The organism is Microvirga aerophila (genome assembly GCF_003332305.1).
Classification (GTDB): Bacteria; Pseudomonadota; Alphaproteobacteria; order Rhizobiales; family Beijerinckiaceae; genus Microvirga; species Microvirga aerophila.
In genome coordinates this window covers 1-43,147 of sequence record NZ_QOIO01000049.1, presented here as the reverse complement: position 1 = coordinate 43,147, position 43,147 = coordinate 1, and the positions used below count along the sequence as shown (strand labels likewise).

Sequence of the window (43,147 nt, the reverse complement as noted above, 5' to 3'; positions counted from 1 at the left end):
GCATCTGAAGCGATGGATGAACGGATAGCAGGCAAGGCTTGGGTCGCAAGCCTCGTTGCCAGGCGCGCTCGTCGGCGCTGGTGGCACGATACTTCCTTCTGCCCCCGTTCCGACTGACTTCCCGGCTGATGGTCGAAGGAGATCGACCGAGTTGAGCCGCAATCTGATGACATGACCACCCGGCCATGAGGCCGCGCGAGATCTCCTCCCGCTCCTCTGGCCGCAAAGACAGCCTTGACCGCTTCCTCAGGGGCGGCGCGATGCCTCCCTTAGCCAGTATGATGCCGAAGACCGATCCGGCATGTTTGCCGAGCGCGCGGCCGATATCACTGAGCGACCAACCCTCCTTCCATCGGGTCCAGAGTTCCCGCTTCTGCTCTGCCGATAAACCTGGACGACCCATAAGCGCCATGGATAGTTCTCCCGAAGCACAACGAAATCAATCATGATGCGCTGACCGGTTGAACCCACCACTTTTTTCTTCAAACTGCCGGCCGTCGAGCGGCCAACGACATCTGTTTGTGAAGCAATCCAGTTCCGCCCACGACGTAGGCTTAACGCCATCGCGCCGGAATCGACCCGCGGCTCCCGGGGCCGCCGCTGGAGATGGACCGTCTGATCGACACGATGCTCCGAGGGACGCTACCCTTGGAGCCATTCTTGGGCCGAGAGCCTTATCGTTTGGACCAGACCTTCCAGATGATCACGGGCACGGCCAAGGGCCACCCAAAGGCTGCGATGAACACGACCCGCAGGCCAAGCCTGTCCTCAAGAGGAATCCTGGTCGAAAGCACCAGAAGGGTGATCACCACCCCGATATAAAGGGCGAGAACCAGCCGCCAGTCGCTACCGATGAGCAGGCCGTGAAACCCGCCCGCCTTCAGAAGCACCTGCGCGTCGCTCTGCACCAATTCCCAGCCCAGCATCTCGCCCCACCGATCAGAAGCACCATGTTCAGGGCACTGACCTCGCATAGGGACGAGCTTTCCTCCATGTGGCTGGCGGACGCGCGGCAGATTTGTCCACAGGAGGCAGGGCTCGGGACGGGAGATCGATCTGCTCTCGTCCCGCTGCGCATTGGGGAAAGTGTGCCTAATGGGCGGCGCTTACCCGGGTGGCCCTCTCGGCCTCCATTAGAACTTCGAGCGCCCTCCACGGCTTCTGCATGAAGCGCACGTCGCGCAGGACGTCGTTGGAGCCGTCATCGAGCGGCGTACCGGATGTCAGCACCGTTCTGATCCAAGGCCATTTGAACCTCACTGTGCGGGCCAGGTCGACGCCACTCATGAGGCATGGAAGGCGGACATCCGCGAACAGGAAGGCGACCTCCTCCCCATGTGCGCGAAGATAGTCCAGCGCCTCCTCGGCGCTGGCGGCTTCGACCACCTGGAGATCAGTCTCCTCCAGGAGGGCCGCGGCGAGTTCCCGGAGTTCGGGCTCGTCTTCGACAATCAACGCAACACGTGAAGGTTCAATCCTCTGTCCCATCCGGCAAGTCTCCTCTGGTGAGTTGGGGATCATCGGTGTCGTCGAAACTACGGAGAAGCGACAACAACCGTTCTGGAAGGGGCTCGGTGAGAAGTCCGTCATACATTGCACGAAGCTGCTCACCGACGACACCTGCAAGGGGTGGGTTCGGAACAGTGATCGACATGAGGCGTTCGTTATCCGGCTTAAAGCCGCCATGGCTTTCGAAGGTCATGACGAAGTCCCTCTGCGTGAGACCCCGACTGGCCCCGAACGTTTGACTGTATTCATCACAGAACGGTGATCGGAGTGGGAGGTTTCAGCTTGGCCGCAGAAAAATTCCCGCCGCAACCCCTGTTGGTCGCAGGACCTTTGAGGTAAGCTCAGCCTTGATGTTGGCCTTAAATTTCATGGGTTTTCTACGGTGATCAAGGAGCGGCAACTTCGTGAGGAGCTTCTCGGACTGGAGCAACGGATGCACCTCCTGGACCGACAACTGGCCGATGCCATCCATCGCATTCACCACAGCCCAACGCCCGATCTCGTCGAGAAGGCGGCACAGGATGAGAGAGCTTATCTAAGCCAGCTCGACAAGCTCATGACCAGGATCCGCGCCGTCGAGGGCCAACTGCTTCAGATCGACAGGCACGCCACCCGGCACTGACCATCTCGCTCCACCGACCACGCCTTTTAAGGCTGGTCCGGGAACCCAGGATCGATTCCATCACAAGCCCGGTCGTCTCTGACGATCATGTCGCCGAAGGCGTTCATCTCCCGCCGGACCGAGCCCCAGCAGACCTCGCTCCCCAATCCTTGCTCCGTATCGCCATAGACGCGACTTTCATACACCCGCTCAGCGCCATAGCCGGGACCGAACTGATACTCGCTATAGGACAGATCGGCCGTTGCGGCGCAGCCTGCGGGGACGCCGGCGAGAAGCGCGACGACCAACGGCATGACGCGAGATTGCACGGTGAACATGTGGGCTCCTGTGGCTCGGGCTCAGCCGAGCAGCTGCGCCGCAAGAGTCGGCCTGCTCGATTGAACCCCTCATGAATGGTCGTCTGATGCTTGTCATCCCGCCATGGAGCAGCTGCCGGGTGCGGTATCGCACCTCGTCGAGGGCGTCACAGGCCCATTCTCCACCCTCGATTGGATGGTCCTCGAAGGGGGAAGCAGCCATGAGTTCTGTTAAGACCGGCCCGAAGAACTGTCCGTTGAAATCAGGCAACGAGACACACCCCGAGCAGCGCTCCTTTCCTGTGGTGCCCACGCTGATCGGGGTGGTTGTGGCCATGAACGTGGCGTCCGTGATCCTGACTCTCATCGAATAGTTCAGGGGCCGAGGCGCACGTCCAAGACGGAAAGTTTTCCGTCGCGCAGACGCGCGGTTCTGGAACCTTCGCCGTGCTGCCGACGTTCGACGTCCAGAACTCAAATTATGGAGCTTTCGCCATGAAGAAGCTGGTATTCGTTCTCGCGGCCGCGGCTTTCAGCACCGCAGCCATTGCCCAGGACACGACCACGACCATCAAGAAGGAAGAGGGTGTTCTCGGCAGCACGACGACGATCGAGAACAAGTCCGAGCCGAGCGTTTCGAGCTCGACTTCGGTGACGACCACGGGATCGGTCGGTTGCAGCACCGAGACCAAGACGAAGACCGACGAGTTCGGCGATACCAAGACGAAGAAAACCACCGAGTGCTGAGGCACGTCCCCTAGCCTCACGCAAAGAGCCCGGCATCATGGCCGGGCTCTTTTTATTTTAGGCCCGTGGCCGGGCGAGGCCGAACTTTCCACCGCTTGTTTGCCCTGCCCTGCAGGCACCTGCTTTTCCGTTCGCCCGGGTGGCGTGGCGTAGAACCGCTGAGGCCCAAGCCGGATCCTGCAACCCCCAAGCCCGTGAAAAACAAGAAACCCCGGTGTTTCCACCGGGGCTTCTCGAGCTGATCGGAGTAATCCGATTAGAAGTCGCGCTGAATGCGCAAACGACCTTCCCAGCCGCTGTCCGAAACGCCCGGGCCAGCCGGAAGGACCAGATTGCTGCGGGGGTCGAGGGTAGCGTAGATGACTTCCGCGCCGATATCGAGGCCGTTGACCGGCGACCAGATCAGGTTGGTGCCGAGGCGCCACTCGTTGAAGTCGAAGAGGCCGACATTCGCGCCGACCGCGGAGAAGTCGAAGCGGGCATACGAACCGAACACGTTCTGACGGAGCGTCGGGGTCCAATAGTGGCGCAGGCCACCGGCGATGGACCAGGCGCGGGTCGTCCCCAGGTCACCCGTGATCGGGTTGACCACGGCGTCGGCCAGGAATAGCTCGGACGTACCCGTAGCGAGCGAGTCGCTCGAACCACCCGTGATGTACGCGATAGCGCCGTCCGTGTAGGTGGCAGCCACCCAAGCAGCGTCACCCTCGCCGAGCATCGGCAGGTTCACGCCGACCTGGGCCGAGATGGCGAAGCCATACTCGGTCTCCGGGTAGTCGGCGACAGTGCCGCCAAACGGCGTGACGAGGTTGAGGCTGCGGATCTGGTGAACCGCGCCGGAGAGCTGAGCCGTGCCCCAGGTGCCGTCGTACTTGATGTTGCCGACCACGTCCGGAACGCGCTGGCCGGCATAAGCGAGGGCGAACGGGCTTTCGATCCCGAAGCCGCTGGAGCGGCGATCGAGGCCGTCTTCCAGGGCGAGCGTAGCCGAGAAGCCGTTGCCGAACGAGAAGGTGTAGGCAAGCAGGTTCACGTCCGGAGCGTCGTCGAAGCGCAGGGTGCCCATGTGATCGGTGGGCAGGTCACCGTTCGAGAAGAACGAGGTGACGCGACCAGCGGTGAGGCCGCCGAACTGAACGAACGCCTGGGCGATGTCGGGAGAGGTGCCGACCGTGCCGGCGCCGCCGTTGAACGGCGTGCCGGACGAGCGGGTGATCTCGTAGCGGATGTAGGCGCGCAGCAGGCCGTAAGCCGTTGCCGTGCGGGTGTCGATGTTCAGACGGCCACGGGCGCGGAAGCCGATGGCATCCTGAGCGCGGTCAATCGGCTCGCCGTACAGATAGTCGGCGCGAACACGGCCGCCGACGCGGAGGCAGGTTTCGGTGCCGGGAATGTAGAAGAAGCCCGAACCGTAGGTGGAGCAGACGCGAACGTACTCAACGGGAGCAGCCTTCGCGACGGGAAGATCGGCGGCTTGAGCGCCCGCAACGGCGGCGAGACCCGCGACCGATCCGAGCAGAAGGCTCTTAACGAGCTTCATGGTTGACCTCTATGATTCGTTGACTTGGGCCTGTGCCCTTGTGCAAGCGCAACAATACCCGGCAGAGATGCGGGCGCAATCGCGGCGTCGCCCAACTTTGGCGCAAGAAGCCTGTTTTTGCCTAAAAACTGGTCATTTCGGCCGTAGTGGACGAATTTCTTCAACTCAGTGTGTCTGAAACTCAACACTAAAACGGGCCGCCAGCCTGGGGAAAAGTCTGGAAATCCCCTCAATCGCTGAAAGTATTGTAGCGACCAGTGCGGCATCGGTAGCCGACCGGGCATTGCGGTGTATCCAGACTCGGCACCCAGACTGGCTCGATGGACTCGTTGATCTCGCAGAAACTGCGATCCCGCACATACCGGTCGTAGGTGAATTGCCCGGTGCTGATCACCGCGGCGCCGTTGGCCGCAACGATCTGCTGCACCTGACGGCACGGCAGGCCCGGGTAGAAGGGGCGCTGCTGCGCTCGAACCTCGGACACCGATGCAATTAAAGCTAAGGCAAGGACGAGTTTCTTCATGGGGCCGTTCCATGGACAGGACAGGCACTGAAGCCGGGCGGGCAGCCATGAAGACAATGCCCCTAAGGCTGCTTTGTTACGGAGATCTTTCCGCTCAGAGCATCGGCTGAAGCCGGCGCGCCATCTCCACGGCGCCCGCATAATCGGTCTTTCCCGAGCCCAACACCGGCACGGCAGCGATTAGGATCGCTTTCGGCACCCAGAGTTCCGGGAATCCCTGTTGTCTCGCATGAGCCAGGAGAGCGTCCCGGTCCGCATCGGACTTTTCGGTGATCAGAACGATCTGTTCACCTTTGCGGGGGTCAGGAAGAGCCACCACAACATGGCCATGATCCGGCCAGAGGCTTTGGGTCATGGCCTCGATCGCCGCAAGGGATATCATCTCGCCGCCGACCTTCGCGAACCGCTTCGCCCGGCCACGGATGCTCACAAGCCCGTCATCGACGGTGACGATGTCCCCAGTGTCGTGCCAGCCCTCGACCGGCGGGTCGATTTCTCCAGGTCTGTCTGGATCGAGATATCCTTTCATGACATTCGGGCCGCGCACATAGAGGCGGCCGCCCTCGTGAATGCCCTCCACGGGCTCGAGACGCCATTCGATTCCAGGCAGGAACGGCCCCACGGAGCCTGGCCGGTTGCGGTCGGGCAGGCTGACGGCAATCACCGGCGAGCATTCGGTGGCGCCGTAGCCTTCCAGGATGATCGTGCCGTGCTTGCTCCAGAGCTTGCGCGTCTCGTCCTTTACGCGCTCCGCCCCGGCGATGACGTAGCGCACGCTCGCCAGATCGTTCTCGCCAGCCGCGCGGGCGTAGCCCTGGAGAAAGGTGTCGGTCGCTAGCATGATCGTGGCGCGGGTGCCCGCCACGAGTTTCGGGATCTGCCGATAGTGGAGCGGGCTCGGATACAGCACGGACTTCATGCCGTTGAGCACGGCCGTCAGGAGACCGGCCGTCAGCCCGAAAGAATGGAAGATCGGCAGCGGATTGAAGAACACGTCGTCGCTCGTGAGCACGTCCCCCGCCAGGGCTTTGACCTGATAGGCGTTGGCCACCAGGTTGGCGTTCGCGAGCACGACGCCCTTGGGCCTGCCCTCCGATCCCGACGTAAACAGGATGACGCCAGCGTCATCAGGCGCGACGCCTGCTCCCGCGTGGACTCTTCGGGCAAACCAAGACTCGACGAGGCCGCGGAGCTTGTCAAAGCTCGTGATCGTGGCCCGCACATCCTCCAACCAGACGATCCGCCGTCCGTCGCCTAAGCTCGACACGATGTCGTCTAGCTTTCCCTGTTCGACGAAGCGGCGCGACGTCACGATGGTGTCGATCCCGGCGATCTCGCAGGCGGCCTTCAGGTTCTTGATGCCGGCCGTGAAGTTGAGGAAAGCCGGAACGCGCCCGAAGGCGTTCAGCCCGAACAAAGTGACCGCAATGCCCTGCACGTTAGGCAGGAGCACCGCCACATGCTCGCGCTCCCGCGTCAGCCCCGCCAGCTTCCGGCCCAGCACGAGAGCCCCGAGCACCAGACGTCCGAAGGTAACCGGCTGCCGCTCAAGGTCCTCGAGGGCGACCTTGTTGCGCCCGAACCGGTCACGAGCATCGAGCAGAGCCCCAAAAAGGGTCTTGCGCGTCTGCGCGATGTCGAAATCAGCCATGGCGCTTGCTCCCGAGGGCTGTCAGCCCGCCGAACCTTCGCGGATCGGCGCCTGATAGGCCAGTCCCATATCCCAGGGGAAGTAAATCCAGGTGTCCTGGCTCACCTCGGTCACGAAGGTGTCGATCAGGGGGCGTCCCGCCGGCTTGGCGTAGACGGCGGCGAAATGGGCGTTGGGTAGCATGTCGCGCACGATCCTGGCGGTCTTGCCCGTGTCGGTCAGGTCGTCGACCACAAGGACGCCTTTGCCCGAGCCTTCACCGAAGGCCTTGATGGAGGGGGCAATGTCCTTGAGAACCTGCAGCTCGCCCTGGTTCTTGTAATCGTGATAGCTCGCGATGCAGACGCTTTCGATCAGACGCACGTCGAGCTCCCGGGCCACGATGGCGGCCGGAACCAAGCCGCCGCGCGTAATGCACACGATGGCCTCAAAGGGACCCGCGGAGGCAAGTCGCCAGGCCAGGGCGCGGCAGTCGCGGTGAAACTGGTCCCAGGAAACGGGGAAGGCTTTGGGAGAGGTCGGGGACATCGGCTTACTCTTCTAAGGCTTGGGGAGAGGGAACGATCAAAGCGGAGCCAGGTCGGCCTTGAGGCGAAGGAGCATGGCGCGGACGGCTTGAGCGGCATTGGCGACCGCCTCCGGGTCCTTGCCCCGCACGACGATCTGGTTGCGAAACCCGTTCGTGGAAAACGACGGATAGGACCCGATCGACACGCCGTCATGCGACGAGGCGATCTGGCTGAGGCCTTCGGCATAGATGCCTTCGGCCAGTCCTTCCGCCTCGATGGTCTCGATGATCATGCGCGCGCCGGTCTCGAGAGTTGGCGCGATATTGTCGAGCATGGCCTGCATGATCGACGGCACTCCCGCCATGACGAACACGTTGCCGAGCCTGAAGCCCGGAGCCTTCGAGATTGGGTTGTCGACGAGATCCGCCCCATGGGGAATTCTGGCCATGCGAAGCCGGGCCTCGTTGAGTTCACCCGGCTGATAGCGCTCCTGCAGCATCGCGACGGCGCGCGGATCGTGGTCGATCCCCACGCCGAAGGCCTTTGCGATGCAGTCGGCCGTGATGTCGTCGTGGGTCGGTCCGATGCCGCCGGTGGTGAAGAGATAGGTGTAGCGCTGCCGCAGGGCGTTGACCGCCGCAACGATCTCCTCCTCCACGTCCGGCACCACGCGGACCTCGCGCAGGTCGATGCCGATCCCCGTGAGATACTCGGCGATGTAGCCGATATTCTTGTCCTTCGTGCGCCCGGTGAGGATTTCATCCCCGATGACGAGCAGAGCGGCGGTAACGGAAACAGCCATGAGCAAGGATCCTTTTGACGGCCTTTAGCGCTCGGGACGGTTTTTCTCAAGCAAGCCTTCGGTTGAACGCGCGGCTTCTCCCCTGCTACGGAACGCCTTTGCCGTTCAACGATGGACCCCAATGCGTTTTCAGGAACCCTTGCTCGAAGGTCGTCTAGTCGAGCGTTACAAGCGCTTTCTCGCCGATGTCGTGCTTGCCGACGGCGAACAGGTCACGGCCCATTGCGCCAATCCAGGCGCTATGATGGGGCTGAAGGAGCCGGGCAGCCGGGTGTTCCTGTCCCGCGCCAGCAATCCCAACCGGAAGCTCAAGTACAACTGGGAGCTCGTGGAGGTCCCGGCCGGAGGAGGCCCGCATCAACTCGTCGGGATCAACACCTCCCGCCCCAACCTCCTTGTGGCGGAAGCGCTCCGGGAGGGGCGGCTTGCTCCCTTTGTGGGCTATGATCGCGTCCGCCCCGAGGTGAAGTACGGCCGGAACAGCCGGGTCGATTTCCTGCTCGAGAAGGACGGGGAGCCCCCGTGCTATCTCGAGGTGAAGAACTGCCATCTGATGCGGGAGGCGGGGTTTGCAGAGTTTCCCGACTGCGTCGCCGCCCGCAGCGCCAAGCACCTCTACGAGCTTTCCGACATGGCGGCGGCCGGCGCGAGGGCAGCCCTCGTGTATGTGATCCAGATGGATGCGGAGCGGTTCGACGTGGCCCGGGACATCGACCCCGCCTACGACAAGGCCTTCCGCCATGGCCTAGCGGCTGGCGTGGAATCCTACGCCTATATCTGTCGCATGAGCCTGGACGAGGTGACGGTCGACCGACCCGTCGAGATCGTGACGCCGCGCTAAATCCGCTCGTAGACCAGGTTCAGCCGCGTCTGGAGAATGAGCCGGTAGCCGTGCCCCTCTAGAAGCTTAGGCAGGTCGATCTGCCACTGGTCGCGGCCGTCCTCGATGATGAGCAGGGACGGGTGAAGCGCCGCCGGAGCGTCCCGGAAGAACGGATCGAGGATCAGGTCCTCGGCGCCTTCCACGTCGAGCTTGACCGCGTCAACCTGGGTGAAGTTCTCGCGCCGGAGCAGATCGAGAAGGGTCACTGCAGGCACCCGTAGGGTGTCGGACTGGCTCGATCCCACGATCTTGACGCTCGACTCGCCCCGGTTCTTCGGGTCGAGGAACAGCGTCAGTTCGCCGGTCTTGTCCGCGACCGCGCAGGCAATGGCCTTAATGGTGCCGAAGGGATTCTGGCGGATGTTGTAGGTGAGCCGGTCGAAAATGTCCGGCTGCGGCTCCAGGGCGAGAATGCGCGAAGCCGGTCCCGCCTGGGAGGCGACGAAGAGGGAATACCAGCCCACATTCGCGCCGATGTCCACGAACGTGAACCGGTCCGAGATGCGCTCCGCCAGAAGCTTGAGCTCCTGCGGATCGAAATATTGCGGCGTGAAGAGAATGCGCTTCTCGCAGATGTTGTTGTAGGGATAGAGGCGCATCTGGATGCCGAAGGTCTCCTGGTCGACGGGTGCCTTTTTCATGACCTGCAGCGCCACATGTCGCAGCATCATGGCGATGCGGCGGGTCGCCCACCCCTGGGGCATGGCGCGCGTCCGCTCGATCGCCCAGCGGGCGAAGCCTGTGGGCGCAAGGGAGCCGAAGGAACGAAGTTCATTCATAGGCAGACAAATCCAGAGACGACGAGCCGGATACGGTCGCCGAGGAGGTCATGACACCCTCGGGGCCCAACCGCAAGAGTCTGACGTCTTTGCTTGCGTCGCGCGCAGCAATCCCTACATTCGGGCCTAAGAGCAAGGGTGTGGAATGACCGAAACCAACGTGATGGAGCGCAAGCGGGCCAATGAGATCCCGCTGCATGGTCCGGAAGCCTTCGAGGCCATGCGCCGCGTGGGACGGCTGACGGCCGAGTGCCTCGATCTCCTCGTGGACAAGGTCCAGCCCGGGGTATCGACGGACGCCATCGACAAGCTCGCCTTCGAGTTCATCCGCGACCACGGCGCCTACCCGGCCTGCCTGCATTACCGCGGCTACACCAAGACCACCTGCACGTCGATCAACCACGTGGTCTGTCATGGCATTCCCAACGAAAAGCCCCTGCGCGACGGAGACATCGTCAATATCGACGTGACCCTCATCCTCGACGGGTGGCACGGCGATTCAAGCCGCATGTACTATGTGGGCGAGGTTGCGCGACGGGCCCAGCGGCTCTGCGAGATCACCTACGAGTGCCTCTTGCGCGGCATCGCGGCGGTTCGTCCCGGCGCGACCACCAACGATATTGGCGCAGCCATCCAAACCTATGCCGAGGCTGAGCGCTGCTCAGTCGTGCGGGATTTCTGCGGCCATGGCCTGGGCCGGGTCTTCCACGACTCGCCGACGATCCTCCACTACGTGGAGCCCGCCTACAATGTGGAGCTGAGGCCCGGCATGCTGTTCACCATCGAGCCGATGATCAACCTGGGCCGCCCGCAGGTGAAGGTGCTGTCGGATGGCTGGACGGCCGTGACCCGGGACCGTTCCCTCTCGGCCCAGTTCGAACATACGGTCGGCGTTACCGAGACGGGCGTCGAGATTTTCACCCTGTCGCCTAAGGGCTACGACAAGCCGCCTTTCAACCTGGGCTGATCACCTGCAGGTCATGACGCCAAGGTGCATGGCCCGATTACGGGCCCTCGCCTACCGGAAGTGCCGCACGAGAATCCGGTAGGAATGGCAGAACGTCCAGACGAAGCTCACTGCTGCGGCGACGACCATCACGGCGAGCCCGAGCGCCAGCGAGTCGAAGCCGTAGAAGAACGCGCCGGCGATCAGCATCGCGGGCACCGACGCTCCGAATCCCAGGATGCTGCCGGCGGCAGCTCCGGCCAAGCCGCCAAACGTGGCCAGAAGCCAGACACCCACGACCTTGACACAATAGTCCGTTTTCACCGGATCGTTCCCGCGCCGGCTTGACACCGGCTTCCCGCACCACTTCAACCATACAATATAACATTGTATGTCTCAACGGCAGATTCGGCTGTTCGGCGAAACGGCAGCCTATCGCAAGAGCCGAGGCACGGTGGGCCCTCGCGTGGTCAGAGTGGAGTGACAGGCAGCATGAGCGATGGCGGTTCCCCTCATTATCACGGCCATCGCGACCGTCTCCGGGCCCGGTTCTCGGAGGTGGGCGGCGATGCGATACCGGATTACGAGCTGCTGGAGCTGGTGCTATTCCGGTCGATCCCGCGCCGGGACGTGAAGCCCATCGCCAAGGAACTGCTCATGCGCTTCGGAACCTTCGCGGAGGTCCTGGCCGCCCCCCCTGCCCGGCTGGCGGAGGTCGATGGAATCGGCGAGAGCGTGGTGGTCGACCTCAAGATCGTGGAAGCCTCCGCCCGCCGCCTAGCCAAGGGCGAGATCGTCAAGCGGCCAGTCCTGTCCTCATGGAGCGCGGTGATCGACTACTGCCGAACCGCCATGGCGTTCATGGACAAGGAGCAGTTCCGGCTTCTCTTCCTCGACAAACGCAACGACCTAATCGCCGACGAGGTTCAGCAATCGGGCACGGTCGACCATACCCCGGTCTACCCGCGCGAGGTGGTGAAGCGCGCCCTCGAACTCTCCGCCTCGGCCCTGATCCTGGTCCACAACCATCCGTCCGGCGACCCGACGCCGTCATCCGCGGATATCAAGATGACCCGCGAGATCATCGAGGTTGCAAAGCCCCTGGGTATCACCGTGCACGACCACATCATCGTCGGGCGCGAGGGCCATGCGAGCCTGAAGGGGCTGAAGCTAATCTAGGCACGCCCCGTCAGCGCAACGCCGCAACCTGCCCTCAGCACCAATTCTTGTCGGAGGTCATCTGCATGCGCTCGGCAGCGGCCTTGATGTCGTCAAGGTCGACGGGATCGCTAAAAGGGTCCTCGTCCAGTTCCGTCACCCGGTTCAGGCGTTTCTGCCAGCGCCGCAATTCGTCGATATAGGGTTGGAACGGAACCCTCGTCAGAGACCCGTTCTCCTCCACTAGGTCGCACAGGCCGTTGTGGAGCCATTCGCCAGTGTGCCAGTCCGGCATGTCCACCGCGGGGAAGAGGCACACCCCATGAAGGTCGATGCCCTTCAGCACGGCGGCAAGCGATTCTTCGACGATGTCGCACAACCAGTCCGGCCGCCCTTCCCTGAGGCCGCTGGTCTCGCCAACGATCATCGGGCGGCGATAGCGCTCCCAGGCATAAGTGAGGAGGTCGCCGAGGGGCCGGATCCGCTCGTCATTGGGCTCCAGGGAGGCGTGCGGGCCATTCTCCCGGTATTCCATCTGACCGAACGAGTAGCAATTGACCCCGACGATATCGAGCACCTCCGGCGAGCCGCCCAGCTCGGGATGCCTGCGCCCGGCAATGACGTCCCAGGCGAAGAACGTGTCCTCGAAGGTTTCGTGATCCGCCTCGTCCGCCAGGTCCGGGCGGTCCTTGGGCGCAACGACCAGGATGAGGGGATCGATGTGCACCATGCGCGCTTCCGGATCGACCTCGCGGATGGCCTTCACGGCCGCGATGTCGGCGCGGCAGAGAGCAAGGCGCAGCTTGCGCCTCTGTTCGTCCGTGCGGCCGAACGGAGCCGTCCACCCCCACTCGCCGCCCATGAAGGCGAAGAACGTGATCTCATTGATGGGCGTAAAGAAGTGGGGCCCGCGAATGCGCGGCGTCACATATTCCGCAGCCGCCCGGGCATATGCGGCAAACTGGTCGTGAAAATCGGCGCTGAACGGGTCGAGACCATCCGGATAGCCGTAGTGGCAAAGATCCCAGATCGGCAGGATCTGGTGGCGGTTCATGGCCACGATGAAGGGATCGAGACCGGAAAAGTCGTATGCGCCTCCCTTGTCGACGAACGGCCAGGGAATGCCCTGGCGGGCAACCGCGATGCCGAGCGAGCGCAGAAACGCGTAGTCCTCGTCCACGTGCTCGCGGTGCTGCGTCTCGGCCACGAGATCACGACGTCCCTGATCCTTCCAGATGAAGGTCGAGCACTCGAAGCCCGAAAGGAAAAACGTGGGAAAGATGCCCGAATGGACGGGCGCTCCGGAGCCGGCTCGAGAACGTGAGGGGTCATGCAAGGCGGCGTTCTCCCAACAAACGGCCAGGATGTATCTAGGCCGGTTGCGCCGCTAGGGAACCTTGGGAGGCGCCTGCCTCGCCGCCGAGGGTTGGAACCCGCCGCATCGTCCTGGGGCGGGAAGCCTACAGGAGGGCGATCCCTGAAAAGATCGCGTAGATGAAGCCGAGGCTTAAGGTGAGGCCGACCGTGCCGATGGCGAGGCCGCCCAGCACCACGAGGCCGTCGCGCTCAACGAGGCCGAGACCCACGAGGCAGACCGCGAGCCCCAAGGGGATCTGCCCGACGAAGGGCGGCGCGAAGAGAAGGCCTAGGGCCAGGATCAGGATGACGGCTCCCATGAGACGCATGGCAATGGGCGTATCCAGGAAGGTCATGCGTGGGCGCGACACCCGTTCCAGCCGCCGAAAGGCCGGCATGGCGCGGCCGACCGCCCGTTCGACGTCGGTCTGGGCCAGCGACCGGTTCAACAGCGCCTGCGGAAGCCACGGCGTCGGGCGGCCGAACACGATCTGGATCGCCACGAGCGCAAGAAGAAGCCCGCATACCAGGGGGATCGGCGGCGGCATGGGAAGACAGTTCGGCAGCCCGAGCAGAACCACCAGAACGGCGAACGCCCGGTCCTGGAGCACGGACATGATGTCCCGGACCGTCAGACGCTCGCCCGGCTGGGACGCGAGTGCGGTCAGGACCTGGGAAGTACGCGCGTTGGAAAACAAGGAGCCCTGGCAGGTTCGAGGATGCTCGTGAGAGGCTTCTCTACCCGAGTTGGGGCTGTGGGCCAAGTGCGGCATGCCGGATCCGGCATCAAGCCGCCGGCTGCGCCTCGGCTCAATGGAGATGAATCTCCCCCTCGATGGTGCGAAACTCCGCGGGCCTGATCAGGCAGGAATGGGTTACCCGCACCGAATGAAGCGGACCGGCGAGCTCTCGCTGCCAGAAATCGAGGAACTCGTGAAGGACCGGAAATTTCGGGGCAAGGTCGTAGTCCTGCCAGATATAGGTTTGCAGGAATGTTGGATGGTCGGGCATGCGGTAGAGAATGTTGGCGGTTGTCAGGCCGTAGCCTTCCATCTGGCGAATGAAGTCCTTTGACGTCATAAGACCTCCTTCTGAACGGGCCCGAACATCTGATCAGCAGGCCCGAATATACCGACGCCCCACACTCAAGGTTAAATCTCGATCGTGGTCTCCTGTTCCCAGCGGGCGGATGACAATGCGGAGAGCGAGCTGATCCCGGGCAAAAGCTTGCGAAGACTTTAAGGACAAGCCTTGAGAGTTTTCCTCCCCCATCGTATTCCCCTACGTACGGGCTGGGTGACAGAGCAATGAAGACATATCGGGGCGCGGTGAAACGCTGGATGCTGGCGAGCGCCATGGCCGCAGGGCTTTCCGCCTGCGCGGGCAGCGTCCTGAACGATCCGATCAATCAACCGATTGCTCATGTGTCGGACCAGGAGGGCTGGCCCCTCGGTCCCGACCAGTTCGGCTCGACCGTGGTCGGCGTGGCGTTCTCGGGCGGGGGCATGCGCGCCTCGGCCTTTTCGTACGGCGTCCTGAGCGAACTCGACAGCTACGAGATGACGACCGAGCGCGGGCCGACCCGCATGACGGACATGATTGACCTCATCACCGGCGTGTCCGGTGGCTCCGTCACGGCGGCATATTTCGGCCTCAAGGGCCGCGAGGGGCTTCCGGCCTTCCGTTCCCGCTTCCTGGAGCGCAACGCCGAGCAGGGCTTCGATACGGACATCTCCCTCGCGAACGTCGTGCGCATCGTGGAAGACGGCGGCGTCAACGACCGCTCCAAATTCCCGCGCTGGCTGGACGACAACCTGTTCGACGGGGCCACCTACGCGGATCTCTTCGCCCGCAAGCGCCCCCTCGTGTGGATCGCGGCATCGGACATCTACAGCCGCGTCCCGTTCGTATTCGAACCCATCACCTTCAACATCCTGTGCAGCGACCTGAGCAAGGTGCGCCTGTCCGAGGCGGTGGCGGCCTCCGCCGCTGTGCCGGGTCTGTTCATTCCCATGAACGTGGAGAATTTCGGCGCACGCTGCGGCGGCCATGTTCCGCAATGGTATCAGCGCGGGGTCGCCGACCCGAATGCCCCCGCGACCCTGCGCGCAAGTGCTGCCGCCGTCGCGCGCTACCGCGCGGACCCGGAACGCTACCGTTACGTCAAGCTCCTCGATGGTGGCCTGACGGACAACTTCGGCATCCACTCCCTGGCCATCGCGCGGACCAACCGCGACCGACCCTTTATGCCCATGACCGCCGAGCAGGCGGTGCGGGTGAAGCGCTTCCTGTTCATGGTGGTAGATGCGGGCCGGGATCCTGCCGGGAACTGGCCGCGCAACCTTGCCTCGCCCTCGGGGCTTGAGCTTGCGGGCGTCGTCACCGACGCGGCCATCGATTCCGGCGTCTATAAGGGCTACGACTATTTCACGACCATCATGCGCGACTGGCAGGCGGATCTGAGACGCTGGCGCTGCTCGCTCTCCAGCGCGGAGGTCCTGCGCCTGCGGGGCACCCTCGATGGCTGGAACTGCGCTGAGCTGACCTTCACGGTCGGACGCGTCTCTTTCGAGGACGCCGGACCGGAGTTGAAGGAACAGCTCGACAAGGTCCCGACCCGTTTCAAGCTCGACCCGCAGACCCTCGAGACCGTCATCAGCGCCGGCGAGACTGCCTTGCGCAACAACGCGGTTTTCCGTTTGTTCATCCGTAAGGGTCCAAGGCGTGCGCTGACGGCCTCCCTACAATAGGGCCGCCTGCGCACGACGGCCGCTCAATCGTCGATGGGGATGATCGGGGATGCGCTTCGCCTTCGCGGGAATTGACTTTCTGGGGGATGTCTTCGAGACCCTGCTGGTGAAGGGCTGGGAGCCCGTCAAGCTCTTCAGCCGCCCCTGCGACAGCATCTACGATTTCAACGACGCGACGGTGTCCCGCGCCCGGGGCCTGAGGCTGCCTGTCCAGTTCACGCGTATTCAACCCTCGGACCTGGCCAGTCTGAAGGCAAGAAAATGCGACGCGCTGGTGGTGGCGGGCTATCCCTGGCTCGTTAAGGGCTGGGAAGCCCACCTGCCCTATGGGCTGAATTTTCATCCGTCCCCGCTTCCGGTCGGACGAGGCCCCTATCCGCTCTTTAAGGCCATTCTCGACGCGTCGCCCGAGTGGGGCGTCACAGCCCACGTCCTGGAGCCTGCTTTTGACACCGGCCCGATGATCGCTCAGGAGCGATTTGCCCTCGCGCCCGACGAGAGCCACGACACTCTCCTGGCGCGATGCCAGATCGCCGCAAGGCGGATCGCCGGAACCCTGGCGGACCGCCTGCCCGAGCTTTGGCAGAATGCTAGGCCCCAGGGGGAAGGCTCCTACTGGCCCCGCATGACCCAGGTTCAGCGAACGATCGACTGGTCAGGGACCGTGAGCGACGTGCTGCGCACGATCAGGGCCTTCGGCTCGATCGAGACCTTCGCGAAAGTGGATACCCGCTTCATCTATGTCTGGGAGGGCAGTGGATGGGAGGAGCACCATGGCTTTAGGCCGGGCACCCTCGTCCACAGACACCGCCAGCATCTCGTTGTCGCGGTGCGGGACGGTTTTGTATTGCTCACCGGCTGGAGCTCGTATGCGCCCCAGGGCCCGAGGAACGCACGGCGCTGAGGCCTTCGGGCGTTTTCCCGCTCCGCTCTAGGCCTTGAGCTCCCGGTAGCGCCGGTCCTGGTAGATCAGCGCAGGGCTTTTCTCCCCGATGCGGATGGCGGCGATCTCGCCGATGATCACATGGTGGGTGGCGACGACCCGCGCATCGCTCAGGCGGCAGTCGAACGCCACGAGGCCAGTCGTCAGGAACGGGGACCCGGTTGCGAGGGTCCCCCAGCGCCCAGCCGAGAAGCGATCCTGACCGAACAGGCCAGTCCGCCCGGCGAAGATGTCCGCAAGCGCGGCATCGCCGGCCCCAAGCGCGTTCACGCAGAACACCCCGTTCGCCAGCAGGGCCTCGGCTGACCGGCTTGACGTATTGACGCAGACCAGAAGGGCTGCTGGGCTGTCCGTGACGGGCGCGACAGCCGTCGCCGTAAAGCCGGCGCGACCCTCCGGCCCGTCGGTGGTGACCACGTGCACGGCGGCGGCGACCCGGCTCATGCCCTCCCGGAAGAGGGCGGGGTCGAGACCATCGGGGCCGGTGACCGGTTCTGGGAAGGGCTGCGTCTTCAACATCTTTGTCCGAGGAAGCCTCTTCCACCCTTTCCGGAGGAGCACAAGACCATTACGGGCCATATGGCAGGCCATGCCTATTTTGAAAGCTCGCTTTGACGTAAGTTTAGACTCTAGTTGTATCAATTTGGCTGATACGAAACTTAACAGATCGTTGTCGAACTGAATCCGGTTTGCTAGAGACAGCTCTCCTTACGTCCGGCTTGGCCTTGATCCCACATCGTGCTTTGCTATGGCGTTTCCCAAGAACGACCCCCATCCAGAGGGGGCAAGGGTAGGACATGGAAATTTTTGTGCAGCAGCTCATCAACGGGCTGACGCTGGGGTCGATCTACGGCCTCATCGCTATTGGTTATACGATGGTGTTCGGCATCATCGGCATGGTGAACTTCGCCCATGGCGACGTCTTCATGCTCTCAGCTTTCATCGCGCTCATATTCTTCTTGATCCTGACCACCTGGCTCGGGATCTCGTCCATCGTGCTGGCGCTGTTCATCGTTCTCATCATCGCGATGATCCTCACGTCCTTGTGGGGCTGGGCAATCGAGCGCATCGCCTATCGGCCCCTGCGCGGGTCCTTCCGCTTGGCGCCGCTGATCTCGGCCATCGGGGTCTCGATCTTCCTGTCGAACTTCGTCCAGGTGGCTCAAGGAGCGCGCAACAAGCCGACGCCCCCCATGGTGGGCGACGTGATCGTCCTGTTCCAGGGAGCGAGCGGCTACAACGTCGCCCTCTCGTACAAGCAGATCATCATCATGGTGGTGACGGCGGTTCTCCTGACCGTCTTCTGGTACCTCGTCCAGAAGACCTCGCTCGGCCGCGCCCAGCGCGCCTGCGAGCAGGACCGCAAGATGGCGGCGCTGCTTGGCATCAACGTGGACCGGACCATCTCCCTCACCTTCGTGATCGGCGCGGCCTTGGCCGCGGTCGCCGGAACCATGTACCTGCTGTATTATGGCGTGGTGAGCTTCAATGACGGGTTCGTGCCCGGCGTGAAGGCCTTCACGGCGGCGGTCCTGGGCGGCATTGGCTCGTTGCCGGGCGCCGTGATCGGCGGCCTGATCATCGGCCTCATCGAGACGTTCTGGTCGGCTTATTTTTCGATCGAGTACAAGGACGTGGCGGCCTTCTCGATCCTCGCCATCGTTCTGATCTTCATGCCGTCCGGTATTCTCGGGCGGCCTGAGGTCGAGAAGGTTTAAGGAGCCTTAACCCATGAATGCTCCTGCGATTACGACCGCGGCGAACACAGGCAAAACCTCCGCGGCGGAAGGTCATTTCGACCTGGCCGCCGCCCTCAAGGATGCCGCCAAGACCGCTCTGATCACTCTGGGCCTCTCCATCCCGATCCTGTCCTACAAGACGAATCAGAGCGGGGCGGACCTGTTCCTGAACCCGCGCTGGGGATTGGTTGCCATCATCTGCGCCATCGTGTTCGGCCTGCGGCTCGTGCTGCACGCCTTCACGGCGACGCGGGCCTACCGCAAGTCCCTGCCCAGCCCGCATCAGGCGACGGAAGCCGTTCACGCGGAGCCCAGCGCCTACCAGAAGGCCTCCCGCTTCGGCATCCCGTTCTTCCTCGGGATCGCCCTCACGTTCCCGATCCTGATCTATCTGATCCAGGGCGGCCTGAACGAATCCCGCTACTGGGTCGACCTCGGCATCCTGATCCTCACCTACGTGATGCTCGGATGGGGCCTGAACATCGTGGTGGGCTTGGCCGGCCTCCTCGATCTCGGCTACGTGGCGTTCTACGCGGTCGGCGCGTATTCCTACGCCCTGCTCTCCACCACTTTCGGCCTGTCGTTCTGGATCTGCCTGCCGCTAGCCGGCATCCTGGCGGCCTTGTGGGGCATGATCCTGGGCTTTCCGGTGCTGCGCCTGCGGGGCGACTACCTCGCCATCGTGACGCTGGCCTTCGGCGAGATCGTCCGCCTCGTCCTGATCAACTGGACGGACCTGACCAATGGCGGCGCCGGCATCTCGTCGATCCCGCGCGCAACCTTCTTCGGCCTGCCGTTCACGGCCGGCGAAGGCGGCTTCGCGAGCACCTTCGGGCTCGAGTTCAACGGCATGCACAGGATGATCTTCCTGTACTATCTCATCCTGGCCCTCGCGCTTCTGACCAACTTCGTCACCATGCGGTTGCGCAAGCTGCCCGTGGGACGCGCCTGGGAGGCCCTGCGCGAGGACGAGATCGCGTGCCGGTCGCTCGGCATCAACACCACCAACACCAAGCTGACCGCGTTCGCTATCGGAGCCATGTTCGGCGGCTTCGCGGGTTCGTTCTTCGCGGTCCGCCAGGGCTTCGTCTCTCCGGAAAGCTTCAACTTCCTGGAATCGGCCATCATCCTGGCGATCGTGGTGATGGGCGGCATGGGATCCCAGATCGGCGTCGCCATCGCGGCCATCGTGCTGGTCGGCGGCCCGGAAATCCTCCGCAACCTGAACTTCCTGCAGTCGGTTTTCGGGACGGGCTTCGACCCCAACGAATACCGTCTCCTGCTGTTCGGGATCGGTATGGTGGCCATGATGGTATGGCGTCCGCGCGGTCTGATCTCGGAGCGCGAGCCCTCGGTGATCTTGAAGGAGCGCAAGGCGATTTCCGGCTCCCTCGTGAAGGAAGGACACGGCTAATGCGCTGGCAGCAGGATCCCATCCTCGACGTACAGCATCTCACGATGCGCTTCGGCGGCCTTGTGGCGATCAACGACCTCTCCTTCACGGCCGGGCGCGGCGACATCACCGCGCTCATCGGGCCGAACGGCGCGGGCAAGACCACGGTCTTCAACTGCATCACGGGCTTCTATAAGCCCACGGAGGGTATGATCGCCCTTCGCAAGCCCGACGGATCGCAGCTCCTCCTGGAGCGGCTGCCGGGCTACGACATCAACTGGAAGGCCAAAGTCGCCCGCACCTTCCAGAACATCCGCCTGTTCTCCGGCATGACCGTGCTCGAGAACCTGCTGGTGGCGCAGCACAACCCGCTGATGATCTCATCGGGCTTCACGCTCCTGGGCATCCTCGGCGCGGGCAGCTACCGCAGGGCCGAGAAGGAAGCCATCGAGAAGGCGAAGTTCTGGCTGGAGAAGACCCGCCTCACGCACCGGGCGGACGATCCGGCCGGCGACCTTCCCTATGGCGATCAGCGTCGCCTTGAGATCGCCCGCGCCATGTGCACGGACCCTCTCCTGCTCTGCCTCGACGAGCCGGCCGCTGGCCTCAACCCGCGCGAGTCCCTGGAGCTGAACCAGCTCCTGCTGTCCGTGCGCAACGATCACGGCACCTCGATCCTTCTGATCGAACACGACATGTCGGTCGTGATGGAAATCTCGGATCACGTGGTGGTGCTCGACTACGGCACTAAGATCTCCGACGGCACGCCGTCCGAGGTGCGGGACGATCCGAAGGTCATCGCCGCCTATCTGGGCGTCGCCGACGACGAAGTCGAGAAGGTCGAAGCGGAGGTCGGCGTATGAGCATCGCGGCAACGAACACACCCGTGCCGTCGAGCCCGACGGCACTTTCCACGGCCCGCCAGCCGCTTCTAGGCGTGCGCGGCGTGAAGACCTATTACGGCAACATCATCGCCCTCAAGGGCGTGGACATGGATGTCCATGAAGGCGAGATCGTCACCTTGATCGGCGCCAACGGCGCCGGCAAGTCGACCCTGATGATGACGATCTTCGGCAACCCGAGGGCACGCGAGGGCACGATCACCTATGCGGGGCAGGACATCACCCGGATGCCCACTCACGAGATCGCCCGCATGTCGATCGCCCAATCCCCGGAGGGGCGGCGCATCTTCCCGCGCATGTCGGTGTTCGAAAACCTCCAGATGGGGGCGTCCATCAACGGCATGGCCCATTTTGATCAAGATCTGGAGCGAGTCTGCACCCTCTTTCCGCGCCTCAAGGAGCGTCTGCAGCAGCGCGGCGGCACCCTGTCGGGCGGCGAGCAGCAGATGCTGGCCATTGCCCGCGCGCTCATGAGCCGGCCGAAGCTCCTCCTGCTGGATGAGCCGTCGCTCGGCCTTGCGCCCCTGATCGTGAAGCAGATCTTCTCGATCATCAAGGAACTGAACGAGAAGGACGGCATGACGGTCTTCCTCGTCGAGCAGAACGCCTATCACTCCCTCAAGCTGGCCCATCGCGGCTATGTGATGGTGACGGGCAACATCACTTTGAGCGGAACAGGCAAGGAATTGCTCGAAAATCCCCAGGTCCGAGCCGCCTATCTCGAGGGAGGCCACTGATGCAGGGCGTTCTCTACGAAGAGCCGTCGGTTTGGCTCTTTCTGTTCGTCACCGTGGTTATGGGCGGTTGGGCCGCCTGGATGACCGGCCGGGCCATCGCCATCACCTGGCGGGCCTACTGGAACCTGATCCTCTATCTGCTGATCCTCGGCGCTGCGGTGCGCTTCATCCATTTCGCCCTGTTCGGGGGGACCCTCCTGTCGATCCACTATTACGTCATCGACACGATCGTGATCCTGATCATCGGCACCCTCGGATTCCGCTATTACCGCGCCCGTCAGATGACGTCGCAGTACCGCTGGCTCTATGAGCGCACCGGGCCGTTCGGCTGGAAGGAAAAGTCCTCTCATACGAACGGCTAAGACGGATAAATTCCAGCGTGACTTCCGCCTAAAAAGAGGCATGATGTCACGCGGATGGCGGGTTATAACCTGCTCAACCCGGCCCCTGAGGAAGAGGGGCCAATAAAACCACCCCAGAGGAGTGACCTCATGAAAAAGTTGCTGTTGACCGGCGTAGCACTCGGTCTTGGCCTCGCCTTCTCCGGCGCGGCCAACGCGCAGATCAAGATCGGCGTGGCCGGTCCCGTGACGGGCCCGAACGCCGCTTTCGGCGCGCAGCTCAAGAATGGCGTCGAGCAGGCCGTTGAAGACATCAACGCGGCTGGCGGCATCAACGGCCAGAAGCTGCAGATCGTCGTCGGCGACGACGTGTCCGACCCCAAGCAGGGCGTTTCGGTGGCCAACAAGTTCGCGGCCGAAGGCGTGAAGTTCGTGGTCGGCCACTTCAACTCCGGCGTGTCGATCCCGGCCTCGCAGGTCTATGAGGAAGCCGGCATCGTTCAGGTCTCCCCGGCCTCCACGAACCCGCAATTCACCGAGCGCGGCATGTGGAACACCTTCCGCACCTGCGGTCGCGACGACCAGCAGGGCCTCGTTGCCGGCAGCTATCTCGCCGACAAGTTCAAGGGCAAGAAGGTCGCGGTCATCCACGACAAGACCCCCTATGGCAAGGGCCTCGCCGACGAGACCCAGAAGACCATGAACTCCAAGGGCCTCAAGGAAGTCGTCTATGAAGGCGTCAACCCGGGCGAGAAGGACTACTCGGCTCTCGTGTCCAAGCTGAAGCAGGCTGGCGTCGACGTGGTGTATTTCGGCGGCCTCCACACGGAAGCCGGCCTCATCATCCGCCAGATGCGCGACCAGGGCCTCGCCGCCCCGCTCATGTCGGGTGACGGCATCGTGTCGGCCGAGTTCACCTCGATCGCCGGCCCGGGCGCCGAAGGCACCCTCATGACCTTCTCGCCGGATCCGCGCAAGAACCCGAACGCGAAGGATGTGGTCGCCAAGTTCAAGGCCAAGAACTTCGAGCCGGAAGCCTACACCCTGTACAGCTACGCCGCGACCCAGATCCTGGCCGAAGCCGCGAAGCAGGCCAACAGCACCGACGGCAAGAAGGTCGCTGACGTCATGAAGGCCGGCAAGCCCTTCAAGACCGTCATCGGCGACATCACCTTCGACAAGAAGGGCGACATCACCCGTCCGGACTACGTCATGTACGTCTGGAAGAAGGGCGCCGACGGCAAGATCGACTACTCGGGCAACGAGCTCGCCATGTAATCGACTGGCCTGAAAGCCACGTCTCAAAGAAACCCGCCCTGGTGACAGGGCGGGTTTTTCAATAGATGCGCCCCTGCCCTCGCTCTGAGAGCGCGATCATACCTCCGACCTCATCGTGAGAGGCTTGCCCATGGTCCTCCGACCTTATCCTGAGGAGCATCCGTGAGGCTGCGTCTCAAAGGAGGATCCAGTGTTCTCTGGAGACGCCCTCTCCTTCGAGACGTCTCGCTCTTCAGCGATAAAGGTTGAGCGGCGATAACCGTCAAGCGGCCCAAGTGAAGCGAGCGATCATGAGATCCTTGAACCTGTCCCTGTTGAGCGAAGCCTACGCCATCTGCCGCCTCCCGCCGGGCGAGCCGGTTGCGCCCCTACCCCCGGTTTCCTTCTCGCTTCTGGTTCAAGCGCCGGATGAAACGACCCTCGTCTGCTCTCTCGATCAGGCGCCGTCGCACGCGGAAGTCGATGCTGGCTGGCGCTGCTTTCGCATCGAGCAGAGCTTCGATTTCAGCGTGCCGGGAATCCTCGCTTCGGTCCTCGCGCCCTTAGCCAGGGCTGGGATCGGCATTTTCGCCACCTCAACCTTCAGCACCGACTACGTTCTGGTGAAGGTCGAGGATCTCGACCCAACCGTCGAGGCCCTACGGGCGGCCGGACATGTCGTGTCGCTCTGATCGGCTAATCCCTCTCAATCCGGGCGGCGAAACAGCCGCGCCTGGCGAAGTGGGCATCCACATGGGCCACGTTCGCATTGGCGAGAAAGCGCTCAACCAGGTCAAGAACCTGCTCACCCTCCGCGACTTCCGCGTCGACCATGATTGCATCAGCATCGTAGGCCCGGAGGGACAGGAGCCGGTCCCGTAGGATGGGCGGCAACTCGCCACGGTAATATCCCGTGTCGGCGTTGCGGCTCACATAGATCGGCCCGCTCGCCCGGTACGGCGAAGTCGTCGTCTGCTGGTGGGCGTGGTTGAGAAGCAGGAGTTCCGACCCAATCGACACCCGTTTCAGAGACACACGGCACGGGAAAGCGTCAGCCTCGTCGGCAAGAACTCGCCGAGCGCCTAGGGCCGCAAGTTCGTTGTCGGTCAGACGAAACAGATCAGAAAAAGCCCTGGCCTCAAGGCCACGAATGGAAAACGGCATGAACGGTCTCCTATAATGGGACCGTCAGGATCGTTTGCTGAATGGTCCGAAGCGACCCGATTTCTGTGGCAAACCATGTCGAAGATCACGTTAGCGATCCATGCTCCTCTGGTCACTCCGGGGCGGCGAAGCTGAGCCTGACCCGAAGGGGCACGCGAAGCGGGGAAACCCATAGTCGCTAGCGGCTCAGGATAAAGCGGGACGGGCTGCGCTTCTTCCTCACAGCGCTGTGTTTAGGTTCCAGGCTCGCATCTTAGATGCGCCCCGGAATGACCGAGGAGGAAAGGGTGCTCACCCCAACGTCCCCAGCGCCGGGAACGTCTCCAGTAGCCAGAACGACATGTTGGTGATCCAGCCTGTCAGGAAGGCGATGCCTGTCAGGACGAGCAGCACGCCCATTACCTTCTCGATCATGCCGAAGCGCGACCGCATGCGCTTGAGAACGGCCACGAAAGGCTTCATGGCAAAGGCTGCGAGCAGGAACGGGATTCCGAGGCCCAGCGAATAGGCCGCGAGCAGGATCGCCCCGCGAGACACACTCGCCTCGGAGCCCGCTACCGCCAGGATGGCCGCGAGCACCGGGCCGATGCAGGGCGTCCAGCCGAACGCGAAGGCAAGACCCATCACGTAAGCGCCCCAGAGGCCAACCGGCTTGTCCAGGTTGAACCGGGCCTCCCGGTAGAGCAGCCCGATCCGGAACACTCCGAGAAAGTGCAGGCCCATGATGATGATGGCAACGCCGGCCACGGTGCTCAGGACGTCGAGATATTGCCGGATCACTTGGCCCAAGGCCGAAGCGGTAGCGCCCAGCAGGACGAACACCGTCGAGAAGCCCGCCACGAACAGGAGCGCCGCCAGGAGCGCCCGCTGGCGAACGGCACCGTCGCCCGCGTTGAGCCGGTCGAAGGTAGTGCCCGCCAGGAAGGAGAGATAGGGGGGCACCAGCGGCAGGACGCAGGGGCTAAGGAAACTGATGAGGCCACCGAGCATGGCGGCCGGGAGGGAGACGCTGAGCATAAGGTCTTCTAACCTCTCCCGGCCTCACAAGAAAGGTAAGGGCCGTCTCACTCTCCGGCTTGTGAAGCTGGTCGTTTTCGGGTTGCCTCGAACCCATGATCCAATCTCGCAATCTCATCACCGATGTCGAAGGCCTGCGTGTGGGCAATGCCCATGACGCAAAGCTCGCCTCCGGCGTGACCGTGACCCTCTTCGACGAGCCGGCCATTGCCTCCTGCGCGGTGTTCGGAGGCGCGCCCGGCACCCGCGAGACCGACATGCTGGAGCCGGACAAGATGGTGCAGGGCATCCACGGGATCGCCCTATCCGGCGGTTCGGCCTATGGGCTCGATGCCGCAAGCGGGGTACAGGCCTATCTTCGGGAACAAGGCACCGGCCTTGCCATAAGGGACGTGCGGATCCCCCTCTTGCCTCAAGCGGTCAGCTTCGACATGCTCAACGGCGGCGACAAGAATTGGGGCCGCTATCCACCTTACCGCGAACTGGGCTACGAGGCCGCCCGCACGGCGGGTCCCGACTTCGAGCTCGGCACCGCCGGCGGCGGCTTCGGGGCGACGACCGTGAACCTGAAAGGCGGCCTCGGCTCGGCCAGCGCCGTCACGTCCTCCGGCCATGTGGTCGGGGCGCTGGTGATCGTGAACAGCGTCGCGTCCGCCGTTATCGGCGACGGACCTCATTTCTGGTCTGGGGCGTTTGAGGAAAACGACGAGTTCGGCGGGTACGGGCACCCGGAGACGGTGGGTCCCACGCAGCGGGAGTTGATCTGGAAAGGCGGTCCGCAACCCGCCACCACGATCGCCCTGGTGGCGACGGATGCAGTGCTGACCAAGGCCCAAGCCAAGCGCCTCGCCGTCTCGTCCCATGCGGGCATCGCCCGGGGCCTGCGCTTCTCCCATGCGCTCTACGACGGCGACACGGTTTTCGCCGCCGCCACCGGGCGCAAAGCCCTTCAGGCGGAGGAGGACTTCACCCACATCACCGCCGTCGTGGCCGATTGCCTGACCCGGGCCATCGCCCGGGGCGTTTTCGAGGCAACCGCCCTGCCCTTTGCGTCAGCGCAGCCGGCCTGGCGCGACCGCTTCAGGCGACGCGAGCGGCCCTAACCCGGGTCAGCGCTTCCACTCGATCGTGGGATTTTCACGGAACGCAAATCCTTCCAAGTGCCTCTGGAGAACATCCTGCACCCGGTCGAGGGCAGCCTCGTCCGCTCCCTCGCAGCGAAGGATGAGCCTGTCGTCCTCGGCCTCCATCATGCACAGCCCGAACGGGAACTCGGCCCTGCCCTTCCGGGTGTCGTACTCGACCGAAATTTTATGAGCAAAGTGCTTGCAGAGCTGGACGAGATACCGGCTCGCATTTTGGGTCTCGACCTGGGCTTGAGACTGCACCATTGGCCTTACCTCCTTCAAAGATAGCTCGAGAGCCAGCGCTAGGCCGGCCCTCGACGAATGCGGTGTTTGTTGGCCTGTCAGAACTTCAGATTCGCCGACAGGTAATAAGACCGCCCGGGAGACAGGACCGGGTTGATGATGTCCGTCTGGGCATAAGTTGCGCGGCTGTAGTAATCCTCGTCGAAGATGTTGCGCACATCCGCCCGCAGGGTCATGTTCTCAAGGATCTGGGCAGGCTTCCATTCCAGGAAGGCGTTGACAACCTTGTATCCCTCGATCGGCTGGAACCCTTCGGCACGCAGAGCCGGATCGTCCACCCCGAGGGCGAACTCCGCCGAAGCGCCCAGGGTCAGCCCGTACTGGGTCCAGGTATAAGCCCCCGACAGGGTGAACAGGTCGCCCACCGCAATGCCGTTATTGTAGTCGCCGGGAAGCGCGATGCGATTGCCGTAGCGCACATCCGCATGGCTGAACTTGGCGCCGATGAAAGCATTCTCCCAATCGTAGCGGAGAGCGAAATCGACGCCCTGGCTTCTGAGATTGTCGCCGTTGATGCGGGCTCCAGCCGCGAAGTCGTAGGCCACGGGGTTGAACATCAGCGTGTGGAAATAGGCAGCTTCCGCCGACAGGCCCTCATAGGCCAGAAGGCGCGCGCGGGACCTGAAGTTATGCGCCGTGGTCGGCGAGAGGTTCGCCGCATAGAGATAGTCGCGGGCGTGGAAGAGCGCCGCTTCCGCAAGCTCGATGCCGCCGAAATTATAGCTGTAGCCGCCGAACAGGCTGAAATGATCGGTGAGGAAGTACTCGGCCGAGACGTTGGGGCTCAGTCCCCCGTTGGCGAAGCTCTGCCCGTCCACCGCGTCGTACCATTGATGGTCGGCGCGAAGGCCGGTGGAGATGCGTAAGGATTTCACGGGCTCAAGCCTTGCCTGCACGTAGGCGCCCACATTGGTGGCTTCCTCACGCACGTCGGACGAGAAGTAGAAGCGCTCGACGTAAGACCGGTCGTTGTTGAAGTCGATGCCCGCCGTGATGCTGCCGATGGAGAGCCCGAAGGTGTTCTGCACCTTGCCGCCCGTGCTCTTGATGCTGGCGTTGAAATCGCCCGAGGGACGTCCGTAGAAACCGCCCGGTCGGTCGAGGTTGTTCTGGTTGTAGTAGAACAGCACTTCCGGATCATAATAATCCGTCGGCTTGGTCATCGTGTACTTGAAGGTGGTCGTGAACCGGCGCGCTTCATTGTAGTTGAAGGCCGGGTTGAGGAAGCCGAGATTGGCCCGCAGCCTGCGGAAGCCTTCGTCCTGCACGTATTCCTGCGAGACCTGGAAGCGGTGCCCCTCGGGAGACTCGTAAGCGAGCTTGCCGAGGCCGCTCACCAGATCCGCTGCCGTGCCGGGCTCGGTCCTGCCGGCGCCGTTCCGGTAGTCCTGCCCCTCCTCCTTCATCAGAATGCGCAGGACCTCGAACCCGTTGGACCGGCCATAGCCTGCTCCGGTCACGTTGATGGTCCGGGAGTTCGTGTCGAACCCGGTCGACAGGAAGCCGCCGAGGCTCCTGCCGGGCAGGATGAGATCGGCCGCGTCCTTGGTCTCGAACCTCACCGTTCCGCCGAGAGCTCCTGGCCCCGCATCCGCCAGCGAGATCGCCGAGTCCACCCGCACCGCCTTCAGGAACATCGGGTTGATGATGATGTTGCCGTTGTGGTGCCACATGTTGCTCTTCTGCTGGGCGCCGTCGATCTGTACGTTGAGTTTGCTCTGGTCGATTCCGTGCAGGTAGAATTTCTGCGATGCGACGCTTCCGCCCGCCACCGCGATAGCCGGGTCGTCGGCGAAAAGCTGCTTCAGGTCGCGCGGGTTCTCGCGCTCGATCTCCTCGGCGGTCACAGCCAGTTCCGAACCCGGGTCCCGTTTGACGTCCTCCACGGTCACCGGATCGAGCGCGATGGCTTCCTGCGCCATGCTCGACTGGATCTGCAGAAGCAGCAGCGGAAGGCCTATGACTGAAGCGAGAAGATTGAATTTTTTGTTCGACATACCAAGCCCCCGGATCCGCCGTCGGCAGAGTGTTTGGACAGCGCCGCTCGGGAGCATCGACCGGGACACTTGCATGCCCAGTCGCGTTCCTGGCTCGCATGGTGCGGACCGCGAGCGGAACCTATTGCGGCCCAAACGCGTGTGCCAGCTTCAATGCTTTTTCGGAGAAGCAAAATTCGTTTGCGCAAACGTCAAAGAGATTCGATTACACGTAAGCCACGTGAGTTTTGCACTTTAGAATTGGTCTATACTAAATTTTATTGAAACAATTCAAAGGTGACGTTGATACAAGTATTATAGACATATTGATAGAGGCTGCATCCGATGCTAAATCGCGTTCATGTTACCTGCCCGTCCACTCAACGAGCGCGAGATCAGCCGCGCCAAACTCACCGCCCTGGCAGATGGGGCAGGTTCGAATTTCCGCATTCTCGCCCCTGAGGAACTGCCGCCGGAGGATGTGGCCGTCAGGGGAGATTTCCGCGTCGTTCGCTTCCGCTCCGGGCTCATCATGCACTGCTCGGATACGCGGGAGGTCTTCGATCTCACCACGCAGGTGCTTCAGGAGCCGGGCCTATCCTGCTTCCTGTTCCTGACCGGTACGGTGGACATGCGCCTCGGCGACAGGACATTTGCGCTGGGCCGGGAAGCGGGTTCGCGGGACGGCCCGCTGCACGGAAAGCTCATCAACTGCGCGGAGCCGGATCTGCTGACTCGCATCTCCAAAAAGAGCCGGCATATCCGCAAGGTTGTCGTGACCCTGCCATCGGACTGGATGGAAGAGGAGGAGGCTGGAAGCAATCTCGACCGGGCGGCCCTGCGCGCCTTCGGCCGAACGCATCTGGCATCGGCCGATTGGCAGCCCTCCCCCAGGATCGTCTCCCTGGCGGAGCAGATCCTGCATCCTCCCGCCCACGGCGGCGTTCTTCAGAATCTTTACGTCGAAAGCCGATCCATCGAGATCGTCGCCGAGGCCTTGCGCATCTTCTCTCCGGACAGTCGGCAGAGCGTCGAGACCATCCGCACCAGGGACCACGAGCGCATCAGGGCCATCGCGGCACTCCTGGGCAGCAGGGGGTACGTCCCATCATCCATCGAGGATCTAGCCCGGGACGCCGGCATGAGCGTCAGCTCGCTTCAGCGGCATTTTCGGTCGGCCTACGGGATGACCGTGTTCGAGTTCGTGCGCAACGCGAGGCTGGACGAGGCGCGGCACAGCCTGGAGCATGAGGGCGTTAGCATTGCCGAAGCCGCCTACCGGGCCGGCTATTCGAACCCGGCCAATTTCGCCACGGCCTTCAAGCGCCGCTTCGGCGTCTCGCCGAAGAACATGCGGAGTTAGACTTCACCGCCCGTCATCCCGGACTTGATCCGGGGGATCCACGACTTGTCAGCGCTGCGGCTCCAAGACGTGGATGGCCGGGATAAAGCCCGGCCATGACAACGATGTTAGCGTTTCCGGCCGCCTGTCGAGAAGCCTCAACCCGTAAACCGCTCCGGCCGGTAGGGCTTCGGATCGATCAGTGTCGGCTCGCCGATGATCATCTCGGCCACCAGACGGCCTGTGACAGGGCCGAGCGTCATGCCATGGTGAGCGTGACCGAAGCTGAACCAGAGCCCTTTGTGACGCGGGGCTCGGCCGATGATCGGCATCATGTCCGGCGTGCAGGGGCGCATGCCCATCCAGGGCTCCGGATCGACCCGTTCGCCGAGCGGGAAGAACGCTTTGGCGATGGGTTCGGCGCGCTGGAGCTGCACGGGGGATTTCGGGGCGTCGCGATCGGCGAATTCCGCGCCCGTGGTGAGGCGGATGCCCTTCGCCATGGGAGCCAGGAAATAGCCGCGCTCGAAATCGAGCGTCGGGCGGTTGAGCACCGCATTGCCCTCGGGCTTGTAGTGCATGTGGTAGCCGCGCTTGACGGCGAGCGGGAACTTGTAGCCCAGCGCCTTGGTCACCGCGTCGGCCCAGGGGCCCAGCGCCACCACGACGTCTTTTGCATCCACCGGCCCCTTCTCGGTCTGAAGCCGCCAGCCATCGGCCGTCTGCTCCAGGGTTTTGGCGTCGCCCGCCGCAACCGCGCCACCGAGCTTCTCGAACAGCTCCACGTAGGACAGGACGAGATGGTAGGGATCGAAGATGGCGGCCGGATCGGTCCAGTGGATGCCGCCTTTCAGCTCCACCTTCAGGTGCGGCTCGCGCTCGGCCACGCCCTTGGTGTCCAGCGCCACGAAGTTGACGCCGAAATCGCTTTTCACATGCTCGGCGTCGCGAAGCTGCCGCTCCATGGACTTCTCGGATCGGAAGACCTTCATCCACCCGGTGGGGCGGATGAGGTGCGTCGAGCCGGCAGCCTCCGCGAGCGCCATATGCTCGGTGACGCTGTGCTCGATGAGAGGCGCATAAAGACGGGCAATAGCCTCGTGCTGCGCCGGGCGGGAATGCATCCAGTACTGGAACAGGAACGGCGCGAGCTTGGGCAGCGCGGCCATGTGATAATGCGCGTCGATCGTATTGTTGAGCGCATAGCGCAGGAGCGCCCCGAAATCGTGCGGGAAGCCGTAAGGATAGACGCCCTCGCGTTGGATCAGGCCCGCATTGCCGAAGGAGGTTTCCTCCCCGGGCCGGCGCTTGTCGACGAGGAGCACGGAGCGGCCGCGCTTTTGCAGGTGAATGGCCACCGACACGCCGATGATGCCGGCACCGAGAACAACCACATCCTTCCGCATGGAAACTCAAGCCCCATTCCTGTCGGCCCTCACGGTCGAGAGCCGAGGGGCTTCGTGCCCCTCTTGCGTGGTCGCATCTTTACCCCCGATCGTCGAACCCCGTCCACGCATTTCCTGTGGTAAAAGGACGTCTCCCCAGCAGTCTCGGGGCGGGAGAGCGCCGATGTCCCGTTGCCGCCGCGGAAGGCTCGTGCTACCGGCGCGGCCATGACACGTCCCCTTCTCATCGCCCCTTCCATCCTGTCCGCTGATTTCGCCAAGCTAGGCGAAGAGGTCCGCGCCGTCGACGCTGCTGGCGCCGATTGGATCCACATCGATGTGATGGATGGCCACTTCGTGCCCAACATCACGATCGGTCCCGACGTGGTGAAGGCGCTGCGCCCCCACTCCACCAAGGTCTTCGACGTGCACCTGATGATCGCGCCGGTCGATCCCTATCTGGAAGCCTTCGCGAAGGCGGGCTCGGACATCATCAGCATTCACGCGGAGGCGGGCCCGCACCTGCACCGCTCCCTCCAGACCATCCGGTCGCTCGGCAAGAAGGCCGGAATCGTGCTCAATCCCGGCACGCCGGAATCCGCCGTCGAGCCGGTGCTCGACATGGTGGACCTGATCCTCCTGATGACGGTCAATCCCGGCTTCGGCGGACAGGCCTTCATCGGCTCGGTCTGCGACAAGGTCCGCCGGGTCAAGGCCATGGTCGGGGATCGTGACATCGACATCGAGATCGACGGCGGCGTGACGGCGGAAACCGTTCCGCTTGTCGCCGCCGCTGGTGCGAACGTGTTCGTGGCAGGCTCCGCCACTTTCAAAGGCGGTCCTTCGGCCTATTCACAGAACATGGCGGCGATCCGCGAGGCGGCCACCAAGGCCCGCTGATCAATACCCATTCCAACCTCCCGCCGGCCTTTCCCATCAGATCGACCTTCCGCAACGGAACCACTGCTCTGCGGGTCCGTTGCCAATGCTCATTGAGGCGGGAGGCTCACATGCTGAGCGGTTGCAGAGTGCTCGTGCTGGAGGATGAAATCCTCATTGCGGACGACATCAGCCACCTCCTAATCGAAGCCGAAGGCGTGCCTGTCGGCCCGGTGTCCAGCATCAACGAGGCCCGCCGGCTTCTCAAGGACGGGACCGTCCTCGATGCGGCCGTGCTGGACGTCAACCTCTCCGACGGACTCGTCACGCCGATCCTGGAGGCCCTGAACGCCCGCGGGGTCCCGACGCTTGTTTACACCGGAGGCCAAGTGCCAGACGGCGTCCGTCACCGCCATCCGGACTTGGTCGCGCTGTCCAAACCCGTTCAGCCCGCGCGCCTGATCGGCGAGCTGCGGCGGCTGATCGGCAGCAAACCTCGGGTACGCTAACGGGATCGTGCGACGGCTCAGCAACGCACTGGCCCAAACCTTCGCGAGCTAAATGCCGAAAGGCGGAGCCGTACGGCTCCGCCTTCCAGCTGCTTCTACTAAAACCAGACAGCTGATCAGACGACCAGAAGGTATCCGTGCTGCACATCCCAAGCGGTCGGGGCCGCTTGGCCCTCGTTGCCGTTGTAAAGCGGACGGCCATACAGGTCCGTCGCCTCTGCCTCAACGATCTCGGCCCACAGTTCGGCACGCAGATCCGTGCCAGCCGGGAAGCGGCTGTCGAAATCGACCATGTTGAAGTTCCCGAGCAGATTGTCGTGGATGCTCTGGACACGGTCCGAATTGGTCCCTTCATCGGAGCCATCGGCCGCGTACTTCCCGATAACGTCATCGAGCGGCTCTCCGCCTTTCCTCAGATATTCTACGTATTTGAGGCCGAGGCGAATGAAGGCCTCGTTGACGGTTTCATCGTAATAATTGCCATACGTACTGTAGTTGTCGTCCAGATAATCCCAGACAGCCTTGAAGGCGTCGCCCTTTCCGCCGTTGATCGTGAGAGCGTCGATGGCGCCCTCGACACCACGCTCGGACAGCAGTTCGACGATAATCGAATCCAAATTCTGCACCGGCTCGAATTTGGTATCCAATGCAGCATCCGCCTCAGTAAACGAGATGCCGGTGAGGTTCACGCCCCCGTTGGCCTGGAAATCAATGTCGACACCTGCCAGCTTCGAGAAGTCGAGCGTGACGTTGGTGTCCTGCCCAATGACTATCTTTTCAACCTTCTCGAACTGTCCCGCGCGAAGATTGGTTGTTTGACCATCCTCTTGCTCGACCTGAATGAAATTTTTGTTTGAGTTGAAGTTAAAGGCGTAGTTGCCGCCCGAAAAAATCATCACGCCGTTGTCGTCGATGAACTAAGTCTTTGAATTAGATAGAAGTGCCATCATGTTGCCCCGTTAGAAAAGCGGCCGAACTCTGCACGGACAAGGGTTAGGGCGTCAATAGACTATCTTCCTCAACGTAAGAATAAAGTAAGCCCCTTCAAAAGCGAGCGCATATCAAGCATCGAAATGGCTTAACGCGTCCACTCCTCGGCAGAGGCCGTTCCATCGGGACCGCGCAAAGCTTGTGTTTGCCACGGTCATCCCATAGTCACCACGCCAGGATCCCTGGAGCCGTTCTCCGAGCGCTGACGCCGCTGTTACAGGGCGTAAAAAGCACTGGTTATCAACGGCTTCTCTGAGCATCGCGCTTTGCCCGCAGGAGAAGAGTTATGATCCCTCGCTACAGCCGCCCCGAGATGGTGGCCATCTGGTCGCCTGAAACCAAGTTCCGCATCTGGTTCGAGATCGAGGCCCATGCCACGACGGCGCTTGCCAATCTTGGCGTGGTTCCGAAGGAGGCGGCGGAGATCGTCTGGGAAAAGGGCTCCAAGGCCACTTTCGACGTGGAGCGCATCGACGACATCGAGCGCGAGGTGAAGCATGACGTCATCGCGTTCCTTACCCACCTATCGGAGATCGTCGGCCCGGAGGCGCGCTTCGTCCACCAGGGCATGACATCGTCCGACGTGCTCGACACCACCTTCAACGTGCAGCTCGTGCGCGCAACCGATCTCCTGTTGCGCGACATGGACGCGCTGCTGGCCGCCATCAAGCGCCGGGCCCTTGAGCACAAGATGACGCCCACCATCGGGCGTTCGCACGGCATCCATGCGGAACCGACCACCTTCGGGCTCAAGCTCGCCCAGGCTTATGCGGAATTCGAGCGCTGCAAGGTGCGGCTGATCGAGGCCCAGCGCGAGGTCGCAACTTGCGCGATCTCAGGCGCGGTCGGCACCTTCGCCAATATCGACCCGAGCGTCGAGGAATACGTCGCCGAGCAGATGGGCTTGTCTGTCGAGCCGGTCTCGACGCAGGTGATTCCGCGCGACCGGCACGCCATGTATTTCGCGACCCTTGGCGTCATCGCTTCGTCCATCGAGCGCTTGGCCATCGAGGTGCGCCATCTCCAGCGCAGCGAAGTTCTGGAAGCGGAGGAGTTCTTCTCGGCGGGTCAGAAGGGCTCGTCTGCCATGCCGCACAAGCGCAATCCGGTCCTGACCGAGAACCTCACCGGCCTTGCGCGCATGGTGCGCGCCTACGCGCTGCCGGCCATGGAGAACGTGGCGCTCTGGCACGAGCGGGATATCTCCCATTCCTCCGTGGAGCGCATGATCGGGCCCGACGCGACCGTGACGCTGGACTTTGCCCTGGCGCGGCTCACGAACGTTATCGACAAGCTCGTGGTCTATCCGGAGAACATGCAGAAGAACCTGGATCGCCTCGGCGGCCTCGTTCATTCGCAGCGCGTGCTGCTGGCCCTGACCCAAAAGGGCGCCTCGCGGGAGGACGCCTACCGCCTCGTCCAGCGTAACGCCATGCCGGTCTGGCGCGGCGAAGGCGACTTCCTGACCCTTCTCAAGAGCGACAAGGATGTGACCGGATATCTCTCGCCCGCCGAGATCGAAACCTGCTTCGATCTCGGCTACCACTTCAAGCACGTGGACACGATCTTTAGCCGGGTGTTCGGCGCGAGCTGACATCTATCAAGCAAGATCAGCTTCCTCCCATGGCCGGCCCCGCGCCGGCCATTTTCGTAGGGCGCACCGGAGAAGTAAGGAGAATACAGACCAGCCCTGCGCTGCGGACAATGCTCAGCCCTTAGGTGGGGGTGGAAATATTTTTCCGTTGGGCAACAATGCCCATCGGGATCAACGGCGCGGAGATATTTTCCATGCTGTCAGAGAGGATTCTCTCCACCGCCTTCACCCGAGCGGTGAAGCGCGGCACCTTGGAGATGACGACGGCCGGGGGGCGGCGCATGTCCTTCGGCAATGGTGGAGGGCCCCAGGTCGCGATCAGGTTCACGGATGCTCCCGCCCATATGGCCCTGTGCCTCCATCCGGAGCTGAGATTGGGCGAACTGTTCATGGACGGTCGCCTCGTGATCGAGCTGGGCACGATCTACGACCTGCTCCAGCTTCTGCTTCAGGATACGGGCGGAGCCTTCGACGAGCTTCCCTTCCACCGGCTCAGGAAGATCCGGGTCTGGATGAAAAGGCGCAGCGAGAACGACGCCAAGAAATCCAAGCGCAATGTCGCCCACCATTACGACCTGGACGGACGGCTCTACGCCTTGTTCCTGGACAGCGACCGTCAGTATTCCTGCGCCTATTTCGACCACCCGGACGCCACGCTGGAAGAGGCGCAGCGCGCCAAGAAGCGGCACATCGCCGCCAAGCTCCTGCTGGAGCCCAGCCAGAGCGTGCTCGATATCGGCTCGGGCTGGGGCGGCATGGGCCTGTACATGGCGCAGATCGCGCGGGCAGGTTCCGTCAAGGGCGTTACCCTTTCGGACGAGCAGCTGGACGTCTCGCGCAAACGGGCGGGAGCGGCCGGGCTGCTGGGGCGGGTCAGCTTCGAGCACGAGGATTACCGGGACACGAAGGGCGCCTTCGACCGCATCGTGTCGGTCGGCATGTTCGAGCATGTGGGCCCTCCCTCCTATGACGAATACTTCAAGACCTGCGGGCGGCTTCTGAAGGAGGACGGCGTGATGCTCCTCCACACCATCGGCCGCTCGGGAACGCCCTACCCGACCAACCCATGGATCACCCGATATATCTTCCCGGGCGGGCATTTGCCGATCTTGTCAGAAATCCTACCGTCCATCGAACGGGCCGGACTGGTCGTAACCGATATCGAGGTGCTTCGCCTGCATTACGCGCTGACCCTGAAGGCATGGCGCGAGCGCTTCCTGGCTCATCGCGACGAGGTCCTGCGCCTGTATGACGAGCGCTTCTGTCGGATGTGGGAATGCTACCTCGCCATGTCGGAGTCGGCCTTCCGGTTTCAGGACGCGGTGGTGTTCCAGATCCAGCTCGCCAAGCGCAACGACACGGTGCCCCTGACCCGCGACTACATCGCCGAGCGAGAGGCGGCCCTGAGGGTGATGGAAGACATGCAATTGCAGCAGAGCGCTTGAACCGGCAGGCGCGGACGTTTACCTCGGGAGTCATGAAAAGCTCCGATTGCGACATCCTCATCGTCCCCGGCCACACGAATTCCGGCGCGGACCATTGGCAGAGCCGATGGGAGCGGCAGCTCTCGACCGCGCGCCGGATCGAGCAGGAAAACTGGGACGCGCCGGCCAGGAACGACTGGATCGAGCGGATTGCGCGCGACGTGAAGCGCGCCAAGCAGCCTGTCGTTCTCGTCGGCCACAGCCTGGGCGTGGTGGCGATCGCCCATGCGGCTCCGCTTCTGCCGAAGGGAAAGGTGCAGGGCGCCTTCCTGGTCGGTCTGCCCGATGTGGAGCGGCCGGATTTCATTCCAGCCATCGACAGGGCCTTCGCGCCGATTTCGCGCGATCCCCTGCCCTTTCCGTCCGTGCTCGTGGCGAGCCGCACCGATCCGCATTGCGATTACGACAAGGCGGAGGACGTGGCCTATTCATGGGGATCGGCGATCGTGGATGCGGGTGACGCCGGCCATATCAACACCGACAGCGGCCACGGTCCGTGGCCCGAGGGCCTGATGCGCTTCGCGGGTTTCCTGAAGCAGCTCTAAGGGCGGGACCGAGGCTGACGACTCCCTGATCTTGCCGGTAGAACAGTATCGCGTTCTGCGGGTACCGTCGGTGCCCTCCGCCCCTTTCGGGGAGGAGGTGGAGGTGGGGGTCGCAAAGTCAGAACTCTGAGCTTCGTTGTCGAGGCGCAAGGCCGCTACAGCCTCACCTCAAGCTCTCTCACTCGGTCACACCACCCCCACCCAGCTGCTCACGCAGCCACCCTCCCCGCAAGGAGGAGGGAACCGGCGTCGCGCCATTCCACCACGACCTCTCCCATCGGAGAGGCGAAAGCGCCTCGGCACTCCCCTATCGTCGCTCCCGACCAATATGACTAAAGTTCATGCGACAGTCACTTCGCGGAGAGCAGGAGGGCAGCAACAATGAACCCGTCGACCACCAAGGAGATCCTAATGAAGAAGATCGCCGCATTCGCCGTCGCGACACTGCTCGCCGCATCGGGCACTACGCCCTCGCCCAAGGTGCAGGTCCCGGAGGAGCGGGAACGCCCGGCGGGCCGGGGGCCGCGCAGGAGAGCCAGAGCCAGCGCCCTGAACGTCCGCGCATGACCCAGGATGACTTCAACCGGTTCGTGGATGCCCGCATCGCAGGCATCAAGGCCGGCCTGAGGCTGACGGGCGACCAGGAACGGCTCTGGCAGCCGGTGGAGAACGCCATCCGGACCAATGCCGGCGAGCGCTTCACCCGCTTCGAGCAGCGCCGCGACCGGCGCGACCAGCGTCAGTCGACGGACTTCATGCAGCGCCTCGAACAGCGCGGCGCCTCCATGACGGAGAATGCCCAGCGCACGACCGCCATCGCGACCGCCATGCGGCCCCTCTGGGACACGTTCAACGAGGACCAGAAGCGGATCGCTCCCCGCCTCCTGCGCCCAGTCATGGGTGAACCCGGCTGGCGTGGCGAGCGACGGGGCGGCCGGCGCGACCACGCAATGCATCATGGGCGCATGGGTGGCGGCATGGAGCACCACCGAGGCGGCCCGCATGGCCAGGGTCAGCAGCAAAACCCGCAATAAGCGAATAACGAAAAAGGCCGCCCATTGGGCGGCCTTTCTGATTTTGTCGGCTTTCTATTCGCGGATTAGCGCGAGTAGAACTCGATCACGAGGTTCGGCTCCATCTGAACCGCATACGGCACCTCGGAGAGGGTCGGGATGCGGGTCACGCAGGCGGTCATCTTGGAATGATCGACCTCGATGTAGTCCGGAACGTCACGCTCGGCGAGCTGGCTCGCCACGACGACGACCTCGAGCTGCTTCGACTTTTCCTTGACCTCGATCACATCGCCGGCCTTGACCTGGTAGCTCGGGATGTTGACGCGGCGGCCGTTGACCTTCACGTGGCCGTGATTAACGAACTGGCGCGCAGCGAACGGGGTCGCGACGAACTTGGCGCGGTACACGACCGCGTCGAGACGACGCTCGAGCAGGCCGACCAGGTTCTCGCCCGAGTCGCCCTTGAGGCGGATCGCTTCCGCGTAGTAGCGGCGGAACTGCTTCTCGGTGATGTTGGCGTAGTAGCCCTTGAGCTTCTGCTTGGCGCGCAGCTGCGTGCCGAAGTCAGACATCTTGCTCTTGCGGCGCTGGCCGTGCTGGCCGGGGCCGTATTCACGGCGGTTCACGGGGCTCTTCGGGCGACCCCAGATATTCTGACCCATACGGCGGTCAAGCTTGTGCTTGGCCTGAATGCGCTTCGACATCGCTGTTCCTCTTTGTTGTCGAATTTGCGAGGAACGCGCCCTCCTCTTCCCCTCATCCCGAGACAATCTCGAGGGACGGGACGACAGGCCGACCGGAGCCGGGCCACGGGAGCGTAAAAAGTTACGCGGCCCGTGGGGACCGCGCGACCGGGTGGCTTTAGGCGAAATGGGCCAGGAAGTCAATCGGCACCGGGCTCCAGGCCGAAGCGATAGCTTCCCCTGACGTCATTCCGGGCTCCGCTGCGCGGCCCCGGAATGACGAGGGGGCCTTTGATAGGCGGTCCGCCTCACCCTTGCATCAACGGCATGTCCTCGACCGCCAGGAGCGGAAGACCCTTCTCGACCAAGGCTCTTTTCAACGCCGGCGTGACGCCGGCCCCGCTGGTGAACACCGCGATCGCCTCCTCGTCACCGGCTTCGTGCCCCGGCACAGGAGCGCCGATGAGCTGCAGGACACGGCGTGCAATGGCAGGGGCCGGGTCGATCCAAGCGACGGGCCATGGGGCCAGCGCCTGAAGGCGGGGCAGAAGCAGCGGGTAATGGGTGCAGGCAAGCGCCACCACGTCGGTGCGGCCGGTCTCGTCCTCCACGAAACAGGGCTTGAGCTCCGCCAGCAGCTCCTCGTCGGAGACGGGCATGCCGGCAAGCTCCGCCTCGGCGAAGCCCGCGAGCTTGCGGGAGCCGACGAGGCTCACCCGGCAGCCAGCCGCATAGGTCTCGATCAGGTCGCGGGTATAGTCACGCGCCACCGTTCCGGGCGTGGCCACAACCGTCACGTGCCCGGAAAGCGTGGTCTTGGCCGCCGGTTTGATGGCCGGAACCGTGCCCACGAATGGCGTCGAGAAACGCGCCCTGAGATGCGGCAGCACCAGGGTGGAGGCCGTGTTGCAGGCGATGACCACCAGTTCCGGGTCGTAGAGCCCTATCAGCCGCTCCATTACGGCGAGCACCCGGGCGACCAGCGCCTCCTCGGTCAGGCGGCCATAGGGAAATCCGGCATCGTCCGCAGCATAAACGAAGCGCGCGTCCGGACGGGCCTTTAGGACCTCGGAAAAGACCGTGAGGCCCCCGAGGCCGGAATCGAACACCAGAATGGTCGGGACGGGAGCCGGCATGACTGCCGGGTTATAGACCGCTCCCGCGAGAAGATCGATACGCATACAAGAGGCCCCCAACGATACCGATTGAGATTTATGAGCGTCCGCTCAAGAACTCCGACAAGCTGTGCTTTGTTTCCGTGGGCGCGAAGTTCAGGCGGCGGCGCGGTCCGCGCTCCTGCTTCTCCTCCGGCCCCTCGCCTTTCGGCATGTCGGCCGTGAGCCGGCGCACGGGCCAACCGTCGCTCCAGGATCCCATGTCGATGAATTTCGGATCGCGCCGGAGGGCTGCCGCGTCCCGGCCCGCGAAGGCCGCCGCGGCGGCCATGTCGAAAGTCTTCCAGTAGGCCAAGTAGTCGAGGGTGTCGGTGCCGCTGTTGGCAAGTTGCTGGGTCAGGATCGTCTGCGGACCTGTCAGGGCCATGTCGGCGCTCCAGCGCCAAGTGTTCTTCTGCTTTGGATCCTTCGGCGGGTCGGGCGGCAGCTTGATGGCCGAGGCCTCATAGTCGGGTTTCGGCGAGCCCGGCGAGGCCAGGGCCGCCGTCAGGGCCGGATAGCCATGGTCGTCCGAGGCCGCCCGCATGAAGAGCTTACGGCCTGCGGGAACCGCCGTGGCGTCCTGGAGAATCTTGCGGGCGGCCCGATCGCTCGGCAGGTAGTCGCGATCGCCGCTCATCATGATCAGGAGGGTGGAAGCATCGATATTCGAGAGATCCCCCAGGAGGATCCCGCGCTCGCTCTCACTGGAGGCGATGCCGCCCGGCATCACGCCGAAGATCAGCTTAGGAACAGGGATATTGCTCGCCGCCGCTCCGGCCGCGAGGTTCAAGGCGATGGGCACGCCGGCGGAGTGCCCGATCACGGCGACGCGCTTGAGATCGGGCCTGGCGCTTGCATCATCCGCAAGCGCTTCCAGCGCGCTCTTGACCAGGGTTGCGGCAAGCGTCGACGCATCGGCCGGACGCGAGCGATTCACCTCCTGAAAGCGCGGGAAGAGAACGAGATTTCCCTTACGGGCCAGATGATCGATCCAGCCGCCGTAGATTCCTGGGCTCACGGCCCCCCAGGAATGGAGGAAGATCACGACGGGACGCGGCTCCGTGGCCTGTTCCGCACCATGGAAAACGTAGGTCCCAGCGCTAGTGGTCCCGATCCCCCGCTTCGTCACCTCGCTGATCTTGTAGTCCGATCCGCCCGGCCCCTGCTCCGGCTGTTTCGGAGGCGTCGCCGCCTCCGCCGGCGCAGCGGCAAGGCAGGAACCGAGGAGGAGCGTAAACAACGGACGACGCATGGGCGATCTCGAGTCCAAGGTTGGCTGGCGCAGACTGCGCCAAGCAACATTAAATCAGAAGATCTTTAAGGCTTTCTCAATCTGCGCGCTTCCGCAAGGGCTCGAATCGCCCCTCTCAGGGTGCGCACATCCTGCTCGGACATCTCGAGCCGGTGGAAGATGTCCCGCATGTTGCGGGCCATAATGGGCTTTTTGTCGGCCGGATAGAAATTCACCGCTTCGAGCTCTGCCTCGATATAGTCGAAGAACGACACAACCATTTCCCGTGGAGCCGGCGGCGAAAGCCTCTCCCCCGCGAAGGGAAGCGCGCCGCCCGTCTCGCGCTTGCGCCACTCGTAGGACATGAGCAGAACGGCCTGCGCCAGGTTGAGGGACGAGAACTTCGGGTCCACCGGAAACGTGATGATGGAGTCGGCAAGCGAAATCTCGTCGTTCTCCAGCCCGGTCCGCTCCCGCCCGAACAGGATGCCGACCCCCTGCCCGACGCCAATCCGCGCTTGCGCCTCCGTCATGGCGGCGTCGGGCCCAAAGACCCGCTTCATCTGTCCCCGCTCCCGGGCCGTGGTGGCGAAGACGTAGTTCAGGTCGGCAATCGCCTCGCTGGCCGTGTCGTAGAGCCTTGCGCCCTCCAGGATATGGGTCGCGCCGGAAGCCGCAGAATGGGCCCCCTTCTTCGGCCAGCCGTTGCGCGGGGACACGAGGCGCAGCTCCGAGAGGCCGAAATTCGCCATGGCGCGAGCCACCATGCCGATGTTCTCGGCCAGCTGGGGCTCGACGAGGATGATAACGGGGTGGTTCATGGGGAGAGCTTCGGGCAGGAGTGTCGGCCTCACTCCCATAGCGCCAAGCAACCCGAGGAGCCAGTGGCGCCTTTTCTAAATAAAAAGACCTCCCGCGGATTAGCCCGACAGGAGGCCCGTAATGAGGTGGCTCGGTTTGTCTGAACAGCGTTTTCGGTTCGCTAAGTGGAGCCTCTGCCGGGGTTAGGCTGCTGCAAGCTGCGGCAGCGGAGTGGAGTAGGCCTGATCGGGTGTCCTGCGGTCAAGGCTCGAATGAGGCCTCCGGCCATTGTAGAAGGCCAGATACCGACCAATCGAAGCGCGGGTCTCAGCGACACTGTCGTAGGCCCTGAGATAAACCTCCTCGTATTTGATGCTGCGCCACAGGCGCTCGACAAAGACGTTGTCGCGCCAAGCCCCCTTGCCATCCATGCTGATCGCGATCTCGTTCTTGCGCAGCACGCTGGTGAAGTCGTGGCTGGTGAACTGACTTCCTTGATCCGCGTTGAAGATCTCAGGACAGCCATAGCGGGCCAGCGCTTCCTCCAGCGCCTCGATGCAGAAC

Annotated in this window: 50 protein-coding genes; 23 read left to right on the top strand and 27 right to left on the bottom strand. The window is 63.3% G+C overall.

Annotated elements, in window-relative coordinates; genetic code table 11:
* The 4 genes from DRB19_RS31565 to DRB19_RS30105 form a co-directional block, all read right to left on the bottom strand.
* The coding region (locus DRB19_RS31565) for a helix-turn-helix domain-containing protein (protein ID WP_162815803.1) at positions 1 to 412 on the bottom strand (412 nt) is incomplete at its 3' end.
* A gap of 262 nt (positions 413 to 674) precedes the next feature.
* Positions 675 to 926: a hypothetical protein gene (locus DRB19_RS22270; RefSeq protein WP_114188224.1), complete on the bottom strand. Its 252-nt coding sequence runs from the start codon at positions 924 to 926 to the stop codon at positions 675 to 677.
* A gap of 166 nt (positions 927 to 1,092) precedes the next feature.
* The gene (locus DRB19_RS22265) at positions 1,093 to 1,488 is read right to left on the bottom strand and encodes a response regulator (RefSeq protein ID WP_114188223.1); all 396 of its coding nucleotides are present in this window, start codon (positions 1,486 to 1,488) and stop codon (positions 1,093 to 1,095) included.
* Positions 1,472 to 1,702, bottom strand: coding sequence for a NepR family anti-sigma factor (locus DRB19_RS30105; RefSeq protein ID WP_147023296.1), 231 nt, complete (start codon positions 1,700 to 1,702; stop codon positions 1,472 to 1,474). The genes DRB19_RS22265 and DRB19_RS30105 overlap by 17 nt, the downstream gene beginning before the upstream one ends.
* 240 nt (positions 1,703 to 1,942) lie before the next feature.
* Between DRB19_RS30105 and DRB19_RS22255 the strand changes: the two genes are divergently transcribed.
* Complete coding sequence (locus DRB19_RS22255) at positions 1,943 to 2,131, top strand: hypothetical protein (protein ID WP_147023295.1); 189 nt, start codon at positions 1,943 to 1,945, stop codon at positions 2,129 to 2,131.
* A gap of 26 nt (positions 2,132 to 2,157) precedes the next feature.
* Here DRB19_RS22255 and DRB19_RS22250 read toward each other — a convergent pair whose 3' ends face one another.
* Positions 2,158 to 2,448 (bottom strand): hypothetical protein, encoded by a 291-nt coding sequence (locus tag DRB19_RS22250; protein ID WP_114188220.1) that lies wholly within the window; start codon positions 2,446 to 2,448, stop codon positions 2,158 to 2,160.
* Positions 2,449 to 2,648: 200 nt separating this feature from the next.
* On the opposite strand from DRB19_RS22250, the gene DRB19_RS30100 reads away from it, so the two are divergent.
* A complete protein-coding gene (locus tag DRB19_RS30100) occupies positions 2,649 to 2,801 on the top strand; it encodes a hypothetical protein (protein WP_162815802.1) in 153 nt (50 codons plus the stop codon).
* A 121-nt stretch (positions 2,802 to 2,922) separates the two neighbouring features.
* Positions 2,923 to 3,174, top strand: a complete 252-nt coding sequence (locus tag DRB19_RS22245) for a hypothetical protein (RefSeq protein WP_147023294.1) — start codon at positions 2,923 to 2,925, stop codon at positions 3,172 to 3,174.
* A gap of 256 nt (positions 3,175 to 3,430) precedes the next feature.
* On the opposite strand, the gene DRB19_RS22240 is transcribed toward DRB19_RS22245, so the two are convergent.
* From DRB19_RS22240 to DRB19_RS22220, 5 genes are all read right to left on the bottom strand, one after another.
* Positions 3,431 to 4,714, bottom strand: a complete 1,284-nt coding sequence (locus DRB19_RS22240) for a porin (protein ID WP_114188218.1) — start codon at positions 4,712 to 4,714, stop codon at positions 3,431 to 3,433.
* Positions 4,715 to 4,943: 229 nt separating this feature from the next.
* The gene (locus DRB19_RS22235) at positions 4,944 to 5,237 is read right to left on the bottom strand and encodes a hypothetical protein (protein WP_114188217.1); all 294 of its coding nucleotides are present in this window, start codon (positions 5,235 to 5,237) and stop codon (positions 4,944 to 4,946) included.
* Positions 5,238 to 5,331: 94 nt separating this feature from the next.
* A complete protein-coding gene (locus DRB19_RS22230; RefSeq protein WP_114188216.1) occupies positions 5,332 to 6,888 on the bottom strand; it encodes an AMP-binding protein in 1,557 nt (518 codons plus the stop codon).
* A gap of 21 nt (positions 6,889 to 6,909) precedes the next feature.
* Complete coding sequence (gene gpt / locus DRB19_RS22225; protein WP_114188215.1) at positions 6,910 to 7,416, bottom strand: xanthine phosphoribosyltransferase; 507 nt, start codon at positions 7,414 to 7,416, stop codon at positions 6,910 to 6,912.
* 36 nt (positions 7,417 to 7,452) lie between these two features.
* Positions 7,453 to 8,199: a competence/damage-inducible protein A gene (locus DRB19_RS22220; RefSeq protein ID WP_114188214.1), complete on the bottom strand. Its 747-nt coding sequence runs from the start codon at positions 8,197 to 8,199 to the stop codon at positions 7,453 to 7,455.
* 121 nt (positions 8,200 to 8,320) lie between these two features.
* Here DRB19_RS22220 and sfsA point away from each other — a divergent pair, with 121 nt between their 5' ends.
* Positions 8,321 to 9,040, top strand: a complete 720-nt coding sequence (sfsA, locus tag DRB19_RS22215; RefSeq protein ID WP_114188213.1) for a DNA/RNA nuclease SfsA — start codon at positions 8,321 to 8,323, stop codon at positions 9,038 to 9,040.
* On the opposite strand, the gene DRB19_RS22210 is transcribed toward sfsA, so the two are convergent.
* Positions 9,037 to 9,861, bottom strand: coding sequence for an FkbM family methyltransferase (locus DRB19_RS22210; RefSeq protein ID WP_114188212.1), 825 nt, complete (start codon positions 9,859 to 9,861; stop codon positions 9,037 to 9,039). The two genes, sfsA and DRB19_RS22210, sit on opposite strands and share 4 nt — an antisense overlap.
* Positions 9,862 to 10,006: 145 nt before the next feature.
* Here DRB19_RS22210 and map point away from each other — a divergent pair, with 145 nt between their 5' ends.
* Positions 10,007 to 10,828, top strand: a complete 822-nt coding sequence (gene map, locus DRB19_RS22205; protein WP_114188211.1) for a type I methionyl aminopeptidase — start codon at positions 10,007 to 10,009, stop codon at positions 10,826 to 10,828.
* A 51-nt stretch (positions 10,829 to 10,879) separates the two neighbouring features.
* Here map and DRB19_RS22200 read toward each other — a convergent pair whose 3' ends face one another.
* Positions 10,880 to 11,131, bottom strand: a complete 252-nt coding sequence (locus tag DRB19_RS22200) for a hypothetical protein (protein ID WP_147021770.1) — start codon at positions 11,129 to 11,131, stop codon at positions 10,880 to 10,882.
* Positions 11,132 to 11,299: 168 nt separating this feature from the next.
* Here DRB19_RS22200 and radC point away from each other — a divergent pair, with 168 nt between their 5' ends.
* Positions 11,300 to 11,986, top strand: a complete 687-nt coding sequence (gene radC / locus DRB19_RS22195; RefSeq protein ID WP_174799956.1) for a RadC family protein — start codon at positions 11,300 to 11,302, stop codon at positions 11,984 to 11,986.
* A 34-nt stretch (positions 11,987 to 12,020) separates the two neighbouring features.
* Here the strand turns inward: radC and DRB19_RS22190 are convergent, their stop codons facing one another.
* From DRB19_RS22190 to DRB19_RS22180, 3 genes are all read right to left on the bottom strand, one after another.
* Positions 12,021 to 13,301, bottom strand: coding sequence for a glycoside hydrolase family 1 protein (locus DRB19_RS22190; protein ID WP_210207510.1), 1,281 nt, complete (start codon positions 13,299 to 13,301; stop codon positions 12,021 to 12,023).
* A 124-nt stretch (positions 13,302 to 13,425) separates the two neighbouring features.
* Positions 13,426 to 14,019 carry an exopolysaccharide biosynthesis protein gene (locus DRB19_RS22185; RefSeq protein WP_245439741.1) on the bottom strand — a complete coding sequence of 198 codons (594 nt, stop codon included), beginning with the start codon at positions 14,017 to 14,019 and terminating at the stop codon, positions 13,426 to 13,428.
* A gap of 112 nt (positions 14,020 to 14,131) precedes the next feature.
* A complete protein-coding gene (locus DRB19_RS22180) occupies positions 14,132 to 14,401 on the bottom strand; it encodes an usg protein (protein WP_114188207.1) in 270 nt (89 codons plus the stop codon).
* 227 nt (positions 14,402 to 14,628) lie between these two features.
* On the opposite strand from DRB19_RS22180, the gene DRB19_RS22175 reads away from it, so the two are divergent.
* Positions 14,629 to 16,071, top strand: coding sequence for a patatin-like phospholipase family protein (locus tag DRB19_RS22175; RefSeq protein WP_245439740.1), 1,443 nt, complete (start codon positions 14,629 to 14,631; stop codon positions 16,069 to 16,071).
* A gap of 49 nt (positions 16,072 to 16,120) precedes the next feature.
* Positions 16,121 to 16,975 carry a methionyl-tRNA formyltransferase gene (locus tag DRB19_RS22170; protein ID WP_114188205.1) on the top strand — a complete coding sequence of 285 codons (855 nt, stop codon included), beginning with the start codon at positions 16,121 to 16,123 and terminating at the stop codon, positions 16,973 to 16,975.
* Positions 16,976 to 17,002: 27 nt separating this feature from the next.
* Here DRB19_RS22170 and DRB19_RS22165 read toward each other — a convergent pair whose 3' ends face one another.
* The gene (locus DRB19_RS22165; RefSeq protein ID WP_114188204.1) at positions 17,003 to 17,533 is read right to left on the bottom strand and encodes a flavin reductase family protein; all 531 of its coding nucleotides are present in this window, start codon (positions 17,531 to 17,533) and stop codon (positions 17,003 to 17,005) included.
* 278 nt (positions 17,534 to 17,811) lie between these two features.
* On the opposite strand from DRB19_RS22165, the gene DRB19_RS22160 reads away from it, so the two are divergent.
* The 7 genes from DRB19_RS22160 (at position 17,812) to DRB19_RS22130 (ending at position 24,075) form a co-directional block, all read left to right on the top strand.
* Positions 17,812 to 18,732 carry a branched-chain amino acid ABC transporter permease gene (locus DRB19_RS22160; RefSeq protein WP_114188203.1) on the top strand — a complete coding sequence of 307 codons (921 nt, stop codon included), beginning with the start codon at positions 17,812 to 17,814 and terminating at the stop codon, positions 18,730 to 18,732.
* 13 nt (positions 18,733 to 18,745) lie between these two features.
* Positions 18,746 to 20,167, top strand: coding sequence for a high-affinity branched-chain amino acid ABC transporter permease LivM (gene livM, locus DRB19_RS22155; protein WP_114188202.1), 1,422 nt, complete (start codon positions 18,746 to 18,748; stop codon positions 20,165 to 20,167).
* Entirely contained in the window at positions 20,167 to 21,009 is an 843-nt protein-coding gene (locus DRB19_RS22150) for an ABC transporter ATP-binding protein (RefSeq protein WP_114188201.1), read from the top strand. Before livM ends, DRB19_RS22150 begins: the two co-directional genes overlap by 1 nt.
* A complete protein-coding gene (locus DRB19_RS22145) occupies positions 21,006 to 21,785 on the top strand; it encodes an ABC transporter ATP-binding protein (RefSeq protein ID WP_245439738.1) in 780 nt (259 codons plus the stop codon). Before DRB19_RS22150 ends, DRB19_RS22145 begins: the two co-directional genes overlap by 4 nt.
* Entirely contained in the window at positions 21,785 to 22,147 is a 363-nt protein-coding gene (locus tag DRB19_RS22140; RefSeq protein ID WP_114188200.1) for a DUF6867 family protein, read from the top strand. Before DRB19_RS22145 ends, DRB19_RS22140 begins: the two co-directional genes overlap by 1 nt.
* A 129-nt stretch (positions 22,148 to 22,276) precedes the next feature.
* Positions 22,277 to 23,404, top strand: coding sequence for a branched-chain amino acid ABC transporter substrate-binding protein (locus tag DRB19_RS22135; RefSeq protein WP_170148939.1), 1,128 nt, complete (start codon positions 22,277 to 22,279; stop codon positions 23,402 to 23,404).
* 290 nt (positions 23,405 to 23,694) lie between these two features.
* Positions 23,695 to 24,075 (top strand): ACT domain-containing protein, encoded by a 381-nt coding sequence (locus DRB19_RS22130; protein ID WP_114188199.1) that lies wholly within the window; start codon positions 23,695 to 23,697, stop codon positions 24,073 to 24,075.
* A gap of 4 nt (positions 24,076 to 24,079) precedes the next feature.
* Here DRB19_RS22130 and DRB19_RS22125 read toward each other — a convergent pair whose 3' ends face one another.
* Together DRB19_RS22125 and DRB19_RS22120 are read right to left on the bottom strand one after the other, a co-directional pair.
* Positions 24,080 to 24,547, bottom strand: coding sequence for a DUF1203 domain-containing protein (locus DRB19_RS22125; protein ID WP_114188198.1), 468 nt, complete (start codon positions 24,545 to 24,547; stop codon positions 24,080 to 24,082).
* A gap of 291 nt (positions 24,548 to 24,838) precedes the next feature.
* A complete protein-coding gene (locus tag DRB19_RS22120) occupies positions 24,839 to 25,564 on the bottom strand; it encodes a cytochrome c biogenesis CcdA family protein (protein WP_114188197.1) in 726 nt (241 codons plus the stop codon).
* Between the two features lie 95 nt (positions 25,565 to 25,659).
* On the opposite strand from DRB19_RS22120, the gene DRB19_RS22115 reads away from it, so the two are divergent.
* A complete protein-coding gene (locus DRB19_RS22115; protein WP_114188196.1) occupies positions 25,660 to 26,667 on the top strand; it encodes a P1 family peptidase in 1,008 nt (335 codons plus the stop codon).
* Positions 26,668 to 26,673: 6 nt separating this feature from the next.
* Here DRB19_RS22115 and DRB19_RS22110 read toward each other — a convergent pair whose 3' ends face one another.
* On the bottom strand, positions 26,674 to 26,955 hold the full coding sequence (locus DRB19_RS22110) for a DUF2218 domain-containing protein (protein ID WP_114188195.1): 282 nt from the start codon (positions 26,953 to 26,955) through the stop codon (positions 26,674 to 26,676).
* A 77-nt stretch (positions 26,956 to 27,032) separates the two neighbouring features.
* Positions 27,033 to 28,991, bottom strand: coding sequence for a TonB-dependent receptor domain-containing protein (locus tag DRB19_RS22105; RefSeq protein WP_162815801.1), 1,959 nt, complete (start codon positions 28,989 to 28,991; stop codon positions 27,033 to 27,035).
* 340 nt (positions 28,992 to 29,331) lie between these two features.
* Here DRB19_RS22105 and DRB19_RS22100 point away from each other — a divergent pair, with 340 nt between their 5' ends.
* Positions 29,332 to 30,333, top strand: a complete 1,002-nt coding sequence (locus DRB19_RS22100; protein ID WP_114188193.1) for a helix-turn-helix transcriptional regulator — start codon at positions 29,332 to 29,334, stop codon at positions 30,331 to 30,333.
* A 137-nt stretch (positions 30,334 to 30,470) separates the two neighbouring features.
* Here the strand turns inward: DRB19_RS22100 and DRB19_RS22095 are convergent, their stop codons facing one another.
* Positions 30,471 to 31,718: an NAD(P)/FAD-dependent oxidoreductase gene (locus DRB19_RS22095; RefSeq protein ID WP_114188192.1), complete on the bottom strand. Its 1,248-nt coding sequence runs from the start codon at positions 31,716 to 31,718 to the stop codon at positions 30,471 to 30,473.
* Positions 31,719 to 31,925: 207 nt separating this feature from the next.
* On the opposite strand from DRB19_RS22095, the gene rpe reads away from it, so the two are divergent.
* Positions 31,926 to 32,597, top strand: a complete 672-nt coding sequence (rpe, locus tag DRB19_RS22090) for a ribulose-phosphate 3-epimerase (RefSeq protein WP_114188191.1) — start codon at positions 31,926 to 31,928, stop codon at positions 32,595 to 32,597.
* 110 nt (positions 32,598 to 32,707) lie between these two features.
* The gene (locus DRB19_RS22085) at positions 32,708 to 33,085 is read left to right on the top strand and encodes a response regulator (protein ID WP_114188190.1); all 378 of its coding nucleotides are present in this window, start codon (positions 32,708 to 32,710) and stop codon (positions 33,083 to 33,085) included.
* A 116-nt stretch (positions 33,086 to 33,201) separates the two neighbouring features.
* On the opposite strand, the gene DRB19_RS22080 is transcribed toward DRB19_RS22085, so the two are convergent.
* On the bottom strand, positions 33,202 to 33,984 hold the full coding sequence (locus DRB19_RS22080; protein ID WP_147021769.1) for a hypothetical protein: 783 nt from the start codon (positions 33,982 to 33,984) through the stop codon (positions 33,202 to 33,204).
* Between the two features lie 377 nt (positions 33,985 to 34,361).
* Here DRB19_RS22080 and purB point away from each other — a divergent pair, with 377 nt between their 5' ends.
* The 4 genes from purB to DRB19_RS22060 all read left to right on the top strand — a co-directional run bounded on the left by purB (position 34,362) and on the right by DRB19_RS22060 (position 38,732).
* A complete protein-coding gene (gene purB, locus DRB19_RS22075) occupies positions 34,362 to 35,669 on the top strand; it encodes an adenylosuccinate lyase (protein WP_114188188.1) in 1,308 nt (435 codons plus the stop codon).
* A gap of 194 nt (positions 35,670 to 35,863) precedes the next feature.
* A complete protein-coding gene (locus DRB19_RS22070) occupies positions 35,864 to 37,114 on the top strand; it encodes an SAM-dependent methyltransferase (RefSeq protein ID WP_114188225.1) in 1,251 nt (416 codons plus the stop codon).
* A 32-nt stretch (positions 37,115 to 37,146) separates the two neighbouring features.
* A complete protein-coding gene (locus DRB19_RS22065) occupies positions 37,147 to 37,698 on the top strand; it encodes an RBBP9/YdeN family alpha/beta hydrolase (RefSeq protein ID WP_114188187.1) in 552 nt (183 codons plus the stop codon).
* A 341-nt stretch (positions 37,699 to 38,039) separates the two neighbouring features.
* Positions 38,040 to 38,732: a Spy/CpxP family protein refolding chaperone gene (locus DRB19_RS22060; RefSeq protein WP_114188186.1), complete on the top strand. Its 693-nt coding sequence runs from the start codon at positions 38,040 to 38,042 to the stop codon at positions 38,730 to 38,732.
* Positions 38,733 to 38,797: 65 nt separating this feature from the next.
* Here DRB19_RS22060 and rpsD read toward each other — a convergent pair whose 3' ends face one another.
* The 5 genes from rpsD to DRB19_RS22035 form a co-directional block, all read right to left on the bottom strand.
* Positions 38,798 to 39,415 carry a 30S ribosomal protein S4 gene (rpsD, locus tag DRB19_RS22055; RefSeq protein WP_114188185.1) on the bottom strand — a complete coding sequence of 206 codons (618 nt, stop codon included), beginning with the start codon at positions 39,413 to 39,415 and terminating at the stop codon, positions 38,798 to 38,800.
* Between the two features lie 287 nt (positions 39,416 to 39,702).
* Entirely contained in the window at positions 39,703 to 40,575 is an 873-nt protein-coding gene (gene murI / locus DRB19_RS22050) for a glutamate racemase (RefSeq protein ID WP_114188184.1), read from the bottom strand.
* A 31-nt stretch (positions 40,576 to 40,606) separates the two neighbouring features.
* On the bottom strand, positions 40,607 to 41,803 hold the full coding sequence (locus DRB19_RS22045) for a dienelactone hydrolase family protein (RefSeq protein WP_114188183.1): 1,197 nt from the start codon (positions 41,801 to 41,803) through the stop codon (positions 40,607 to 40,609).
* Positions 41,804 to 41,868: 65 nt separating this feature from the next.
* Positions 41,869 to 42,603: an RNA methyltransferase gene (locus DRB19_RS22040; RefSeq protein ID WP_114188182.1), complete on the bottom strand. Its 735-nt coding sequence runs from the start codon at positions 42,601 to 42,603 to the stop codon at positions 41,869 to 41,871.
* Positions 42,604 to 42,786: 183 nt separating this feature from the next.
* The coding region (locus tag DRB19_RS22035) for an integrase core domain-containing protein (protein WP_162815800.1) at positions 42,787 to 43,147 on the bottom strand (361 nt) is incomplete at its 5' end.

Excerpts from the sequence above, each read along its gene's own strand:
- rpe (WP_114188191.1), top strand. The coding sequence starts at position 31,926 with ATGACACGTCCCCTTCTCATCGCCCCTTCCATCCTGTCCGCTGATTTC.
- DRB19_RS22100 (WP_114188193.1), top strand. The coding sequence starts at position 29,332 with ATGTTACCTGCCCGTCCACTCAACGAGCGCGAGATCAGCCGCGCCAAA.
- DRB19_RS22180 (WP_114188207.1), bottom strand. The coding sequence starts at position 14,401 with ATGACGTCAAAGGACTTCATTCGCCAGATGGAAGGCTACGGCCTGACA.
- DRB19_RS30100 (WP_162815802.1), top strand. The coding sequence starts at position 2,649 with ATGAGTTCTGTTAAGACCGGCCCGAAGAACTGTCCGTTGAAATCAGGC.
- DRB19_RS22085 (WP_114188190.1), top strand. The coding sequence starts at position 32,708 with ATGCTGAGCGGTTGCAGAGTGCTCGTGCTGGAGGATGAAATCCTCATT.
- DRB19_RS22265 (WP_114188223.1), bottom strand. The coding sequence starts at position 1,488 with ATGGGACAGAGGATTGAACCTTCACGTGTTGCGTTGATTGTCGAAGAC.
- DRB19_RS22140 (WP_114188200.1), top strand. The coding sequence starts at position 21,785 with ATGCAGGGCGTTCTCTACGAAGAGCCGTCGGTTTGGCTCTTTCTGTTC.
- DRB19_RS22065 (WP_114188187.1), top strand. The coding sequence starts at position 37,147 with ATGAAAAGCTCCGATTGCGACATCCTCATCGTCCCCGGCCACACGAAT.
- DRB19_RS22270 (WP_114188224.1), bottom strand. The coding sequence starts at position 926 with ATGCTGGGCTGGGAATTGGTGCAGAGCGACGCGCAGGTGCTTCTGAAG.
- DRB19_RS30105 (WP_147023296.1), bottom strand. The coding sequence starts at position 1,702 with ATGACCTTCGAAAGCCATGGCGGCTTTAAGCCGGATAACGAACGCCTC.
- sfsA (WP_114188213.1), top strand. The coding sequence starts at position 8,321 with ATGCGTTTTCAGGAACCCTTGCTCGAAGGTCGTCTAGTCGAGCGTTAC.
- livM (WP_114188202.1), top strand. The coding sequence starts at position 18,746 with ATGAATGCTCCTGCGATTACGACCGCGGCGAACACAGGCAAAACCTCC.
- DRB19_RS22170 (WP_114188205.1), top strand. The coding sequence starts at position 16,121 with ATGCGCTTCGCCTTCGCGGGAATTGACTTTCTGGGGGATGTCTTCGAG.
- purB (WP_114188188.1), top strand. The coding sequence starts at position 34,362 with ATGATCCCTCGCTACAGCCGCCCCGAGATGGTGGCCATCTGGTCGCCT.
- DRB19_RS22235 (WP_114188217.1), bottom strand. The coding sequence starts at position 5,237 with ATGAAGAAACTCGTCCTTGCCTTAGCTTTAATTGCATCGGTGTCCGAG.
- DRB19_RS22160 (WP_114188203.1), top strand. The coding sequence starts at position 17,812 with ATGGAAATTTTTGTGCAGCAGCTCATCAACGGGCTGACGCTGGGGTCG.
- DRB19_RS22220 (WP_114188214.1), bottom strand. The coding sequence starts at position 8,199 with ATGGCTGTTTCCGTTACCGCCGCTCTGCTCGTCATCGGGGATGAAATC.
- DRB19_RS22135 (WP_170148939.1), top strand. The coding sequence starts at position 22,277 with ATGAAAAAGTTGCTGTTGACCGGCGTAGCACTCGGTCTTGGCCTCGCC.
- DRB19_RS22120 (WP_114188197.1), bottom strand. The coding sequence starts at position 25,564 with ATGCTCAGCGTCTCCCTCCCGGCCGCCATGCTCGGTGGCCTCATCAGT.
- DRB19_RS22165 (WP_114188204.1), bottom strand. The coding sequence starts at position 17,533 with ATGTTGAAGACGCAGCCCTTCCCAGAACCGGTCACCGGCCCCGATGGT.
- DRB19_RS22210 (WP_114188212.1), bottom strand. The coding sequence starts at position 9,861 with ATGAATGAACTTCGTTCCTTCGGCTCCCTTGCGCCCACAGGCTTCGCC.
- DRB19_RS22040 (WP_114188182.1), bottom strand. The coding sequence starts at position 42,603 with ATGAACCACCCCGTTATCATCCTCGTCGAGCCCCAGCTGGCCGAGAAC.
- DRB19_RS22130 (WP_114188199.1), top strand. The coding sequence starts at position 23,695 with ATGAGATCCTTGAACCTGTCCCTGTTGAGCGAAGCCTACGCCATCTGC.
- DRB19_RS22095 (WP_114188192.1), bottom strand. The coding sequence starts at position 31,718 with ATGCGGAAGGATGTGGTTGTTCTCGGTGCCGGCATCATCGGCGTGTCG.
- map (WP_114188211.1), top strand. The coding sequence starts at position 10,007 with ATGACCGAAACCAACGTGATGGAGCGCAAGCGGGCCAATGAGATCCCG.
- DRB19_RS22105 (WP_162815801.1), bottom strand. The coding sequence starts at position 28,991 with ATGTCGAACAAAAAATTCAATCTTCTCGCTTCAGTCATAGGCCTTCCG.
- DRB19_RS22150 (WP_114188201.1), top strand. The coding sequence starts at position 20,167 with ATGCGCTGGCAGCAGGATCCCATCCTCGACGTACAGCATCTCACGATG.
- rpsD (WP_114188185.1), bottom strand. The coding sequence starts at position 39,415 with ATGTCGAAGCGCATTCAGGCCAAGCACAAGCTTGACCGCCGTATGGGT.
- DRB19_RS22230 (WP_114188216.1), bottom strand. The coding sequence starts at position 6,888 with ATGGCTGATTTCGACATCGCGCAGACGCGCAAGACCCTTTTTGGGGCT.
- DRB19_RS22115 (WP_114188196.1), top strand. The coding sequence starts at position 25,660 with ATGATCCAATCTCGCAATCTCATCACCGATGTCGAAGGCCTGCGTGTG.
- DRB19_RS22145 (WP_245439738.1), top strand. The coding sequence starts at position 21,006 with ATGAGCATCGCGGCAACGAACACACCCGTGCCGTCGAGCCCGACGGCA.
- DRB19_RS22045 (WP_114188183.1), bottom strand. The coding sequence starts at position 41,803 with ATGCGTCGTCCGTTGTTTACGCTCCTCCTCGGTTCCTGCCTTGCCGCT.
- gpt (WP_114188215.1), bottom strand. The coding sequence starts at position 7,416 with ATGTCCCCGACCTCTCCCAAAGCCTTCCCCGTTTCCTGGGACCAGTTT.
- DRB19_RS22250 (WP_114188220.1), bottom strand. The coding sequence starts at position 2,448 with ATGTTCACCGTGCAATCTCGCGTCATGCCGTTGGTCGTCGCGCTTCTC.
- DRB19_RS22240 (WP_114188218.1), bottom strand. The coding sequence starts at position 4,714 with ATGAAGCTCGTTAAGAGCCTTCTGCTCGGATCGGTCGCGGGTCTCGCC.
- DRB19_RS22175 (WP_245439740.1), top strand. The coding sequence starts at position 14,629 with ATGAAGACATATCGGGGCGCGGTGAAACGCTGGATGCTGGCGAGCGCC.
- radC (WP_174799956.1), top strand. The coding sequence starts at position 11,300 with ATGAGCGATGGCGGTTCCCCTCATTATCACGGCCATCGCGACCGTCTC.
- DRB19_RS22060 (WP_114188186.1), top strand. The coding sequence starts at position 38,040 with ATGCGACAGTCACTTCGCGGAGAGCAGGAGGGCAGCAACAATGAACCC.
- DRB19_RS22110 (WP_114188195.1), bottom strand. The coding sequence starts at position 26,955 with ATGGTGCAGTCTCAAGCCCAGGTCGAGACCCAAAATGCGAGCCGGTAT.
- DRB19_RS22070 (WP_114188225.1), top strand. The coding sequence starts at position 35,864 with ATGCTGTCAGAGAGGATTCTCTCCACCGCCTTCACCCGAGCGGTGAAG.
- murI (WP_114188184.1), bottom strand. The coding sequence starts at position 40,575 with ATGCGTATCGATCTTCTCGCGGGAGCGGTCTATAACCCGGCAGTCATG.
- DRB19_RS22255 (WP_147023295.1), top strand. The coding sequence starts at position 1,943 with ATGCACCTCCTGGACCGACAACTGGCCGATGCCATCCATCGCATTCAC.
- DRB19_RS22125 (WP_114188198.1), bottom strand. The coding sequence starts at position 24,547 with ATGCCGTTTTCCATTCGTGGCCTTGAGGCCAGGGCTTTTTCTGATCTG.
- DRB19_RS22245 (WP_147023294.1), top strand. The coding sequence starts at position 2,923 with ATGAAGAAGCTGGTATTCGTTCTCGCGGCCGCGGCTTTCAGCACCGCA.